Here is a 47,612-nt window from a genome sequence, read left to right as displayed (position 1 = left end):
GGTCCGGGCGGCCGCCCGGACCTTGGCTCAATCGCTCTAATCCCACGAAATCTCTCTCGTGTAGATACAAGGTGGCTCGGCGAAGCCGAGACGGAGAGGGGGAATGGCTCGACCTTGCCTTGCTTCGGCGACAACTCGCCAGCGTCGCAGGCCTCTCTCCGACCGCTTCGCGGCCACCTCTCCCCGCTTTGCGGGGCGAGGAACCCAAGCTTTGCTACCGCTCTTCCCGCCGAAACGGCTTGAGCAGCGCCGACGGTGCCACCGCGTTGCGCGACATCACCGCCATGGCGACGATGGTGAAGATGAACGGCAGCATCAGGAACGCCTCGTAGGGGATGTGTCCGAGCCCGCTGGCCTGCATGCGCAGCTGCAGCGCATCGACGAAGGCGAACAGCAGTGCCGCACCCGCCGAGCGCCACGGATCCCAGCGGCCGAACACGACCAGCGCGATCGCCACCCAGCCGCGCCCCGACACCACGCCGAAGGTGAAAGCGTTGAACTGCGCCATCGACAGGAAGGCGCCGGCCAGCCCCATCAGCGCCCCGCCGAGGATGACTGCCTGGAAGCGCGTGGCGGTGACACTGACCCCCGCCGAATCCGCGGCGCGCGGGTTTTCGCCGACCATGCGCACCGACAGGCCCCATGGCGTGCGGTAGAGCACGAAGGCGGCGAGCGGAATGGCGAGGATCGCCATGTAGACCAGCGCGAACTGGTCGAACACCGCCGTCCCGAGCACCGGGATGTCAGACAGGAGAGGGATCGGCAGCGTCTGAAAACCCTTGATGCTGGGCGGCACTGATTGCTGGCCGAAGATCAGCCGGTAGAGGAAATAGGCGAGGCCCGACGAGAACAGCGTCACGCCGATGCCGCAGACGTGCTGGCTGAGGCCGAGCGCCACGGTGAACAGCGCATGCAGCGCGCCCATCAGCATGCCGGTGAGCACCGCCGCCAGCACGCCAAGCCACAGGCTGCCGGTGAGGCTGGCGGCGGTGAAGCCCGTCATCGCCGACAACAGCATGATGCCTTCGATGCCGAGATTGAGCACGCCGGCCCGCTCGGAAAACATTTCGCCGAGCGTCGCGAAAGCCAGCGGCGTGGCAATGCGGATGATCGCGGCCAGGAAGCCGACCTGGAATATTTGTTCGAACACCGCGCTCATCGGGCAACTCCGACGCGACGGATGCGATAGGCGGTGAACAGCAGCGCCACAAGCATGGCAAGCAATGCGGTGCCCTGGATGACGTCGCTGAGGAAGGCCGGCACGCCGGTCGCCCGCGACATCGCCTCGGCGCCGGTCATCACGGCGGCAAGGAAGATCGCCGCCGGCACGACGCCGAGCGGATTGAGCCGCGCCAGCATCGCAACGACGATGCCGGAATAACCGTAGCCCGGCGAGATGTCGCTCATCACCTGGAAATGCACGCCGCCGACCTCGCCGACGCCGGCCAATCCGGCCAGCGCGCCGGACAGCAGCGCCGTCGAGATCAGCACCCGCTCGACGTGGATGCCGCCATATCTGGCGGCTTCCGGGTTTTCGCCGGTGACCCTGATCCTGAAGCCGAGCGTCGTACGCACGATCAGGAACCAGATCAGCGGCGCCGCGATCAGTGCCGCGACGACGCCGAGATGCAGCCGCGTGCCTTCGAGCAGCACCGGGAAATTGGCCGAATCCTCGATCGGCGGCGAGATCGGATAGCCGCTGAAACTGTCCTTCCACGGCCCCTCGATCAGCGCCATCAAGGCGTAATAGATGACCGAGTTGAGCAACAGCGAACTGACGACATCATCGACCTTGAATTTTACTCTGAGCGTCGCCGGCACCAACGCGACTGCGGCTCCCGCTGCGGCGCCCGCCACCGCCATCAAGACCATGGCGAGCGGCCCCGGCATTGGAATGGCGCCGACAAAGCAGCTGGCCACGGCACCGGCCAGCAATTGCCCTTCGGCGCCGATGTTCCAGAATTTTGCTCGGAAGGCGACCGCGACCGCCAGTCCGGTGAAGATCATGGGTGTTGCACGCACCATCGTTTCGGTGATCGCATAGCTGTCGCCCAGCGACGCCGTGAACATCACGCCATAAGCTTCGAGCACGCCGGCGCCGGCCAGCGCAATCAGGCCGCTGCACAAGATGAGCGTTGCTCCGATCGCCAGCAATGGCAGAGCGAGGTTGAACCAGGCAGGAGTGCTTGTCCGGGCTTCCAGGCGGAACATTAGGCGGCACCCTCTGTTCTGTCTGTCGAACAAGAATTCTGACGAAGAGGGACCCCCACCCCTAGCCCCTCCCCACAAGGGGGAGGGGAACTCTCGCAGGCACTGACCACGACAAAACAGCAGAAGTCCGGGCTCAGAAGCTGTGTGAACGGCGAGCGGCAGCATCCCCCTCCCCCTTGTGGGGAGGGGTTAGGGGTGGGGGTCAGCGCCGCCGGAAGGTCCATCTAGGCTCTTCCCTCCGCCCCGGTCATCATCAGGCCGAGCCGTGCGATCGTTGCATCGGCGCTGTCGAGCGTGCCGACGATGCGGCCCTCATACATCACCGCGATGCGGTCGCAGAGCACCAGCAGTTCTTCGAGATCCTCGCCAATGACGACGATGCCGCAGCCCTTGGCGCGCATGTCGAGGAATTTTTCGTGGATGAAGCGGGCGGCTCCGATGTCGAGGCCGCGCGTCGGCTGCGAGACAACAAGCACCTTCGGATCGAAGGCAAGCTCGCGTGCCAACAACGCCTTCTGCAGATTGCCGCCGGACAGCGCCCCGGCGCGGGTCATCGGCCCGGGGCACCTGATATCATAGGCCTTGATCTGCGCCTCAGTGAAGGCGCGGATCGCATCGGGCTTGAGCAGGCCCCTGCTGCTGAACGCTGTGGTGCCGATGCGCGGCAGCACCATCGAATCGGCCAGCGGCAGATTGGTCACCAGTCCGGTAGTCATGCGGTCTTCCGGGATACGGCCAAGTCCGAGCGCCTGCACCTCGCGCGGCGAGAACCGCGAGACCTTTTGGCCGGCAATCGTCATCCGGCCGGCATCGGGCGCCCGCACGCCGGAGATCACCTCCGCCAGCGCCCGCTGGCCATTGCCCGACACCCCGGCAATGCCGAGGATTTCGCCGGCACGGACGGCAAGCGATACGTCGCGCAGCGCCGTGCCCGAATGATGCGAGGTTGAGATACCGTCGAGCGTCAGCACATCAGCACCCGGCGCCGATGGTCCCCGCGCCGGCGGCACGATCTCATGGCCGCACATCAGTGTTGCCATCTCCGAGGATGTCGTGTTGGCCGGGTCATCGACGCGGCCGGCAACGCGGCCATGCCGCAGCACCGTGCAGCGATGCGTCAGCGCCCGCACCTCGTTGAGCTTGTGCGAGATGAAGATGATGCCGAGACCTTGCGCCGCCATAGAACGCAACGCCGAAAACAGCCCGTCGACCTCGCTTGGCGCCAGCACCGCCGTCGGCTCGTCGAGGATCAGCAGCCTGGCGCCACGAAACAGCGCCTTGACGATTTCGAGCCGCTGCTGCTCGCCGACCGACAGCGCCGAGACCGGCAGGTCCGGGTCAAGCACCAGCCCATGCTGGCGGCCGATCTCGGCCAGCCGCGCCAGCCCGCCGGCGCGGTCGATCCGTCCTGTCTTGCCGGGAATGCCGATGAGCAGGTTTTCCAGCACCGTCAGCCGCGGCGCGAGGTGAAAATGCTGGTGCACCATGCCGATGCCGGCGGCCAGCGCATCGGCGGAACTGGTGATCCGCACCGTCTGGCCCTGGATGAGAATCTCGCCGGCGTCGGGCGCATAGGCGCCGAACAGCGCATTCATCAGCGTCGTCTTGCCGGCGCCGTTTTCGCCCAGTAGCCCGAGGATCTCGCCGGGCGCGACGCTGAGATCGACGGCCTCGTTCGCCTTGACGGCGCCAAAGCTCTTGGTGATGCCGCGCATTTCGATGAGTGGGGCGGACAAGGATGCTCCTGCGGAGAGAGGCTCTGCTTCACCCTCCCCCTTGTGGGGAGGGTCGGCTCGCAGTCGGAGCGAAGCGGAGATTGCGAGACGGGGTGGGGATGCGCCCTACGAGGACCCCCACCCCGCTCCGCTTCGCGGATCGACCCTCCCCACAAGGGGGAGGGTAAAGAAATCAATCCGAAACCGGCGTATTCTCGTCCACATCCACCCGGAAATTGCCTTCCAGAATCTCCGCCTTCTTCTTTTCGACCAGCTCCTTGACGTCCGCCGGCAGCGTCTTGTCGAACTTGTGGTAGGGCGCCAAATGCGAGCCGCCCTTGGCCATGCGCGAGAAATCGCCATAGTCCTGCGCGGTGAAGACGCCGGCCCTGACCAGTTTGATCGCCTGCTCGACCGTCGGATACATGTCCCAGACCGGACCGGTGATGACCGTGTCGGGGCCGAGACTCGACTGGTCGGACATGTTGGAGATGGCGAGGATCTTCTTGTCCACCGCGGCTTCGATGACACCGAAGCGCTCGGCGTAGATGACGTCGACGCCGGCGTCGATCTGCGCGACCGCCGCTTCCTTGGCCTTGGGCGGATCGAAGAACGAGCCGATGAAGGCGACCTTCTTCTTGATGTTGGGATTGACCTCCCTGGCGCCGGCGAAGAAGGCGTTGACCAGCCGGTTCACCTCCGGAATGCCCATCGCCGCGACGGCGCCGATCGTACCCGACTTCGACATCTTGCCAGCGATCATGCCCGAGAGATAGGCGGGCTCGTGGATCCAGTTGTCGAACACCCCGAAATTGGGTTCCGCCGGGCCGGCGCCGGAGCCGAACAGCCAGGCGGTCTTCGGGAACTGCTTGGCGGTGCGGCGCGATTCGCGCTCGGCGGCGAAGGCGTCGCCCAGCACCAGTTGGTAGCCGCCTTGCGCATATTCGCGCATGACGCGGCTGAAATCGGCGGTCTGCACCTTCTCCGACCATTTGTATTCGATGCCGAGTTCCTTCTCGGCCTTCTGCAGGGCGACATGGATCTGGTTGTCCCATGGCTCCTCGATCGGCGTGGCGAAGATCGCCGCCACCTTCAGCTTCTTGTCCGCCGCGAAGGCGGCGCCCGGCAGCATCGTTGCCGCCAAACCAAGCGCGCCCAGCTCCAGCACATTGCGTCGCGAAAGCCCTTCGCGTTTTATCTGCGATTTATTGTTCCGGTTTTCCATTGCATTCCCCTCTGTTCGACAGCCATGTCGAGCCGGCTGTTCGTGAAAATGTCAGACGGGGAAGTATGGAACGACGCCAGACTTTTGTCCACGTGGTCAAATTTGAACCGCGCACCGGATTCTTGATCTTAGCCGGCCAAGCAAGGGCCGCCGATCAAACCCGTTCCAGCGCGACCGCGATGCCCTGGCCGACACCGATGCACATCGTGGCAAGCGCATAACGGCCGCCACGTTCGCGAAGCTCCAGCGCCGCCGTGCCGGAGATGCGGGCACCCGACATGCCCAAGGGATGACCAAGCGCGATGGCGCCGCCATTCGGGTTGACGTGTTCCGCATCCTCGGCAATGCCAAGCTGGCGCAATACGGCGATGCCTTGCGAGGCAAAGGCTTCGTTGAGCTCGATGACATCGAACTGTTTTGGCGTCAGGCCAAGTCGCGCGCAGAGTTTTTGCGTCGCCGGCACCGGGCCGATGCCCATGATGCGCGGCGCCACACCGGCGGCGGCACCACCGAGGATGCGGGCGATCGGCGTCAGGCCGTATGTCTTCACCGCCGCCTCGGAAGCGACGATCAGCGCCGCCGCGCCGTCATTGACGCCGGAGGCATTGCCGGCCGTCACCGTGCCGCCCTGCCGGAACGGCGTCGGCAGCTTGGCCAGCGCCTCGACCGTTGAGCCCGCGCGCGGATGCTCGTCCTTCGCGACGACGATCGGATCGCCCTTGCGCTGCGGGATGGTCACCTCTGTGATTTCCTTCGCCAGCCGGCCATTGGCTTGTGCAGCGATCGCCTTGTCCTGGCTGCGCACGGCAAAGGCGTCCTGGTCGGCCCGCGACACCGCAAAATCCTCGGCGACGTTCTCGCCAGTTTCCGGCATCGAATCGACGCCATACTGCTTCTTCATCAGTGGGTTGACGAAGCGCCAGCCGATGGTGGTGTCGTAAATCTCGGCATTGCGCGAAAACGCCGTGTCGGCCTTGGGCATGACGAAGGGTGCCCGGCTCATCGATTCCATGCCGCCCGCGATCATCAACTCCGCTTCGCCGGCCTTGACAGCTCTGGCTGCGATGATCAGCGCATCCATGCCGGAGCCGCAAAGGCGATTGACGGTCGAGCCCGTAATCTCCTTCGGCAAGCCTGCCAGCAGCAGCGCCATGCGCGCCACGTTGCGGTTGTCCTCGCCGGCCTGGTTGGCACAGCCATAGACGACATCGTCGACAGCCTGCCAGTCGATGCCGGCATTGCGCTCGACCAATGCCCTCAGCGGTATCGCGCCAAGATCGTCTGATCGTACCGAAGACAGTGAACCGCCGAAGCGGCCGATCGGCGTGCGGATGTAGTCGCAGATATAGGCCTCGGCCATGTCATGCAGCCTTTGCTTTTCCGGTTCCCTCATGCGCCGCCTTGGTGCGGGCCTGCAGGTCGCGCAATGTCTTGAGTTCGAGTTCGCTTGGCGCCGGCGTTTCGTCAAGAGTATCAGTGAACTTAACCACCCAGCCACAGCTCTCCTGCACCTGCTCACGGGTGACGCCGGGATGCAGCGACACGACGGTGAACTCCTTGCTCACCGGATCCGGCTTCCAGATGGCGAGATCGGTGATCAGCAAGGTCGGGCCTGATGTCTCGATACCAAGCCGTTTGCGATGATCGCCGCCCTCGCCATGGCCGAAGGAAGTGAAGAAATCGATCTTCTCGACCATGCCGCGCTTGGTCTGCGCCATGGTGATGTAGATCTCCTTCGACGACGTCGCGATCTCCGGCGCGCCGCCGCCGCCGGGTAGCCTGGTCTTTGGGTGAAAATAATCGCCGATGACCGTGGTGTTGATGTTGCCAAACTTGTCGAGCTGCGCCGCACCGAGGAAGCCGATCGAGATGCGCCCACCCTGCAGCCAGTAGCGGAACATCTCCGGCACCGCGACGGTGGTGACGGCGGTTTCGCACAATTCGCCATCGCCGATTGACAGTGGCAGCACGTCGGGCGCGGTGCCGATCGTGCCGCTCTCGTAAATCAAGGTGATGTCGGGCGCATGCGTCAGCCGCGCCACATTGCAAGCGGCGGATGGCGCGCCGATGCCGACGAAACAGACATCGTCATTGCGCAGCGCGCGGCTGGCGGCGATCGTCATCATCTCGTTGGGGGTGAAGCCCTGATTGTCGCTCATGCCGCTTTCCTCAGATGCTCGACCCGGGCCTCGAAATCGCCGGCACTCTTCTCGATGACGTTGGCCCGCATCCACGCCTGGAATTTCTCGCGGTCGGCGGCGATTTCGTCCCATTCGAGATAGGCGGCATTGTCGCGCGCATAATAGCCATGCGCGTAGGACGGATGCGAGCCTCCGGGCACGACCGATATCGCGGCAATCGTCCAGCGCGGCAGCACGGTCAGGTTGGGGTGCAGATCGTCGAAATTGTCGACCACTTCCTCGACCGTCACCACCGCGCGTTTGGCCGCCAGCACCGCTTCCTTCTGGATGCCGATGATGCCTTCGACCAGCACATTGCCTTTCTTGTCGGCCTTCTGCGCATGGATGAAGGTGACGTCAGGCCGGATCGAAGGAACAGCGGCCAGCACCTCGCCGGTGAACGGACAGGTGACAGACTTGATGTTCGGGTTGACCGCCGCGAGGCCAGCACCGCGATAGCCGCGAAACACCGCGCAGGGCAGGCCGGCAGCACCCGCTTCATAGGCGTTGGCCATGCCGGCATGGCTGTGCTCCTCGATTTCAAGTGAGCGCGGGAAACCGTTCTCGATGGCATCGCGGGCGCGGCGCAGCAGGCCGACGCCGGGATTGCCGACATAGGAGAAGACGATCTTCTTCGCCATGCCCATGCCGATCATCTGGTCGTAGATCAGGTCCGGCGTCATGCGGATCAAGGTCAGGTCGCGAAAACCCTGGCGGATCGCCTCATGCGCCGCTGCCGTCGGGATCAGATGGGTGAAGCCCTCGAAGGCAGCCGTGTCACCATCTTTCAAATTCTCGGCCACGGCCTGTTTGAGCGGCAGGAACTTGACCATCGCATCGGCTCCAGGCTGAGAAAGTTCGTATTGCGAACATATGTTTTATATGCGATACTTTCTATGCTGAGCAGAGGCGTGGAGTCAATCCTGACGCCGATGTCGTTCTGCGGAGACAAGATGGACGAAGAGGCTGTTTCCCGTGATCATGTCGGCTCGCTTGAACGCGGCCTTGCCGTCATGGAGATCCTGGCCCGCCATCCCTCGGGCATGACGTTGACTGAAATGGCCGAGGAAGCGGGCCTGACCCGCGCCGGCGCCCGCCGCTTCCTGCTGACACTCACCGCCACCGGCTATGCAACACAAGCCGGCCGCGTGTTCTCGCTGTCGCCGCGCCTGCTGACGGTTGCCCGCACCTGGCTCGGCGGCGCCTCGCTATGGGCCTTCGCCGCCCCCATCATGCGCGCGGTCGCCGCACAACTGAACGAGGCCTGCTCTGCGGCCATCCTGTCGGGTGAGGATGTCGTCTACGTCGCCCGCATTCCCGGCCGCCGCATCCTCAGCGTGTCGCTCGATGTCGGCACCAGGCTGCCGGCCTATTGCACCTCGATGGGGCGCATCCTGCTGGCCGGGCTGACATCAGGGGAATTGGACGCATTCCTCGGCCAGGCGACCATCGAGAGACGGACGCCGAAGACGATCACCAACAGGCGTTTGTTAGCCAACGCCATCGCCAAGGCGAAGGCTGACGGCTTTGCCATCGTCGATGAGGAACTAGAACTCGGCCTGCGCTCGGTCGCCGTACCGATCCGCGACCGAGCGGAGCGCACGGTCGCGGCCATCAACGTCTCGACCCAGTCGGCACGATTTTCGGTCGCGGAGATGGAGCGGGAGATACTGCCGGCACTACTGGAGGCCAGGCAGCGGATTGAGGATTTCTTTGTGGTTTAAGAAGCTTCATCCAACCTTCGACGTCGGCGGGACAGCACCCCCCTCTGGCCTGCCGGCCATCTCCCCCGCAAGGAGGGAGATCAGCTGTTATCGCTGTTATCGCGGCTTTCGCCAATCTACACCGTTATAGGGTGATCGCAGCGCTGAACCTGCCAATCTCCCCCCTTGCGGGGGAGATGTCCGGCAGGACAGAGGGGGGTGTGAAGGATCGCTACGGTACTATTTGTGCCGTTGCAGCAACGCCCCCTCAATGCTTGATCCGATCCCGCATCGCATACCAAAGCATGCCCAGCACATAGAGCGGACCGCGCAGCGCCGTGCCGCCCGGGAACGGCATCGGGGTCAGCGTCGAGAACAGATCGAGCCGCGAGACATCGCCGGTGATCGCTTCGGCCAGCAGCTTGCCGGACAGCGTCGACAGGATGACGCCCTTGCCGGAATAGCCATGCGCGAAATAGACCTCGCCATAGTGCCCTACGTGCGGCAGCCGCGATGTCGTCACCGACACAAGCCCGCCCCAGGCATGATCGATGCGGCAGCCCTTGAGCTGCGGAAAGGTCTTTTCCATATGCGGCCGCACGAAGCCGGCGATATCGGCCGGCGGTGAAGGCGTGTAGCGCTCGCCGCCGCCGAACAGCAGGCGTCCATCCGCCGACATCCGGTAGTAGTTGACGACGAAGCGGGTATCGGAGACCGCGACATTGGCCGGGATGACGTTGCGCTTGCCCTCAAGCGGCTCGGTGGCGACGATGTAGTTGCCGACCGGCATGATGCGGCTGTTGACGCGCGGCTCCAGCCCGTTGAGCAGAGCGTCACCCGCCAGCACGACATGTCTGGCCCGAACCGATCCCTTTGCGGTCGAGACCCGGATCGAAGGCTCACGCTCCAGCCGCACGGCGACCGAATTCTCGTGGATGGTGACGCCGGCAGCAACCGCTGCGCGGGCAAGGCCGAGCGTATAGTTCAGCGGATGCATGTGGCCGCCGAGCGGCTCATACATCGCGCCATGGTAGGGTGTATCGACCTTGGCTCGGGCTTTAGCCGCCGATAGGATTTCCGCATGCGGGAACTTCATCACCGTGGCCAGGCACTCGGCCTCTTCCTCGAGATCCCTAAGGTCGGAGCCGTTGACCGCGCCGACCAGATGGCCGGTCAGCCTGAGATCGCAGTCGATGGCATGCCGCTCGATAATATCGAGCACCAGCCCGCGCGCCTCGAAGGCAAGATCGAACAGCACCTTTGCCCGCTCGGACCCGTAGAGTTTGACCAACCCCTTGGCGCCCTTGCGCAGGCCGGGGATCATCTGGCCGCCGTTGCGTCCCGAAGCCCCCCAGCCAATCTTGCCGCCTTCGAGCAGCACCACCTTCAGCCCGCGCTCGGCGGCGTGAAGGGCGGCGGACAACCCTGTGCAGCCGCCGCCGACAACCACCAGGTCAGCATCGACATCGCCGACCAGCGCCGGATGGTCCGGCGCCCGATTGGCCGTGGCGACATAATAGGATTTACCGATATCGAGGCCCGAATTGAAACCCGTTGAACTGGAAGCCATGATCACACCTTCAGCAGCAGGTGGTCGCGTTCCCAGCTCGTCACCACGCCTTGGAACAGGTCGAGTTCGACGCTCTTGACGCGCAGATAGGTCTGGAAGAAATCCTCGCCGAGCAATTCCCGCACCGGATCGCAAGCAGCGAAGCGGTCCAGCGCCTCCTCCATGGTTTTCGGCAGCGTGCTCTTGATCTTGTAGGCGTTGCCCGACGCCTCGGGCGACCGTGCGAGCTTTTGTTCGACACCGAGGTAGCCGGCGAGAAGCGAACCGGCGATCGCCAGGTAAGGATTGGAATCCGCACCCGGCAACCGGTTCTCCACCCGCCGCGCGGAGCGGCCGCCGGCCGGCACGCGCAGGCCGCAGGAACGGTTGTCATGCGACCATTCGATGTTGGCCGGCGCGCTGTGGTTCGGGCGGATGCGGCGGAACGAGTTCACGTTCGGTGCGAACAGCGGCATGATTTCCGGGACATATTTCTGCAGGCCGCCGATGAAATGGCCGAACATCTCGGTGTCGGCATCGTCGCTGCCTGCAAACACCGTCCTGCCGGCCTCGTCGATGATGGACATGTGCAGATGCATCGAGCTTCCCGCCTGCGCCGCGATCGGCTTGGCCATGAAGGTCGCATGCATTCCGCTTTGCTGCGCGGCCTGGCGCGTCAACCGCTTGAACAGCAGCACCTTGTCGGCCAGCGGCAGCGCATCGCCATGCAGGAAGTTGATCTCAAGCTGCGCCGTACCTGACTCGTGGATCAGCGTGTCGAGCGGCAAGCCGGCTGCCGCGGCGTAGTCGTAGATGCGGCGGATCACCGGCTCGAACTCCTCGAGCGCGGCCATGTCATAGGGATGCTGCACACCCTCGGCACGGCCATTGGCACCGACCGGGGCGGTCAGCGGCTGGTCGGGATCGGGATTGGGCGCGGTGAGATAGAATTCCAGCTCGGGCGCCACCACCGCCCGCCAGCCGCGCTTGGCGTAGAGATCGAGCACGGCGCGCAGCATATGGCGCGGCGAGGCCATCCAGGGCCGGTCGTCCATATGGAAGGCATCGGCAAAGACATAGGCCTTGCCGGGAGCGGCACCCGGCGCCAGGCAGAGCGTCGATACATCAGGCACCATGCGCATGTCCGGATCCGAATAGGCAAAACCCTCGTCGATCGAGCCGGAGTAGCGGCCGTCGATGCTGACCAGGAAAGCGCTGCTCGGCAGATAGAGCGCGCGGTCTTCAAGCGCCTGGAGGAATTTGGCCGTCGGCAAGGCCTTGCCGCGCAGGACGCCATTCATGTCGGGCACCAGGCACTCGACTTCGTTGATGCCGTGCCGGACCAGCCAGGCTTTGGCATCGGTACCGCTGGAGAGCGAGATGTTCGTGTTGTTGTCAGGCATTTCGTTCATGTCCGTATCAGAGAGAGTATGGCTTGCGCGGCCACATCCGTTCCAGGTTTCAGCGCCATTTGGGCTGCATTGTCCTTGAGGCGGGTGCGCATTGCATCGTCGGCCAGCAGGCCGAGAATGGCTCTCTCCAACACTCCTTCGGTCCAGGCGTCGCGGCCGATATGGTCACCGACGCCGGCTTCTCCGGCGCGGCGCGCATTGTCGTGTCCGTCCCAGCAATAGGGCATGATCAGCGACGGCACGCCGAAGCGCAGCGCTTCGCAAAAGCTGTTGTTGCCGCCGTGGTGAATGAACAGGTCCGATTTCGCCACCACCGAGGGCTGCGGAAACCAGGCGTCGAGATAGACGTTGTCGGGCACCGCGCGATAGGCATCGCGCAGGCCGCCGGCATTGACGATGAAGCGCGCCGGCAGCCTGTCGAACACGGCCATCATTCGCTCGATCAGCCCGACATCCATGGCGCCGAGGCTACCGAAGCTGACATAGACCAGCGGCCCGCCATTGCGCGGAAATACCGGCACCTCGAATGGCCCTTCCGAACGCACGCAGCCTTCGAGATAGACGAAGCGGGCCGGGTCGAGCGGCTCGGCGCGCTCGCGGCGCACGATCGAAGGCGTCAGCAGCAAATTGAGGTCGGGCGACGTCTCCAGGAAAAGGCCCTTCGGCAGCGGCGCCAGGCCGGCATCCATCCGGAAGCGGTTGAAGCGGTCATGTGCCGGTGCCGAGGCCGTGAGATAGCGGGCCTCGAACGCCGCGCGTTGCGGGTCGTCGACGCCAAGCCCCGACAGATAGGGCGGTACCTGTGCATCCGGCAGCTCGGTCTCGGCGCAGGAGACGACACGCACCCAGGGACAGCCGGCGGCGGCGATCGCCGGGAACATGATGACATTGTCGAGAACCACCGCGTCCGGCTTCAGCCGCGCCAGCAACTGGCGCAGCGGCGCCTCGGCATTGACCGCGGTGTCGACGATGGCCTGCCAGGTCGGCGCGACATAGGTTTCCAGCTGGTCGATCGGGCTCAGCCTGAAATGCGGCAGGTGCCTGCGCACGAAGGCCTGCCAGTAGCTCTGGCGTTCGCTGTCGCTCAGCGGCTCGTCGGTCGGCAGCTGGTATTCCTGGAAACCATAGTCGGCAAAGACGCCGGAAAAGCCGGCATGACAGATGAATACCGGCCGGGCTCCCTTGGCACGCAGCGCCTGCGCGATGCCGACGCAATTCAACGCCGCGCCGAAGCTTGCTTCGGGGAACAGCGCGATGGTCGGGCTGGCTTTACGCGTCAATTAATCCTCGTCAATCCGGCCGGCTGATCATGCCGAACAGGGCAGGCGCCCCGCGACTGGCCGCTTGCGGTCGCTGGTTGCGGGAGAGCCGCAGGTGGATGCGCAGCAGATCGGCAGCCACCTCATACTGCAGGCTTTCAAGATGGTCGAGTATAACAAGGTGTTCGCGCAGCGATTGCCGCAGGCGGAAGACGTTGACGCCGGCATAGATGCCCGGCAGCCGGCGCAGCCTGAGGTGATCGGCGAGTGCGTCGGCCACGAAGCGGTTGGCGCAGCCTTCGGCGAGCATGCCATGAAAATCGATGTCCAGCCGCTGGAACTCGCGTGTGTCGAAGGCGGCGTCCGGCAGCGCCACCAGCGCTTCCATGCCCTGGCGCAACGTCGCCGCCCGCGCGCCATCCAGCCGGAAACCCGGCGTCAGGATGGCCGCGGGCTCCAGCAGCAGACGGAATTCATAACTGTCGCCTTGCGCCTCCGGATCGTCTGGCGTGCGTCGAAACAGCCAGGACTGGCCGGGCGCACGGTCCAGCAGATTCTCTTCGGTCAGTTTGTTGAGCGCTTTTAGTACCGTCTTGCGCTCGGCACTGTAGCGCCGCATCAGTCCCGCGACGGTCACCGTCTGGTCCAGCCGCCGCGCCGACCGGTCGCGCAGGATCGCCTCGGCCAGCTCGTCCTCCTCGGCAGCGGGCAATTCCGTGGCGACCGAAGCCTGCGCGGTGAGGTCGATCGCCAAATGATAACCCGAATCCGCCTCCCACCGTACGACGCCCCGCTCCGCAAGCAGGCTAAGGGCCGCGCGCACGGGCGTGCGCGAGACGCTGCACAGCGACGCGATCTGCTGCTCCGGCAAGCGTGCGCCCGGCTCGAAACCACGTTGCCGCGCCACATCCAGGATGCGCTGCGCCAGATCGAGATGGTTGGTGCGGGGTCGTCGGGCTACGGCTTGCATGACTGGTCCAGTGGAAAACGACATGACCGCATTGATTTGACCGATCGCCCGCACGGACGCAATCGGCCAGATTCCTCGATCGCTTGACAAATTATGGATTGACGTACTTTTTTCTGCAATAGTACTGTCAGGACAATCGGCGAGAAAAAGACCGAGGGAACAGGATCGAGGCAGCGGCAAGGTCGCAGGCGTTGGTCCGGCGAATGAAATTCGACGATCAACCGGAATGGGAGTCTGTCATGACCGCTACCAGCCTGCGGCGCCGTGCGCTGAAAACATCTTCGCTCGCACTTGGCCTGGCCTTGGCGCTGTCCGCGCCGGCGATGGCTGCTGATCTCGTCATTTCCAACTGGGATGGCTACATGGCGCCCGACGCGATGGCCGCCTTCAAGACCGCGACCGGCGTTTCGGGTGAAGTGGTGGTGCACGCCACCAATGAAGAGATCATGGGCAAGCTGATCGCCGCCGGCGGCAAGGGCTATGACGTGGTCTTTGTCTCCTCGCCCTTCGCCGAGGTGCTGAACAAGCTCGGCCTGACCGAACCGATCGACCACACCAAGATACCGAACCTCGCCAACCTCTATCCGGAAGCAACCAAGCTGCCTCACGATGCCGGCAATGCATTCTCGGTGCCCTACACCTGGGGCACCACCGGCCTCTGCTATCGCTCGGACCTGATGAAGGTCGCACCAACCAGTTGGAGCGACCTGCTCGCGCCCTCCGACGAATTGAAGGGCAAGACCACCATGCTGGCGACCGACCGTTGGCTGCTGGCCGCCGGCCAGCTCGACAAGGGCTATTCGGTCAACGAAACCGACCCGGCCAAGATGGCTGAGGTCAAGGATCTGCTGATCTCGGCCAAGAAGACCCTGCTCGCCTATGACGACACCACCTTCTATTCCAAGCTGGTGTCCGGCGAGGCGCTGATGGTGCAGGCCTGGGACGGCTGGTGCAATTACGGCATCGCCGAAAAACCCGAGATCAAATACGTCATTCCCAAGGAAGGTTCGGACCTCTGGGTCGACACGATGGTGGTGATGAAGGCCTCCGCCAACAAGGACGCCGCCTTCCAGTTCATCAACTTCATGCTCGACGCCAAGAACCACGCCTGGGCAGCGCAGAACATCGACTACAAGGTGCCGAACAAGCCGGCCATGGAAAGCCTGCCTGCCGATTTCCTGGCCAAATTCCCCAACATGGCGATGCCGGTGGCCGACCTCGTCAAGTTCGAGCAATTGCGTGACGTCGGCGACGCCCAGCGCGACTATTCGAAGATCGTCAGCGAGATCAAGGCGGCGCAGTAGGGACTGTTCCAGCAGCATCTTGGAATCAAGCTTGCGTCCCGTGTCGCCCCCCTCTGGCCTGCCGGCCATCTCCCCCTCAAGGGGGGAGATTGGCTGTGGCATTGCTTTCGCCAATCTTCGATTTTTCAAAGTAAGCGAAAGGTTGGAACTGCCGATCTCCTCCCTTGAAGGGGGTGAGAAGTGGTCCGCGCAACGGACGGAAAGCCAATTGCTTGGCTTTCCGAACGACGAACGCCCGAAGCGAAAGCGAAAGGCCGGGTCCGGCAGGGCAGAGGGGGGCACTTCGTGAAGCACCTACCCTCTCGCTCCTCCTTGCTGATGGCCCCGGCGCTGGTCTGGCTGACCGCACTGATGGTGGTGCCGTGCGCGCTGGTGCTGGCGCTCGCCTTCTTCCGGCGCGGTATCTATGGCGGCATCGAATACACCTTTACGCTGGAGAATTTCGGGCTGGTCTTCGACCCGCTCTATGCCGGCATCTTCCTCAACTCGGCGCGCATCGCCGGCACCGCGACGCTGATCGCGGTGGTGATCGGCTACGCCGCCGCCTATGCGATATCAGCGGCACCCCGCCGGCTGCAGCCGGTGTTCCTGTTCTTCGCCGTGCTGCCCTTCTGGTCCAACTACCTGATCCGCACCTATGCCTGGATCGTGCTGCTCAACCGCGAAGGATTGATCACCCAGTTGCTGCGCTGGTTCGGCTACACCGGCGAGCCACCGTCGATGCTCTACACCGAAGGCGCCGTTATCGCCGGCCTGATCTACAACTATTTGCCCTTTGTCATCCTCGCCTGCTACGCGCCACTGTCTCGCCTCAACCCGGAACTCGCCGAGGCCTCGCGCGACCTCGGCGCCTCCGCCATGACCACATTCCGCCGTGTCATCCTGCCGCTGACCGTGCCCGGCATTGCTGCCGGCGCGGTGTTCGTCTTCGTGCTGTCGATCGGCAATTTCGTCACGCCCGCGCTGCTCGGCGGCGGCCGTTTCCAGATGATCGGCAACCTCGTCTACGACCAGTTCCTGACCGCCAACGACTGGCCGTTCGGCGCCGCGCTCGCGATGGCGCTGATCGCCATCATGCTTCTGGTGCTGATGGCGCAGGCGCTCGCCGCCAATCGCGCCTCGGGCCACGCCGCGCAAGCCGGCGGAGACACCGATGGCTGAGCGCTCTCCCGCCACGCGGCGCACGCTCTGGCTCGTGCTCAGCCTCGTCTTCGCTTTCCTCTACATCCCGATCGCCGTGCTGGTGGCGCTGTCCTTCAACGAAGGCGGGCTGCCGACGGCATGGTCGGGCTTTTCGCTAAAATGGTATGCCTCGCTGGCCGGCAATTCGGCGATCCTCTCCGCTGCGCTCAACACGCTGATCGTGGCGCTGGTCTCGACCGCGATCGCCACTCTGCTCGGCACGCTGCTGGCGATCGGCATCGAGATGCGCCGGCAATATGGCAGGGGACTCGAAGCGCTGATCTTCGCACCGATGATCATTCCCGACATCGTCCTGGCGATCGCGCTGCTTTCGTTCTTCTCCATGCTCAACCTGACCATGGGCCTGCACACCATCATCCTCGCCCATGTCGTCTTCAACCTTGCCTTTGTCTGCTCGGTGGTGCGCGCCAGGCTGAAGAGTTTTGATTGGTCGATCGTCGAGGCTTCCGCCGATCTCGGCGCCTCCGCGCTCACCACCTTCAGGCGGGTGACATTGCCGGTCATCGCGCCGGCGGTGATCGCAGGCGCGCTGCTCGCCTTCACGCTCTCGGTCGACGAGTTCATCATCGCTTTCTTCACCGCCGGCGCCGGCCGCTCCTCGACGACGCTGCCGATGCAGATCTACGCGATGATCCGCTTCGGCATCACGCCGGAGATCAACGCACTGGCGACCATCGTCATGGCGGTCTCGATCACCGCGCTGACCCTGTCGCAGCGGCTCAACCGTGGGATCATAGGCCAATGAGCGAACCGCGCACGCTGCTGGCCATCGACAAGGTGTCGAAGAATTTCGGCCGGGTGACGGCTGTCGACGGCATCTCGCTCGACATCCGCGAGAATGAGTTCTTCGCACTGCTCGGCCCGTCGGGCTGCGGCAAGACCACGCTGCTGCGCATGCTGGCCGGCTTCGAGACGCCTAGTGGCGGGCGCATCCTGCTCGACGGTCACGACATTGCGAAAACCCCGCCCAACAAGCGGCCGGTCAATCTGATGTTCCAGTCTTACGCGCTGTTTCCGCATATGAGCGTCCGCGCCAATGTCTCCTACGGCCTGGAGATGGAGCGCTTGCCGGCGCCAGAAATCCACTCCCGCGTCGACGCCATCCTGGCGACAACCGAGCTGGTCCCCTTCGCCGACCGCAAGCCGGAGCAGCTGTCGGGCGGCCAGAAGCAGCGCGTCGCGCTCGCCCGCGCGCTGGTCAAACGGCCCCGTCTGCTGCTGCTCGACGAGCCGCTTGGCGCGCTCGACAAGAAACTGCGCGGCGCCATGCAGCTGGAATTGAAGCGCCTGCAGCACGAGGTCGGCATCACCTTCGTCATCGTCACCCACGACCAGGAAGAATCGCTTGTGATGGCCGACCGCATGGCGGTGCTCAAGGACGGCAGGCTGCTGCAATGCGACACGCCGCACGCGATCTATGAGCATCCGGCCGACCGTTTCGTCGCCGACTTCATCGGCGTGATGAATTTTGTGCCCGGTAAAGCCGCCACCGACGGTGTGGTGGCTGCCAACGGCACGCGGATATCCGGCAAGGTTCCTGCCGCGCTCTCCATCGGCGCATCCGCTGTCGCGTCGGTGCGGCCCGAACGCATCCGGCTGTTCCCGTCGGGTGAAACCGCCAACCGCACCACCGGCACGGTCGAGGCGCTGGCCTATCAGGGGCTCGACCTGCAGTTGCATGTCCGCACGGGCCTGTCGCCAAAGCCGTTCCTGGTGCGCGTCACCGCTGATGCCGCAGACCGCCGGCCGGTCGCATCGGGCGATCAGGTCGAACTCGGCTGGGACGCCGCCGATGTCAGAGTTTTCGCAGAATAAAGGAGAGGCCTGATGGCGCAGAAGACGATCGCGTTTTTTCCAGAAGCAGCTTATGGCCCGGCGCTCAATTCCGTCGGCATCGCCCAGGCGGTCGAGGCGCGCGGCCATAAAGCGGTGTTCCTGTCAGATCCCGGCTTCGTCGACGTCTACAAGGGCTACGGCTTCGAGGCCCATCCGGTGAACCTGTCCGAGCCGATGCCGCCCGAGCAGATGGCGAAATTCTGGGAGGATTTCATCAACGGCCACATCCCGAACTTCCGCAAATCGCCCTACGACCAGGTCGACAACTACGTCAAGGATTGCTGGACGGCGATCGTCGACAGCGCAAAATGGGCGCAGAAGGATCTGCCGCGCGTTCTCTCAGCTATCAAGCCGGATGTCATTTGCGTCGACAACGTCATCCTGTTCCCGGCGATAAAGCAGTACGGCAAGCCGTGGGTGCGTGTCATCTCCTGCTCGGAAAACGAGATCGAGGACGAAGACATCCCGCCGCATCTCTCCGGCTGCGGCGAGAACGACCATGCCGGTCACCAGCGCTACCGCGATCATTTCAACGCGGTGATCAAGCCGATCCATGACGACTTCAACGCCTTCCTCGCTGCCAACGACGAGGCACCCTATCCGATCGGCCAGTTCTTCGAGGCTTCGCCCTATTTGAACCTGCTGCTTTACCCCGAAGCGGCCAAGTTCAAGCGCCGCCATCCGCTCGACCCGGCAAAATTCCAGTATCTCGAAGGCTGCGTTCGACAGGAGAAACCCTACACGGTGCCGACCTTCGCCAAAAACAATGACGGGCCGCTGCTCTATGTCTCCTTCGGCAGCCTCGGCGCCGGCGATGTCGATCTGTTGAAGCGCATCATCGCGACGCTGGGCATGACGCGCTACCGCGCGCTGGTCAATGTCGGCGGCTACAAGGACCAGTACACGGACGTGCCCGGCAATGTCATCGTCGAGAGCTGGTTCCCGCAGCCTTCGGTCATCCCGCAGGTCGACGCTGTTATTCACCACGGCGGCAACAACTCGTTCACAGAGTGCCTCTATTTCGGCAAGTCGGCGATCATCATGCCCTATGTCTGGGACGGTCACGATAACGCCACCCGCGTCGAGGAGACCGGCCACGGCTTCGGCATGCCGCGCTACGACTGGACCGATGCCGAGCTGATCGCGAAGATCGAGGCCTGTCTGACCGACCCGAAGATGAAGGCAAAGCTGGCCAAGACATCGGCACAGATGCAGGGGCAGAATGGGCCGGAAAAGGCGGCGGGTTTGTTGGAGAAGTTGCTGTGAGCGAGATGGTTGATATATCGCGCCTGAGCACCCCCCTCTGGCCTGCCGGCCATCTCCCCCGCAAGGGGGGAGATTGGCAGCTTCACCGCCGGTTCTCACTCTGCAACCTTGGTGATTGGCGAAGGCCGAGGCAACATCCGATCTCCCCCCTTGCGGGGGAGATGGCCGGCAGGCCAGAGGGGGGTGCCCTGGCGCAGCATATGAATAGCAACCATCGCGCAGGAGCCTCCGCATGACCTCCTCCGCACCACACCTCCACCACGCCTCCACCCGAACCGATCTCGTCGACTGGGGCGCCCAACCCGACGCATTGTCAGGCACTTCGCACTCGACCGGCAAACTCGTGCACAAAGGGCCGAACAACCTGCCGGAATCCGGCATCTGGGTGTGCACGCCAGGCCGCTGGCGCCTGAGCATCCCGCGCGACGAATTGTGCCATTTCGTCGCCGGCCGCGCGACCTACCGGTCCGATGTCGGTGAGGTGATAGAAGTCTCCGCCGGGACCGTGGTCATGTTCCCAGCCGGCTGGGCGGGCGAATGCACCGTGCATGAGACCATGCGCAACGTCTACATGCTGGCCTGACACTTCATGGGAGCATGACATGCCGACACCGCACTGGCCGAAGGCCTCGACCGTGGAACTGGAGGATTGGGGCGCGGGTTCTGACACGCTCGCCGGTTCGCCACGCGCCTCGGGCAAGATCCTGTCGCAAAACCCGGACGGATCGAGCGAATGCGGCCTGTGGTCGTGCACGCCGGGCACGCGCAAGGTCACCTTTGCCGCCGACGAGTTCTGCCACTTCCTCTCGGGCCGCGGCAGCTATGTCCATGACAATGGCGAGCAGATTCCGGTCGAGGCCGGCACGCTGGTGTTCTTTCCCGCCGGCTGGACCGGCATCTCCATCATCACGCAAACGCTGACCAAGGCCTTCATGTGCCGATGAGCTTCAAGGAAATCGATATGACAACGCCCATCATGAAATCCCCGCTCGCCATTACCGACCTCGTCGACTGGGGTGTCATCCCAACAATGATCGAGGGTGAGTCCCACACCTCGGGCAAGCTGCTGCACAAGGGGCCGGAGGGCCGCTCCGAATGCGGGCTTTGGGTCTGCACACCAGGCAAATGGCATTGCCATGTCACCCGCGACGAGTTCTGCCACTTCCTCGAAGGGCGCTGCACCTACGTGCATGAATCCGGCGAGGTGATCGAGATCGAGCCGGACACCGCAGCCTTCTTTCCGCAGGACTGGAAAGGCGTCTGCACCGTCCATGAGACGATCAAGAAAGTCTACATGATCCGCTGAGCGGATCTGAGAGGATGCCTATGGATTTCTCAGCTGACCGGCCGGCTTTCTTCGTCAACCCGGATTACCGGCCGATGGCCGGCACAAACAAACCGGTGATCGATCCGGCGACGCTGGAAACCGTCGGGGCGATCGCTGCGGCCGGCGATAGCGAGATCGATGCCGTGCTCACCGCCGCGACCAGGGCGCAGGCCGCCTGGAAGAAGCTCGACGCCAAGAGCCGGGCCAAGCACCTGCATGCCGTCGCCAACGCCATCGAGGCGGCGGACTTCACCCGCTGCGCCGAGCTGATGGTGCGCGAGATGGGCAAGCCCTACCCCGAAGCGATCGGCGAGATCGCCAACTGCGCGCCGATCTTCCGCTACTACGCCGAGATGGCGCGCGACGATGCCGGCAAGATCGCCGGCACGACACAGGCCGGTTCGTTCCAGTATGCGCGCTACGAGCCCTATGGCGTCTCCGTCCACATCATGCCCTATAATTTTCCGATCCTGCTGATGTGCTGGACGGTCGCCGCCTCGCTCGCCGCCGGCAATGCCTGCATCATCAAGCCGGCCGAGGCGACGACGCTGTCGACGCTGGACTACATGACCGTGTTCCGCTCGCTGCCGGAGGGGCTGGTCTCCTGCCTGCCTGGTGGAGCGACCACGGCGCAGGCGCTGATCGCCTCCGACCGCACCCACGCAGTTGCCTTCACCGGCTCGGTCGCCGCCGGCAAGGCGGTTGCGGTGGCCTGCGCCGAACGCATGAAGCCTTGCGTCATCGAGGCCGGCGGCAGCGATCCGCTGATCGTCAGCCAACATGCTCCGCTTGAGATCGCGGCAGCCGGCAGCGTCACCGCGGCCTTCCATCTCACCGGCCAGGTCTGCACTTCGGCCGAGCGCTTCTTCGTCGTCGATGCCGTCCATGACCGTTTCGTCGAACTGTTCGCCGAAAGGACACGCGCGCTGCGCATCGGCAACGGCATGGACAAGACCGAGATCGGCCCGCTGGTCAGCGAAAGCGCGCGGACCAAGGTGATGCGCTTGGTCGACGATGCGATCGCCCATGGCGCCGTCGCAGTCACCGGCGGGCGCATCCCGCCAGCGCATAACACCGGCTGGTTCTACGAACCGACGATCCTGACCGGCGTCACCCCGGACATGGCGATCGTGCGCGAGGAATGCTTTGGACCCGTCGCCGCCATCTGCCGGGTCAGGGATTTCGATGAGGCGATCCGGCTTGCCAATGACAGCCCGTTCGGGCTCGGCGCCTCTGTCTTCACCACTGATCTGGCCGAAGCCCACGAGGCGGCTGAACGGCTCGAAGCCGGAATGGTCTGGGTCAACAATCCGCTGATCGACAATGACGCCCTGCCCTTCGGGGGCTGGAAGGCCTCGGGCCTTGGCCGTGAGCTTGGCCGCCAGGGGCTGGATGCCTTCCGCCGCTCGAAGATGGTGATCATCGACCACAGGCCGGCAATCCAGGACTGGTGGTATCCGTATCCCGACAGCTGGTTCCGCGAGACCGGCGGCCGCAAGCACGTATGAGTGTCTCGAACCTCGCTATCTCCGAATAGCCAACTCGGTGGCTATCCAGGGATTGCCTGCCCGATCATGGTCGGGAAACAGCAATGCCGCCGAGCGAACCCGGCGGCACCTTCTTTGACTGGTACTGTCGTTTCGGCGACGATCGTTACGGCGTCGTTTCTGCTTCCATCGCGGCAGCCGTCTGGTCGATCTTGCCGGCAAGGACCCCTTGGGCCCAGGCCGTGACGTCGTCGTCGACCGGCTTGTTGGCCATGTCCGTCAGCGCCGCGTCGAGCGATGCATCATCGGTGCCGACCTCTGCCGCGGCAGCCGCCTCATTGGCGGCGGTGACCTCTGCCTCCTGGGCAGTGATTTCGGCCTCCAGATCCGTTATCTTCCCAGGCAAGGCCGCCTGATCTTCGGGCGTCATGGCGGCAATCTGCTCGGGCGTCAGCGACGTCAGCGCGGTCAACTGAGAATTCAGCGCATCCAGCTTCTCCTGGGCCGCCTCAGCGGCGGCCTCGGCGACCTTGGCTTTCGCGGACTGCGTCACGAAAGCCTGGATGGCGGCGAACTTCTTGCTCTTCGAGTTCATATAGGCGTTGATGTTGCGCTGAAGCGAGTTCAGCCGGCCGAGCTTGGCGTGGATGTTCTTCTCCTTGGGAACCGACGAGACCTTTGTGGTCTTGTCGACCGTGGTGTCATCCGTTTTGGCCTTTGCCACCTGCCCCCGAGCCGAGGAAGACTTGCCGTGCGAAGCGCCGCTCTTGCCATTGCTATTGCCGCCGTTACCGCCGGCATTTCCCCCGCCGTTGCCGTTGCCGCCGGCATTGCCACCGCCATTGCCGCCGCCGTGGCCGTTGCCGCCGGCTATCGCCGGAGATGCCAGAAGCGCCAATGCGGCAAGCGCCGCGAACAGAGTTTTTCGGTTTGTCATGGTAATCTCCTCGGGGAATCGCCGCCCTTCGCCCAACCGCTAGGCGACCGTCGTATGAGGAATTACTAATTGTACAGAGTAAACTTTAGACAAATGTTGTCTCAATACGCGATCTGACAACCCGCCGTCGCCATAACCATTTGATATTAAACACAAATCAACGCTCTTGATCGGCCATGGCACTGAAGTCCCATGCCGGCCGGACCATAGTCCTATCTGCCGACCAGCGGCACCAGGAAGGTCGTAGAGCAGTGTATTGGAAAGGCGCTGAAATAAAGGAGGTTGATGACGAAAGCATAGGTCTCAGCCGATGCTTTCGCCGCCATCGATCACCAGCGCCTGACCGGTCATGAAGGATGAGCGGTCGGAGACGAGGAACAGGATCGCTTCGGCGATCTCATCGGCGCTGGCCCAGCGCCCCATCGGAATCTTGGTGCGGACATAGGTTTCGATCGCCTCGCGTCCGCCCATCTGGGCGATGAACGGTTCGTTGAACGGCGTGTCGACCCAGCCCGGACAGAGCGCGTTGACGCGGACATTGTGCCGGGCATAGTCGAGCGACATCTGCCGCGTCATTGCCACCACCGCATGTTTGGAGGTGGCGTAGGCAATCATCTCGCGGTCGTAGAACACACCCGAATTGGAGGCGGTGTTCAGGATGACGCCGTTGCCTCGTGCGATCATCGACGGCATGACCATCCTGGCCGCCAGGAACTGCGCCCGCACATTGACCCGCCATGACGCGTCCATGCCGCCGACCTCGACCTCGGTCAGCGTTCCGCCGACTTGGATGCCGGCGTGATTGTGCAGGATGTCGATGCGACCATGCCTGTCCAGCGTGCCGGCAATGAGTTGCTCGACCGCTGCGTCATCGGCGACATCGGTGGCGATTGCCTCGGCTTGGCCACCCACTGCCCTTATGTCCAAAGCCGTTGCTTCGCCGGCGGCCTCATCCCTGTCGGCGATGACGACCACCGCGCCTTCCCTGCCCATGATCATGGCGCCGGCGCGCCCGATGCCGGAGCCGGCGCCTGTCACCACGGCGATGCGGTCTTTGAGGATCATGATGCGACTTTCAGTTCGACGGCTTGCGCCGGCGCAATTGCCATTGGGCAAGCACCACGAGCAGCACGGAGGCGACGAGCACGATCGTCGCGATGGCATTGATCTCCGGCGTCACGCCGCGCCGGATCGACGCGAAGACATAGATCGGCAGCGTCGTCTGCGCGCCGGCGACGAAGAAGGCGATGATGAAATCGTCGAAGGAAAAGGTGAAGGCGAGCAGGAAGCCGGCAACGATGGCCGGCATGATCTGCGGCAGCACGATCGAGCGGAACGTCGTCAACGGCGTGGCGTAGAGATCGCTCGACGCCTCGACCAGATTGCGGTCGAGGCTGCCTAGCCGCGTGCCGACGATCATCGTCACCAGCGCCATGGAGAACAGGCCGTGCGCTGCGATGATCGAGCCGTAGCCGAGCGCCAGGCGCGGCGGCTGGTCGTCGGGCCAGATCGAGGCGAGGAACGGATTGACGACCGTGAACAGCTGGACGAGCGCGACCAGTGTCGAAATGCCGATGACGACGCCCGGAACGACGATCGCGGCGCCCAGAAGCGCATCGAATACCGCGCGTGTTCTGATGCCGACACGCGCCAGGCCGAGTGCCGCCGCAGTGCCGCAGAACGCCGCCAGCAAGGCGCTGGTGGTAGCGATGAACAGGCTGTTCTTCAGCGCTTCGACCAGGAACGGGTTCGCCAGCGCCGTACCGTACCACTGAACCGAAAAGCCGGTGAACTCGCTGGCATGGCGGCCGGCATTGAAGGAGAACAGCACGACCAGGGCGATCGGCAGATAGAGGAAAGCGAAGACGGCAATGACGAAGGTGCGCATCAGATCAGATCCACCCGGCGAGCGCCCGAAACCCGGGTCGAAATGCGGTTGGCGGCAATCAGCACCACCACCGAGACCAGCACCAGCGTGATCGCGATGGCCGATCCGAACGGCCAGTTGCGCGATTGCAGGAACAGGTCGACCAGCGCGTTGCCGATGAAGAACACTTTGCCGCCGCCAAGCAGCGTCGGGATCAGATATTCGCCCAACAGCAGGATCATCACCAGCGAGAAGCCGGTCATCACGCCCGGCAGCGACAGTTTCAGGGTCACGCCGAGGAAGGTCGAGAGCGGCGTGGCGCCGAGGTCTGCGGAGGCTTCCAGCAGCCGGCGGTCGAGCCGCTCGAGGCTGACATAGATCGGCAGGATCATCAGCGGCAGATAGCCATAGACGATGCCGAGCAGCACCGCGCCCGGCGTGTTGATCAGCCTGACATCCTCGAACCCGATGTAAGCGAGCAATGCCGGAATGCCGCGCCCGCCCAGCACATACATCCAGGCATAGGTCCGCATCAGAAGGCTGGTCCAGAACGGGATGACGACCAGCGCCAGCAAGATCAGCCGCCAGCGCTGCGGCGCTTGCAGAGCGAGGTAGTAGGCGACCGGATAGGCGACGAGCAGGCAGGCGAGCGCTCCCACCGGCGCCAGCAGCATCGTGTTCCAGAACGCGGTCGCCCGCGCCGGAAGATTGGCATACTGCGCCAGCGTAAAGGCAGCCTGATAGCCGCCTTCCGGCGCCCGCTCGCCGACGCTGAACACGGCGATGGCGATGAACGGCAGCACCAGAAACACCACCAGCCACGCGGTCGCCGGACCGAGCAGCATGGCGGTCAGAAAATTCCTGCGAAGACGGCTGCCGTGCATGGAAGGATTGCCCCGTGCCGGCGGGTATGGCCCGCCGGTCAAGTTTGTCTACGTTGGGCTTGAGGCCGCTCAGGCCGACTTGAAGCGCGCCATCAATTCGGCACGACCGGGATCGGTCAGCGTTGCCGCCGCGCCGAATTCCAGCGGCGTCAACAGGTCGGCCGCCGGATAGAGGATCGGATTGTCGAGCACTTCCTTGGGCAGCAGCTTGTTGACCCGCGCATCGGTCGACGGCGCACCATTGGCCAGGTGCTCCTTCACCGCCACCTGCGGATTCATCAGATAGTTGAGCAGGGCATAGCCGGCCGGCTTGTTCGGCGCATCCTTCGGAATGGCGTAGAAGTCGGTCCAGATCTCGCCGCCTTCCTTGCCCAGCACATAGGCGATCTCGGGAATGTCGCGATGCAGCTGCGCGCCGTCATTCGTCCAGCACATCGTCATCCAGGCGTCGCCGGCGCGCATGCCCGGCTGGTAGTCGGAGGAGACCGCGAACAGATGCGGCTTGACCTTCAGCAGCAGTTCCTCCGCCTTGGCCAGTTCGTCCTGCTTGAGCGAGTTGAACGAGTAGCCGTAATATTTCAGCGCATTGCCGATCGTGGTCAGCTGGTAGTCATGCACCATGGTGCGGCTGTCGCCTTCCGCCATGGCAGTGTCCCAGAACTCCTTCCAGCTGGTCATCGGCTTGGTCAGCTTCTTGGTGTTGACGGCAAAGCCGGTGGTGCCCCAGTTCTTCGGCACCGCATAGGTCACCCCTTCGATCGTGCCTTCCCCGGTAAAGCGCGGATCCTCCTGCGAGCCATCGAAATTCGGCAGCTTCGTCATCTCCAGCGGCTCGATGATGCCGAGTTTCTTGTAAGTCGAGATCGTGTAGTTGGTCGGCACGAACAGGCTCCAGCCCGAGGCGCCGGCCTGCAATTTGGCCAGCATCTCCTCGTTGGAGCCGAAGACATTGACCTCGACGGCGACGCCGGTGTCCTTCTTGAAATTCTCGAAGGTCGCCGGGTCATGATAGTTCGGCCAGGTGGCGATCGACATGCGGTCGCCAAGGCTCTCGGCGGCAAAGGCCGGTGTCGGCATGATGCCGATCTCGCGCGCCATCACCGCCGTCGCAATCCCAAGGCCGGTGAGGCCAAGAAAGTCGCGGCGGCCGATCGAGCCGCGCTTGAGGCGCATCAGCTGGTCGACGAAGTTTTCAGGGCTTATCGGCAGTCCATCACGATATGATTTCGACATGTTTATCTACCCTCTGGTTGGTCCCGTTGTTCTTGGTCTCCGGAAATGCCAGCGGCGTTCCGGAGGCAAAGCCGATGGCGACGGGTTCACCCGGCTTGAAGAGATTGCCGTGGCCGATCAGGTGATCGGCCTTGGCCAGCAGCGTTCCGATGCCCTGGACCTCGATCGCGTATTCCGCCGTCGAGCCCAGGAAGATCCGGTTGCGGACGACGCCTTTGAATGGGCCGCCTGTCTGAGCGCCGAGACTGAGCGATTCAGGACGCAGGCTGACCGACACGGCCTCGCCCTGCTGCAAGGCGGTTCGTTTGCGCGCTGCAATGACGGTGCCATTCGCGAGCGCCACCTCCACCAGATCGCCCGAATGTCCGGCGACGGTACCGCTCAAGAGATTGGTCTTGCCGACGAAATCGGCGACGAACAAATCGGCCGGTTCGTCATAGATCTCGCTTGGCTGTCCGAGCTGGACGATGCGGCCGCCATTCATGACGCAGACGAAATCGCTCATCGACAGCGCTTCCTCCTGGTCGTGGGTGACCAGCACGAAGGTGATACCGATCTCGCGCTGCAGGTTCTGCAGCTCGATCTGCATATCGGTGCGGAGCTTCTTGTCTAGCGCCGCCAGTGGCTCGTCGAGCAACAGCACGGCCGGCTTGTTGACCAGCGCACGGGCCAGCGCGACACGCTGCTGCTGGCCACCGGACAGTTCGTGGATCTTGCGGCGGCCATAGCCGGCGAGCCGCACCATTTCGAGCGCTTCGCCCGCCCTTGAAGCGATCTCGCGCGACGGCAGCCTTGGCCGCGCCTGACGCAGCCCGTAGGCGACGTTGTCCTCGACATCGAGATGCGGAAACAGCGCGTATTGCTGGAACACCATGTTGACCGGCCGCCGGTAGGGCGGCGTGCCGGCCATGTCCTGGCCGCGAATGAACACCTGGCCTTCGCTCGGCTGTTCGAAGCCGCCGATCATGCGCAGGCAGGTGGTCTTGCCGCAGCCGGACGGCCCGAGCAACGCGACAAAGGCGGAGGGCGGGACAGCGAGATCGATGCCGCTGACCGCGGTCACCGCGCCATAGCGTTTGGTGACGCCGCGAAACTCGATGTCGGGCACTGCGGTCAAGGCTGATGACTCCAGCAACAGGGCAATATCGGGACGCTACCAGAGCCAATGGCGGCTAGTATATACCTCTCACGTGGTATATCTGACCTATTTTCTCGTTTCAGGGGGTATGGATTGTCCCGCAGCGACGAATACAGCCAGCTCGCCACGCTCGTCGCGGCGACGCGGGAGACCAGCGGCGACCTGTTCGGCAATGCGCTGGTCGATTGGCTGCGGCTCCATGTCAGCTTCGACCACTGCGTGGTGTTCGGCTATCGCGGCGCGGCGCGCCCGCCGCTGCTGTTCGAAACCTTCTCGCCGGCCGAAAGCCACGTCTTCGTCGCGCTCTATCAGGAGGGGCCGTATCTGCTCGACCCGTTCCACCACGCTGCGGTCGAGCGCAAGGAAGGGTTCTGGCGCATGCGCGAACTGGCGCCGGACCGTTTCTATGCCAGCGAGTATTTCCGCTCCTACTACAGCCAGACCAGGCTGGCCGAGGAGGTCGGCTTCTTCGTGCCGTTGCCGGGCAAGGATGCGCTGGTGCTGTCGCTGATGCGGCTGCGCGCCTCGGGCCCGTTCGGCACCGCCGATGCCAGGTTGCTGCGCGACATGGCGCCGGCGGTGATCAGCTTCGCCAGGCTGCGCTGGCCTATCCTTCCGACCGACGAACCGGCAGAGGCGCAGCAGGACGAGACGACCGCTCCAGTCAACGAGTTCGACCGCGCCCATATCTGGCAAAGCCTGTCGCTGACGCCACGCGAAAAGCATGTCGTTGACCTGGTGCTGCAAGGGCATTCGACGGAATCGATCGCCAGGGCCATGCGCATCGTGCCGGGCACCGTGAAGGTCCATCGACGCAACATCTATCGCAAGCTCAAGATCAAGTCGCAGGCCGGCCTGTTCGCACGTTTCGTCGAGATCATCGACGCGCGGATCCGGCAGGCCCCCTAACCGCCGGCTTCCCACGATCCGGTCTCGGCCATCCGCTTCAGCAACGGCGCTGGCTTGAACACATCCTTGCTCGTCCGCTGATGCCAGTATTCGAGCCGCTCGATGATCCTGGCCGGGCCTTCAAGGCCAGCCCAGAACAGCGGTCCGCCCTTGCCCACGGGAAAGCCGTAGCCATTGACCCAGACGACATCGATGTCGGACGCACGGGCCGCTATGCCTTCCTCCAGGATCTTGGCGCCCTCATTGATCAGGGGGTAAAGCGTGCGCTCGATGATTTCTTCCGCACTGATCGCACGCGGCGCGATGCCCCTCTCGGCGGCCTTGTCGCGGATCAGCACCTCGACCTCCGGATCCGGGGCCGGGGTACGCGAACCGTTCTCGTAGAGATAGAACCCCCAGCCGGTCTTCTGGCCGAAACGCCCTTGTTCGCACAGCGTATCGGCGATGACGGCCGTCTGACCGCGCGCCTTGCGGTTGCGCCAGCCAATGTCGAGGCCGGCGAGATCACCCATCTGGAACGGACCCATCGGCCAGCCGAAATCGGTGAATGCCTGGTCGATCTGGCTGGGTGTCGCGCCTTCCAGCAGCAGCGCCTCGGATTCGGCGCCACGCGCGGCCAGCATTCGATTGCCGACGAAGCCGTGGCAGACGCCGACGACGACCGCCACCTTGCCGATCCGCCGCGCCAGATCGACGACGGTGGCCAGCGCATCGGGCGCGGTCACCTCGGCACGCACGATCTCCAAGAGCTTCATGACATTGGCCGGCGAGAAGAAATGCAGACCGAGCACATCCTGCGGCCGCGAGGTCGAGGCGGCGATTTCGTTGATGTCGAGATAGGAGGTGTTGGTGGCGAGGATCGCGCCCGGTTTGGCCACGGCATCGAGCTTGCCGAACACCTCCTTCTTGACCGCCATGTCTTCGAACACCGCCTCGACGATCAGGTCGCAATCGGCGAGATCGGCATAGTCGGTGGAGCCCTTGAACAGGGCGAGGCGCTCGCGCTTGGCATCTGCCGTCAGCGAGCCGCGCGTGACGGACACCGAGTAGTTCTTGTCGATGGTCGCCAGCCCGCGCTGCAGCGCCTCATGGCTGGTTTCCAGCATGGTGACGGGGTAGCCGCCATTGGCGAAGGCCATGGCGATGCCGCCGCCCATCGTACCGGCGCCGATGACGCCGACGCGGGCGATCCTGCGCTTGACGATGTCTTTTCCGGGAAGCTTTGCCGCCTCACGTTCGGCGAAGAACACATGGCGCTGCGCCCGCGACTGGTCGCTGGCGACCAGCTTGACGAACAGCGCACGCTCCGCCGCCAGCGCCGCATCGAAGGGCAGCATGACGGCATTGCGCACCGCCTGCGCACAAGCGATCGGCGCCTCGAGCCCGCGCGCTTTCCTGGCGAGGTCCGCTGCCTCGGCATCAAGAGCCGCTAGGTCGGTCCCCTTGAGCCCATCGCGATCACGCACTGGCGTGAAGGGGCCGCCCTTGCGGGCAATTTCCCTGGCGAAGTTCACGGCATGCGTGGTCAGATCGCCTTCGAAGACGGCATCGACGAGACCGGCTTCATGCGCCTCGGTCGCACCGACCGGTGAACCGGAAACGACCATCTTCAAGGCCTTCAGCGCGCCGACCAGGCGCGGCAACCGCACCGTGCCGCCACCGCCCGGCAGCAGGCCGAGCTTGACCTCCGGCAGGCCGAGCTTGGCGCCGGCATCGGCGACGCGGAAATGGCAGCCGAGCGCCAGCTCCAGCCCGCCGCCGAGCGCGGTGCCGTGGATGGCGGCGACCGTCGGCTTGGCGATGGTCTCCAGCACAGCCACAATGGCGCGCAGCTCGGGCTGCTGCATCGGCTTGCCGAATTCGGTGATGTCGGCGCCGGCGACAAACGTCCGCCCGGCGCAAGCAATGACGATGGCCGCGACCGACGCATCATCCCGCAGCTCGACCAGCGCCTGCATCAGCGGTTCGCGGACACGAAAGCTCAGCGCGTTGACCGGCGGGTTGTCGATAGTGACGACGGCGACGTCGCCGTCGCGGCTGACCTTCACAAAATCGGACACGCAAACCTCCGGACAATGGTGAACGGCCTGCAGCCGCGCGATTGGATTTACAGCGCTATGACGTGGATGGAAACCAGAGGGAGGCCTGGCACAATGATTAGCGGCTCGAGGTGCCCGCCCGCCATCATCGCCGAAGTAGAGATCCTTCACACCCCCCTCTGCCCTGCCGGGCATCTCCCCCGCAAGGGGGGAGATTGGACGTCACGACGGCCTTCGCCAATTTTCAACGCTGGAGGGCGGGCGAAACGGCGAAGCTGCCAATCTCCCTCCTTGCGGGGGAGATGGCCGGGCCAGAGGGGGGTGCTGTCCCGCCAGCGTCGGCGTCTTGCTCCCGCTACCGCGGCGCCTTCTGCCCGCCCGCCGCCGTGATCACCCCGACAATGATCAGCCCCGTGAGCAGCAATCGCACCCCGGCACTCACCCCAAACGTGTTGAGCATGGTCAAAAGCAGCACCAGGAACAGCGCCGCGCCCCACACGCCAGGCACATTGGCCTTGCCGCCGGCTACCGACGTGCCGCCGATGACCACGACGGCGATCGAGGCCAGCAGATATTCATTGCCGATATCGACATTGGCGCCCCGGAAATAACCGGCGAGCAGCGCACCGTCGATGCCGCCGAGCGCGCCCGACAGCGTGTAGGTGAGGAAGCGGATGCGGCCGACATTGACGCCGGCGAGCCACGCCGCCCGAATGTTCTGGCCGATCGCCAGCACCGAGCGGCCATAGATCATACGCTGCAGGGCGACGGCCGCACCGATGGTGAACAGCACGGTGAGGATCGCCAGCACCGGAATGCCCAGCACCTGCCGGTTGGCGAAATCGGCGAAGCCCGGCGGCGGCTTGATCTGCAAGCCGCGTCCGTAGCTGATGTCGATCGACTGGATGATGAAGCTGGCCGACAAAGTGGCGATGATCGGCGGGATGCGCAGCGCCCAGATCAGCAGATAGTTGGCGGCGCCGATCGCCGCCCCGCAGGCAAGCGCCGCCAGCAGCCCGACCGCGATCATGGAATCGTTGCCGTCCATCACTTTCATCGCGACGGCGCTGGCAAGGCCGATATTGGCCGGCAGCGACAGGTCGACATTGCCCGGACCCAGCGTGATGACGAACATCTGGCCGACGCCGACAATGACGGTGAACACCGCAAGCGACAGGGCCGCAGTGACCATGCCGCCGGCGCCATAACCGCCGGTGAAGGCGATCGTCGCCAGCCACACCAGAAGCGCGCCAATGAACGACCAGATCCAGGGTTTGGTGAGCAGCGATTTCACCGATGTCATCGCTCACCTCTCCTTGCGGCTGATCAGCACCCGCGCCGCCAGCACGATGATCAGGATGGCGCCGTTGGCGGCCACCTGCCAGTCGGGCGGGATGTGCATGAAGGTGAGCAATGGCGATGCGGCCAGCGCCAGCGTCAGCGCGCCGATCACAGCACCTATCGGCGATACCCGGCCGCCGACGAATTCGCCGCCGCCGAGGATGACGCCGGCGATCGCCAGCAGCGTGTAGCCATTGCCGATATTGGCATCGGCCGAGGTGGTGATGCCGATCAGCGCCATGCCGGACAGCACGCCGAACAGACCCGCGAGCGCAAACAGCACGATCTTGGTCTTGAGCAGCGACCAGCCGGCGCGCCCGAGTGCCGCCGGATTGCCGCCGGACCCGCGCAGGATCACGCCGTAGGAGGTGCGCATCAGGCCAAAATGAACGATGAGGCCGATCAGCAGCGCGGCGATGATCGGGAACGGCACGAAAGGCGGCTTGAACGCCATCAGCCCGAGCAGCCAGTCCGGCGCCTTGCCGCCGGGTTTGGGCAAAACGAGAATGGCGAGGCCCTGCCAGACGAAGCTCATGCCGAGCGTCACCACGATGGAAGGCAAATTGCGCAGATGGATCAGCGCGCCGAGCAGCGCATAGACACCGATCGATCCGAGCAGGATGGCGGCACCGATGAGCGGCGCGTCCTTCAGCCAGGTCGCCGTGACGCAGCCGACGAAGCCGACGAAGGTGCCGATCGACAGGTCGAGCTCATTGCCGGCAATGACGAACATCTGCGCGATCGTCGCCAGGGCGATCGGGATTGCCAGGTTCAGCATCAGGCTGAAGCCGAAATAGCTGATGGCGCGCGGGTTGAGCCAGGCGATGGCGAGCAGCACCAGCGCCAGCGACAGCGCCGGCAGCAGCCCGCGCAGCAGGCGCGCGCGGGCAAGCGCGCCACGTTCGGCGGATGTCCTGGCGGCGGTGTCGAGGCTGGCGGCCGTCATCTCAGGCCGCATCGCCGAAGGAGGACTGGATGATCTTCTCTTCGGTCAACTCGTCGCGGCGCAGATTGGCGACGATGCGGCCGTTCTTGAAGACATAGATGTGGTCGCAATTGTCGAGCTCTTCGGTTTCCGTGGTGTACCAGAGGAAGGTGCGGCCTCGGGCGGCCTCTTCGCGCACGAGGTCGTAGACCTCCAGCTTGGTGCCGATGTCGACGCCGCGCATCGGGTCGTCCATCAGCACGATCTGCGCGTCCGAGCCGAGCGCACGCGCAAACAGCGCCTTCTGCTGGTTGCCGCCCGACAGTGAAAAGATGTTGTTGTTCATATCCGGCGTGCGGATGCCGATCTTCTTTTGCCAGAATGCAGCAAGCTCCGCCTCGCGCTGCGGCGAGATCAACAGCCCGCTGCGCAGCCGCGCCAGCGAGCGGATGCCGATGTTCTCAGCAATCGACCATTGCGGAAAAATGCCGTCCGACTGACGGTCTCCGGCGACCAGCGCCACAGGTGCCGTCACCTCGATACCGGTCCGGGCGCGCGACGCCGCGCTGAAGATCGCCAGCAGCAGATCGGTCTGGCCATGTCCCGCCAGCCCGGCAAGGCCGATGATCTCCCCGGCACAGGCGACAAGGTCGGTGCCGTCCTTCTGCGCAGCGGGCCGCGCCCGGACCCGCAGTGGACTGGCGGCGGGCTTGGCAGCCGCGATTTGCGCCGCGATCTTCTGGCGCGCTTCCGCGCCGCCCATCGACGTCACCAGCCGGTCGCGGTCGAAGGCGCTGGCGGCGTCGGCGACAACCACCTTGCCGTCGCGCATCACCACGATGCGGTCGGCGTTGCGCAGCACCTCGCCCAGCACATGCGAGATCAGGATGCAGCTTTTACCGCCGGCAACGAAGCGGCGCACGAAGGCCAGCAATTGGCCCGCCGTATGCGCGTCGAGCGACGAGGTCGGCTCGTCGAGGATGACGAGGTCGAGTCGGTCCTGAGTGGCGGTGAAGGCGCGCGCCACCTCGACCATCTGGCGCCGGCCGATCGACAGGTCGCCGACGATGTCCGCCGCCGAAATGCTGTGGCCCGGAAATATCTCGTCGAGCTTGGCGGCGATCAACTCGGCCGCCTTGCGCCGCCAGCCAAATCCGCGCAGCGAAGCGTGGTTGATGCGCGTGTTCTCGGCGACGCTGAGATTGGGGCACAGCGACAGTTCCTGGAACACGCAGCGTATGCCGAGCTGCTGCGCGCGCGACACCGAGTAGTTGTCCTCGGTGTCGCCATGCACGCCGATCTGCCCGCTGTCGGGCACCAGCGTGCCCGCCACCATGTGCATCAGCGTCGATTTGCCGGCGCCATTATGGCCGACGAGACCAACGCACTCGCCGGGGCCGACGTGAAAATCGACGCCGCCCAGTGCGCGAACGGCGCCGAAATGCTTTTCGGCGCCGTTCAGTCTGATGATGTCAGCGTTCCCTTCAGGCATGCTCAACGATATCCGCTCGATCATCCGGAGGGCAACGCTTGTTCAAGGCTCACTTGATGTTGGCTTTGATGGCCGCGATCGCGTCTTCCTGCGTGTATTCGTGGCTGGCGACGCCGCCCTTGGGGATCTTCGGCAGCTCGGCCTCGAAATCGTCCTGTGTGAAGGCCAGGTACGGCACCAGCAGATCGTGCGGAATGTCGGTGCGGCCGTCGAGCACCTGCTGCGCCACCCAGAAGGCCAGGGACGACACGCCGGGCGCGATCGAGGCCGACCAGGTCTGGTAGCCGTCCTTGTCCTTCTGTTCCTTCCACCACTGCAGCTCGTCCTGGCGGTTGCCCATGATGATGGTCGGACGCGGCTTGCCGGCGGCGGCGAAGGCCTGGGCCGCACCGTAACCGTCACCGCCCTGGTCGACGACGCCGACGATGTCGGGCAGCGACGGCAGGATGGTCGCCACCGCCTTTTGCGCCGTCGTCTGGTCCCAGTCGCCGGTCACCGAACCGACGATCTTGAACTCGGGATGGGCGGCGACGCCTTCGAGGATGCCGGCATGGATGGCATCGTCGATCGAGGTCCCGGCAAGCCCACGGATTTCCAGAAGATTGCCGCCCTTGGGCTGGAACTTGGCCATCTGCTCGATTTCCTGCTTGCCCATGTCCTTGAAGTCGACGACGACACGGTAGGCGCAAGGTTCGGTCACGGTGCCGTCGAAGGAGACGACGACGATGCCGGCATCGCAAGCCTGTTTGATGGCGCCGTTGAGCGCATCCGGCGAGGCGGCGTTGATGACGATCGCGTCATAGCCCTGCAGGATCAGGTTCTGCACCTGTGCTGCCTGCGTCGGCACCTCCTTGTCGGCGGTGGTGAAGATGCCGGCCGCGCCGACGATCTTGTCGGCGACCGCCTTCTTGGTGACGATGCCATAGCTGTCGAGCATCGCCTGCCGCCAGGAATTACCGGCATAATTGTTGGAAAAAGCGATCTTCTTGCCGCTGGTGTCGGCCAGCGCCGTGCCCGAGGCGAGCATTGCCGCCAGAGCGCCCAGAACGAACAGTTTCTTCATGTCGTTATCCTCCCAGATGTGTTGACTGCTGCATTCCCACCGGCTTTGACACCGGCCTCAACTCTGATTTGAGCACGGATTGTCGCGAGCTCAAAACAGTCTCAATCCCGGCACGCGCACCCTGAGCCGGTACAGCGACGTCGACGCGGTGATGTAGAGGCTTTGCAAATCGTCGTCACCGAAGGTGAAATTCGCGCAATCTTCGGGCGTCCGGATGACGCCAAGAATGGCGCCCGACGCGTCGAAAATGTGGATGCCGCCGGGACCGGTGCAGTAAAGGTTGCCGCGGCTGTCGATCTTCATGCCGTCGGGCGCTCCCGGCCCCTCGCCCTCGGTTACTGCCCAGACCGCGCCGCCATTGAGGTCGCCATTGGCTTCCACACCGAACACCCTGATGTGCCCGCGTTCGGTGTCGTTGATGAACAGCCGCGACTCGTCCAGCGAAAAGCAAAGCCCGTTCGGCTGCCCGAAATCGTCGGCCAGCAATGTCAGCCGGGCGCCATCGCCATCGATGCGGTAGACGCCCTGGAACGGCAAGTCCTGAGGGCGTGGCACGCCATAGAATTCCCTCCGGCCATAGCCCGGATCGGTGAAGTAGATCGATCCGCCGGTGGCAACGACGATGTCGTTCGGGCTGTTGAGCTGCTTGCCCTGATGGTGCGTGGCAAGCACCGTCGCGCTGCCGTTGGGCTCGGAGCGGGTCACGCGGCTCGTCGCATGCTCGCAGGTGACCAGCCGCCCTTGGCGGTCCAGCGTGTTGCCATTGGCCTTGTGGCTGGGCTCGCGGAACAGCTCGATCTCGCCTTCGGCACTGCGGCGATACATCCGGCTTTCCGGAATGTCGGAGAAGACCAGCCATTTCTCGTAGGGGTGCCAGACCGGCCCTTCGAGGAAGCCGAAGCCGCTCGCCAGCGTCTCAATGGTCGCATCGCCGACGACGTCGTCGAAACCGGAATGGCGCGCACGCGCCGACACCGACATCATCGGCTCCCGGCGCGAACAGCCGTGCTACTCCGCATGGTGACGAATGGCATGAGCGCTTCCCGATACAGTCTTCTTGTTGGAGTAGAGCGTAGGCGCGGTACCGACGAGCCGATACGGGTCAAAGCGCACGGCAGACTGTGCGTTTGCACAGTCGCGCAATGGCCAATCGGGGCAGAATGATAGCAGCTACAACGGGTTTTGGACTACGGCCGGCGGACGCTCCACAAAAGCGCGGTAAGGGTTGCGCTCGCGCAAGCCACCGCCACAAGCACGACCACGCCAGCCGAGTTGGACTCCTGTTGTGTTCGAGCTGGGTCATGCTGCGCGGATAAGGGGCTGTGAACCAACGTGTTCAGATCGGACCGGCTGCCGTGCCGAACGGAATAGGCCCGCGTGAACTCGGCACCGAGAAGGAAAATTTCCGACGAGTAGTAAACCCAGAGCAGTATGACGAGCAGTCCGCCGGCGGCGCCATACGAAGACGCAATCGCGCTGGTGCCGATATACCAGCCGATAAGCGATTTCCCCAGTGTGAACAGGGCCGCGGTCCCGACAGCGCCAATTGCCACATCGCGCCATTCCAGGGTTCGATCGGGTAAAACCTTGTAGATGGCGGCAAACATCACGGAGATAAGCGCAAACGAAACGACGCCATTGATCCCGCTGAGTATGATCGTTCCGAACGGCAGATGGGCGTTGATGAAAGCGCCCAGTGCCGAGATCGCGGCGCTTGCGATGAGAGAGACCAGCAACAGGAACCCGAGTGCGGCCACCAATCCCAGACTGGCGGCCCGCGCCCGCACCAGACGCGACAGGGAGTTGCCTTGCGGTTCGATCTTCCAGATTGTGTTCAACGACTGCTGCATCTCGCCGAAAACGCCAGACGCGGCCACCAGCAAGGTGACCAGCCCTATGATCGCGGCCCAGGTGCCGTATAGGCTGCCGGATGCACTTTCCAAGGCAGTCTTCAGGAGATCGGCGCTTTCCGGTCCCATCAGCCCTGATATCTGCGCGGACAAGGCCAATTGTGCGGCATCGTGGCCGAAGACGAGACCAGCGATCGCAACCACGATCAGCAAGATCGGCGCCAGCGACGTGGCGGCATAAAAGGCCATCGCCGCACCATGGCTAAGCGCATTGTCGTTGATGAAGCCGACTATGCTTTCACGCACCAGGTGCCATGAATCTGTGATTGAGGGTCGCACTTCGGGTCCGCAGGCATCGAGTTGGCGTTCACTAGCAATGCGCCGGACCTTCCGAAGTTCCGGGGCGTGGCCGCCGCTGTTTCAGTGCTCCGCCAGCCAGGCATCGAGCCGGTCCTGTTCGCGGCGCAGTGCGTCGATGTTGATCAGGCCGCGCGCCATGGCGAGATAGATCGCCCGCGTCCGCGAGTTGAACACGGAAGCATCGCCGGCACCGTCCTCCGCCGGCACGATGCCGAGCTTGTCGTAGACATGCTTGATGCGGCTCTGCGCACCACGGATCGACAGGCCGCGCCGCGCCGCGATGGCGCGGTCGGTCAGGCCGAGCGCGATGTCGATCAGGCTCTCATATTCGCCGTCGGTGATGCCCTCGAACTTGTCCTGCACGCGGTGCTGGATGCCGCGGATCTCGCGGTCGATGATGCAGTGGCCTTCGCGGAAAACCCCGCGCAGGGCGGACCGCATGCCCTCCTCCGTCGCCGATTTGAGCACATAGCCATAGACCGAGCCCGGCGGCACGATGCGCGCCACGCCGCGCACATAGGCTTCGTCGGCGAAATTCGACCAGAACAGGATGTGCGTGCCGGCGCGACGGTTCCAGATCGCCTTGGCAACTTCGATTCCCGTCGCCTTGGGCATCTGCAAATCGAGCACGACATGCAGCGGCTCGCGTTCGGCCGCCAGGTTGATGGCGTCCTCGCCGTCGCTCGCTTCGATCACCTCGACGTCGCCGGGCCACAGCTGCTCCACCGTTCGCCGCGCGAAGCTACGGTGCAGCCCGTCATTCTCGGCTATCATCACAAGCACCACATGGCCTCCGATACGGCGAACTCGCCAGGCACCGCTGCAGCCGCCGCCAATTCTCGCGACGGCTGGCGGTCGATCTCGACGACGACACGGGTGCCGCCGTTCTTGCGGCCGGCCTGGCCGATACGCAGCCGCGCCCCGATAAGGGCTGCCCGCGTGTGCATATGGCCGATGCCGCCATACGCGGCCGGATCAACAGCGCCGCAGCCCTGGCCGTCATCCGTCACGATCACCCGCAGCACGCTCGCGGTCGACGCCAGCAGCACGTCGATGCGGTGCGGCGCGGCATGGCGAACGGCATTGTTGATCGCTTCCTGCACGATCCGGTAGAGCGCGGTCCGCACTGGCTCGGACAGGCTGTCGGCGCCGCCGTCGCTGGTGTCGGCGATGCGCACGGCGATCGGCGGCTTGGCCCTGGCGACGCTGCGGTTGAGATGCGCCTCGACCGCGTCGCGCAGGCCGAACAGTTCGAGCACGCTCGGCCGCATGTCGTCGACGATGTGGCGCAGTTCCGTCAGGCAGCCGGCGACCTCCTGCTCGAGATCGGCAAGCTGCGCTGCCCGCGCCACGCCCTGCCCGCGAAGGGCCGAAAGCTGGCGCGCGATGCGGGCGAGATCGGCAAGCGTCTGGTCGTGCAGGTCCATGGCCATGCGCCGCCGTTCGCGCTCCATGCCTTCGGTCAATTGCGAGGCGCCGACGCGCAGCAGTTCGACACGGTTGCGCGCCTCGCTCTCGGCCAGCATGGCGCGGCGCGCCTCCTCGGTCTGGATCAGCGCGAAGATGTAGGGCGCGATCAGGTCCGCGCATTGCTGGGCGACCGCGACATCGGCAAGCGTGTAGCAGTCGACCTCGTGTCGGCTGATGTTGAGCGCGCCGATGATGCCGCCGCGCGCCCTGAGCGGCACGACGATGCGGCTGCGCAGCCTGGCGGCGAAGATCGGACCATCGATGGCGGTGGCGAAATGGAACCGCTCGTCGCTCAACGCATCGTCGGCGAGCAGATAGGGAACTTCGCCCCACAGCACCGAGCGGATCGGGCTGACTTCGGTCGGCAGCGGATGCTGGGCAAGCTCGCTCCAGCTGGTGTGGAAGCCGGCTTCGTAACAGGCGTGCCGGCGCCCGTCATGCGACAGCACCGCCAGATCCATGTGGTCGTGCGGAATGAGCGAGCCGATCTCGATGGCTGTCGCGCGGAACGCCGTGCCGGGATCGATATGGCCGGCAAGCGCCCGCGATATCGCCAGCAGCCGGTCGATCAGGACCAGGGACACTTCCGCCATTGCTTTCACGATCCTCCCGTGCCGCGAAATAGTGGACGCATGCCGCCACCGCTGTCAACGACGGCGCCGTTGGCCATAGGTCCCGCACTCAGCTTGACAAATGACCTGACGACAGCTCGGCGGTGTCGGCAGCCTTGTGGCGGCAATAGGAATTTTTTCTTGACTCGGTGCCCTCAGCTATGGTACATTTTTGCCTATGGTGCTGATTTGCGCCTATGACCCGCCGCACAGGCGGGTTTTTCGTTTGATGCTCCGTCAGCCAATGCGCGGGCGAAGGCTCCGAAGAAACCCGTCAGCCCGAATTCGTTGCCCTGCCATTGGCCCGCCCGATCAACTTGCGGTGCAATGATTGTAAAGGGTTCGCGTCCTGGTCTAGGGAGGAGGCCAGGAGACCGAACAGAATGCCAGTGACGCAAAACGTTGCTCCGGGCGCCCCGGGAATCCCGGCGCGCTGGACATCAAGCGCCAAGAGTGGCGTCGGAACGTCGCTTTCGCCGGCCGGCCGGATCTGGTTCACGATCAGCCACGGCATCCTCAACGAAATCTACTATCCCCGCGTCGACAGCGCCTGCACCCGCGACCTCGGCCTGATCGTCACCGGCCCCGGCGGCTATTTCTCGGAAGAGAAACGCGATGCCGCGCATACGATCGAACCGTTCGAGGACGGCGTGCCCGCCTACCGGCTGGTCAACACGGCGAATGACGGCGCCTGGCGGATCGAAAAGCGCATCCTCGCCGACCCGGAGCGCCCGGCGCTGCTGCAGGAAATCACCTTCAAGGCGCTGAAAGGGATGCCTGGTGACTACCGCGTCTACGCGCTTCTGGCGCCGCATCTGGTCAATGCCGGCATGGGCAACACCGCCTGGGTCGGCGAGCACGAAGGAAAGCCCGTGCTGTTCGCCTCGGGGCGCGGCTCTTGCCTGGCGCTGGCCTCGTCGCTGCCCTGGAAGACCGGTTCGGCCGGCTATGTCGGCTTTTCCGACGGCTGGCAGCAACTCCACAACATCGGAGAACTCGATCCGGCTTGCCAGCGGGCCGAGGACGGCAATGTCGCGCTGACGGGCGAGATCGGCTTTTCCGCCACAGAGACCAAGGCCTTGCTGGCGCTTGGGTTTGGCGCGACATCAGACGAGGCCGCGGAACATGCTTTCGCCAGCCTGAAGCAGGGTTTTGAACCCGCGGCGAAATCCTACCTCCAGAACTGGCGCAACTGGCAAAAGGGCTTGCTGCCGCTCGACCGGCACGCGGTGCCCGGGATCAACTTCTATCGTGTCTCGACGGCGGTACTGGCGACGCACCGGTCGATCGCGACACCGGGCGCCGCGGTCGCCAGCCTGTCGATCCCGTGGGGCTTCAACAAGGGTGACGACGACCTCGGCGGCTACCATCTGGTCTGGCCGCGCGATCTGGTCGAGACGGCGGGCGGCTTTCTTGCTGCCGGCGATGCTGCCTCGGCCCTGCAAATCCTCGATTACCTCAGTTCCATCCAGCAGCCGGACGGCCATTGGCCGCAGAACGCCTGGCTCGACGGATCGGCCTATTGGCCCGGCATCCAGATGGACGAATGCGCCTTTCCGCTGCTGCTGGCCGATGCTTTGCGCCGCACCGGCCATTTGCCGCGCGCCAGGCTCATGACCTTCCTGCCGATGATCGAGCGCGCCGCCGGCTATGTCGTGCGCAACGGACCCGTCACCGGCGAAGACCGCTGGGAAGAGGATGCCGGCTACAGCCCGTTCACGCTCGCCGTCGAAATCGCCGCACTGCTTGCCGCGGCAGACCTGCTCGACGCCTGCGGCAAGACAGACGCCGCGACCTACCTGCGCGAGACATCAGACGTCTGGAACGACCAGGTCGAGCGCTGGACCTACGTCACCGGCACGGCGACCTGCAATCAAGTCGGCGTCGAAGGCTACTATGTCCGCATAGCATCACCCGACAGCGCCGAGGCCGGTTCGCCGAAGGACGGCTATGTCCCGATCAAGAACCGGCCGCCCGGCGACACGGATCGGCCCGCCAAGGAGATCGTCAGCCCGGACGCGCTGGCGCTGGTGCGCTTCGGCCTGCGGGCAGCCGGCGACCCGCGCATGACAGACACGGTCAAGGTCATCGACGCGCAATTGCGCTGCGATCTGCCGCAAGGGCCGCTCTGGTACCGCTACAACGGCGATGGCTACGGCGAGCATGAAGATGGCGCACCTTTCGATGGCACCGGCCAGGGTCGCCCCTGGCCGCTGCTGGCCGGCGAACGCGCCCACTATGAGCTGGCAGCGGGGCGCAGGGAAAAGGCAGCCAGCCTGCTGGCAGCGCTGGAAGGCTCGGCCGGATCGGGCGGCCTGTTGCCGGAGCAGGTCTGGGACGGCGCCGATCTGCCGGAACGCGAACTGCTGCACGGCCGCCCCTCGGGCAGCGCCATGCCGCTGGTCTGGGCGCATTCGGAGCATATCAAGCTGCTGCGCTCCCTGCGCGACGGCGCGGTCTTCGACATGCCGCCGCAAGGCGTCAAGCGCTATATCGAGGACAAGACCGTATCGCCGTTCAGAACCTGGCGGTTCAACAACAAGATCCGCACCATGCCGGAGGGCAAGACGCTGCGTGTCGAATTGTTGGACCCGGCTACAGTCCACTGGAGCACTGACAACTGGGCAACCGCCCATGACAGCCAGACGGTGGAGAACGCCTTCGGCATCCATCTTGCCGATCTGCCCGCGGCAAGCCTCTCCGAGGGAAGCACGCTGATCTTCACTTTTTTCTGGCCCGCAACCGGCGATTGGGAGAATGTCGACTTCTCCGTCATATCGGGCGACCAAGATGGCCAGTAGATCATAGCCAGTAGACCTTCCCTCGATAAACCCCGCAAATCTCTTAGGAAACAGGGACGAAACCATGCAGATCGGAATGATGGGACTGGGCCGGATGGGCGCTAACATGGTCCGGCGCCTGATGCGCGACGGCCACGAATGCGTCGTCTACGACATCAACCCGGCGAGCGTCGCCGCCTTGGTGACCGACGGCGCGTCAGGGGCGGCCTCGATGGAAGAATTCGTCGGCAAGCTGGCCAAGCCGCGCTGTGTGTGGCTGATGCTGCCGGCGGCGATCACCGGCAGGATCATCGACCAGGTGGCGGCCCTGATGGAGCCCGGCGACATCGTCATCGACGGCGGCAATTCCTATTACCACGACGCCGTCGACCAGGCCGCGAAACTGGCCGGCAAGGGTATCCATCTTGTCGATGTCGGCACCAGTGGCGGCGTCTGGGGCCTGGAACGTGGCTACTGCCTGATGATCGGCGGTCCAGACGTGGCGGTGCAGCACCTCGATTCGATCTTCGCCACGCTGGCACCGGGCGCCGATGCCGGCTCCAATCCGCCCAGGGATGCCGGGACTGCACCCTTCGGCTATCTGCATTGCGGACCGAGCGGCGCCGGCCACTTCGTCAAGATGGTGCACAACGGCATCGAATATGGCGTCATGGCCGCCTATGCCGAAGGCATGAACATCCTGAAGTCGGCCAATGCCGGCAAGCGGCAACGGACGGCGGACGCCGAGACCAGTCCGCTGGAAAACCCGCAATACTACCAGTTCGACATCGACCTTCCCCAGGTGGCCGAGGTCTGGCGGCATGGCAGCGTTATCGGCTCCTGGCTGCTCGACCTGACGGCCGGCGCCTTGAAAAGCGATCCGGGCCTGGTGAATTTCGGCGGCCGCGTCTCGGATTCCGGCGAAGGCCGCTGGACGCTGAAGGCGGCTATCGACACCGGCGTGCCGGCGCCGGTGCTGTCCTCGGCGCTGTTCGACCGCTTCTCCTCGCAGGGCGAATCCGAATTCGCCGACAAACTGCTCTCCGCCATGCGCTACGCCTTTGGCGGCCATGTCGAGAAGCCGAAGGCCGGCAAGTGACGACACTGGGGGAGACACGCGCATGAGCCAGGAACGATCCGACACGCTGGTGCTCTTCGGGGCAACCGGCGACCTTGCCCACAAGAAGATATTTCCAGCCCTTTACCAGATGGTCGCCAAGGGCACGCTCACCGAACCGGTGATCGGCGTCGCCTTCGATGCCTGGGACCTCAAGCAGTTGCAGGCGCGCGCCCGCGACGGCATCGTCTATGCGCTCGGCAAGATCGACGAAAAGGTGTTCGCCAAATTCGCCTCGCTGCTGCGCTACGTCAGCGGTGACTACCGCGACGGAGCGACGTTCGAGAAACTGAAGAGCGCGCTCGGCACCGCACAACGGCCGCTGCACTACATGGCGGTGCCGCCGACCATGTTCGAGACCGTCGTCCAGGGGCTGGAGCAATCAGGCACCGCGCATGGCGCACGGCTGATGGTGGAAAAGCCCTTCGGCCACGACCTGCAATCGGCGCGCTGGCTGAACCGCGTCCTGCATCTGGTGTTCGACGAACAGTCGATCTTCCGTATCGACCATTATCTGGGCAAGGAAGCGATCCAGAACCTGCTCTATTTCCGCTTCGCCAACTCCTTCCTGGAGCCGATCTGGAACCGCAATTTCGTCGAGAGCGTGCAGATCACCATGGCCGAGGATTTCGGCATCGAGGGCCGTGGCCGCTTCTATGACGATGTCGGCTGCATCAGGGACGTCATCGAGAACCATCTGCTCAACATCCTGTTGCTGCTTGCCATGGAGCCGCCTGTCGGCCGTTCCGCCGATGACCTGATCGACGAGAAGGTGCAGGTGCTGCGCGCCATCCGCACGTTGACCAAAGACGATGTCGTGCGTGGCCAGTTCACCGGCTATCTCGCCGAACCCGGCGTAGCGCCGAACTCGCCGGTCGAGACCTTCGCGGCGGTGCGTTTCTTCGTCGACACCTGGCGCTGGCAGGACGTGCCGTTTTTCATCCGCGCCGGCAAGAACATGCCGGTGCACGTCACCGAAGTGGTGGTGCGGCTGAAGCGGCCGCCGCTCGATGTCTTCGATCCGATCAAGCCCGCCGACCAGAACTACGTCCGCTTCCGCATCGACCCGCAGGTGGTGATCGCCATCGGAGCACAGCGCAAGGCGCCGGGCGACGACATGATCGGCGAGCAGGTGGAATTGACGGCGCTCGACGACAGCAAAAGCGACATGCCGCCCTACGAGCGGCTGATCGGTGATGCCATGAACGGCAACGGCCAGCTGTTCACCCGCCAGGACGCCAGCGAACTGGCCTGGCGCATCGTCGGCCCGGTGCTTGGCGACACCACGCCGCCGCACCTCTACGAGCCGCTCACATGGGGACCCGCGGACGTCATGGCCGGGTTCGGACCGCCCAATGGCTGGATCGATCCGGTGAAGTGAGAGGATCACACGATGGCCAAGAAAGTGAAGCAACCAGCATCGGGCACCGAGAAGCCGGACACTGAAAAAATCGTGCTCACGATCGACATCGGCGGCTCGCACGTCAAGATCCTCACCAGCGCCGGGGGCGAGGAGCGCCGCGCCGATTCGGGGCCGGGCCTGACGCCGCGGCAGATGATCGATACGGTCAACAAGCTCGCCGAAGGCCTGTCCTACGACGTCGTCTCGATGGGCTATCCCGGCCCGGTCAATCACAACAGGCCGCTCGCCGACCCCGCCAATCTCGGCACGGGCTGGGCTGGATTCGACTTTGCGGGCGCGTTCGGCAAACCGGTGAAAGTGGTCAATGACGCGCTGATGCAGGCCATCGGCAGCTACGAGGGCGGGCGTATGCTGTTCCTCGGGCTCGGCACCGGTCTCGGTGCGGCGATGATTGCCGACAACGTCGCCCAACCGATGGAACTCGCGCATTTGCCCTACAAGAAGGGCAGGAGTTTCGAGGATTATGTCGGCGAGCGCGGCCTGGAAAAGCGCGGCAAGAAGAAATGGCGCAAACACGTCTTCGACGTCGTCGACCGGCTCCGTGCCGCCATGCAGCCGGACTATGTCGTGATTGGCGGCGGCAACGTCGACAAGCTCGATGAATTGCCCGCCGACTCCAGGCGCGGCGACAACACACGCGCCTTCGAAGGCGGGTTTCGTTTGTGGCGCGACAAGGCGCTGATAGTCTGATACTGTTATTGCTTAATATAGTTGTTCAAAATAACGTGTGATATGCCATCAAGTCGTTGCAATACGCAGATTTGCCGACTAGGAATTCCGCGCTACACCAACGCCATTCGTCCCGTGGACGCACGAAGGACGCCATAGCATTTTGATTTCGCGCATGATCCTTTCCGGAAGTCGAATCCGATTTTCAGGTCATTCGCTGTAGACGGAGAAATAGAGTGACCGACGATAGCAACAGTGCCCGTAAAGACATCGATCTGCTCGAGCTGACCGCTCACATCGTGTCCGCTTACGTCGAGAAGAACCGCTTGCCCGCCTCCGGCCTGGCCGACCTCATCGCCAGCGTCAGCGCCTCGATAAACGGGCTCGGCAAGCCTGCGGTCCCGGTGGCTGCCCCCCTGGTCCCGGCGGTCAACCCCAAGAAGTCGGTGACGCCCGATTTCATCATCTGCCTCGAAGACGGCAAGAAGTTCAAATCGCTGAAGCGTCACCTGGGCGTGCATTTCGGCCTGACGCCGGACGCCTATCGCGCCAAATGGGGCTTGCCGTCGGACTATCCGATGGTCGCTCCCAACTACGCGGCCTCGCGTTCGCTGCTGGCGAAATCGATCGGCCTCGGCCGCAAGGCGGCCCCCGTGAAGGCACCCGCCAAGGGCAGGAAGGCCAAGGCCTCGGCCTGAGGCATGTCGCCCAAAAGTGCGCAGCGGTTTTGGGACAACGACCTGCCTAAAGCAAAGACCTAGAGCGTTTCATATTTTGACGGAAGCGTAGCCTGCGTTTTCGAAGTAGTTCTTGCATTCGGCTGCCTCGATGGTTTCGACGAGGTGGCCGATGTGGCG

42 protein-coding genes are annotated in these 47,612 nt (G+C 64.3%); 16 read left to right on the top strand and 26 right to left on the bottom strand.

Annotation, left to right across the window (positions count from 1 at the left end):
* Nucleotides 1-214: 214 nt before the first annotated feature.
* The 7 genes from NKK51_RS28940 to NKK51_RS28910 all read right to left on the bottom strand — a co-directional run bounded on the left by NKK51_RS28940 (nt 215) and on the right by NKK51_RS28910 (nt 8,164).
* Nucleotides 215-1,159, bottom strand: a complete 945-nt coding sequence (locus NKK51_RS28940; RefSeq protein WP_352555568.1) for an ABC transporter permease — start codon at nt 1,157-1,159, stop codon at nt 215-217.
* Nucleotides 1,156-2,211, bottom strand: coding sequence for an ABC transporter permease (locus NKK51_RS28935; RefSeq protein ID WP_023811182.1), 1,056 nt, complete (start codon nt 2,209-2,211; stop codon nt 1,156-1,158). Before NKK51_RS28935 ends, NKK51_RS28940 begins: the two co-directional genes overlap by 4 nt.
* Before the next feature lie 224 nt (nt 2,212-2,435).
* Nucleotides 2,436-3,947, bottom strand: coding sequence for an ABC transporter ATP-binding protein (locus NKK51_RS28930; RefSeq protein WP_502902517.1), 1,512 nt, complete (start codon nt 3,945-3,947; stop codon nt 2,436-2,438).
* 172 nt (nt 3,948-4,119) lie between these two features.
* Complete coding sequence (locus NKK51_RS28925; protein WP_127296611.1) at nt 4,120-5,151, bottom strand: BMP family protein; 1,032 nt, start codon at nt 5,149-5,151, stop codon at nt 4,120-4,122.
* Between the two features lie 154 nt (nt 5,152-5,305).
* Nucleotides 5,306-6,511, bottom strand: a complete 1,206-nt coding sequence (gene pcaF / locus NKK51_RS28920; RefSeq protein ID WP_352555573.1) for a 3-oxoadipyl-CoA thiolase — start codon at nt 6,509-6,511, stop codon at nt 5,306-5,308.
* Nucleotide 6,512: 1 nt separating this feature from the next.
* Nucleotides 6,513-7,310 (bottom strand): CoA-transferase subunit beta, encoded by a 798-nt coding sequence (locus NKK51_RS28915; RefSeq protein ID WP_352555566.1) that lies wholly within the window; start codon nt 7,308-7,310, stop codon nt 6,513-6,515.
* Nucleotides 7,307-8,164 carry a CoA transferase subunit A gene (locus NKK51_RS28910; protein WP_023811186.1) on the bottom strand — a complete coding sequence of 286 codons (858 nt, stop codon included), beginning with the start codon at nt 8,162-8,164 and terminating at the stop codon, nt 7,307-7,309. Before NKK51_RS28910 ends, NKK51_RS28915 begins: the two co-directional genes overlap by 4 nt.
* Nucleotides 8,165-8,284: 120 nt before the next feature.
* On the opposite strand from NKK51_RS28910, the gene NKK51_RS28905 reads away from it, so the two are divergent.
* Nucleotides 8,285-9,055, top strand: a complete 771-nt coding sequence (locus tag NKK51_RS28905) for an IclR family transcriptional regulator domain-containing protein (RefSeq protein WP_352555572.1) — start codon at nt 8,285-8,287, stop codon at nt 9,053-9,055.
* Between the two features lie 247 nt (nt 9,056-9,302).
* Here the strand turns inward: NKK51_RS28905 and NKK51_RS28900 are convergent, their stop codons facing one another.
* The 4 genes from NKK51_RS28900 to NKK51_RS28885 are packed head-to-tail and all read right to left on the bottom strand — an operon-like array spanning nt 9,303 to nt 14,224.
* Complete coding sequence (locus tag NKK51_RS28900; RefSeq protein WP_352555564.1) at nt 9,303-10,604, bottom strand: NAD(P)/FAD-dependent oxidoreductase; 1,302 nt, start codon at nt 10,602-10,604, stop codon at nt 9,303-9,305.
* 2 nt (nt 10,605-10,606) lie between these two features.
* Complete coding sequence (locus tag NKK51_RS28895) at nt 10,607-11,986, bottom strand: glutamine synthetase family protein (protein WP_352555570.1); 1,380 nt, start codon at nt 11,984-11,986, stop codon at nt 10,607-10,609.
* Between the two features lie 5 nt (nt 11,987-11,991).
* A complete protein-coding gene (locus NKK51_RS28890) occupies nt 11,992-13,275 on the bottom strand; it encodes a nucleotide disphospho-sugar-binding domain-containing protein (RefSeq protein WP_352555562.1) in 1,284 nt (427 codons plus the stop codon).
* Between the two features lie 10 nt (nt 13,276-13,285).
* Entirely contained in the window at nt 13,286-14,224 is a 939-nt protein-coding gene (locus NKK51_RS28885) for a GntR family transcriptional regulator (protein WP_352555560.1), read from the bottom strand.
* Between the two features lie 239 nt (nt 14,225-14,463).
* On the opposite strand from NKK51_RS28885, the gene NKK51_RS28880 reads away from it, so the two are divergent.
* The 9 genes from NKK51_RS28880 (at nt 14,464) to NKK51_RS28840 (ending at nt 22,668) form a co-directional block, all read left to right on the top strand.
* Nucleotides 14,464-15,528 carry a polyamine ABC transporter substrate-binding protein gene (locus NKK51_RS28880; RefSeq protein ID WP_023811192.1) on the top strand — a complete coding sequence of 355 codons (1,065 nt, stop codon included), beginning with the start codon at nt 14,464-14,466 and terminating at the stop codon, nt 15,526-15,528.
* A gap of 318 nt (nt 15,529-15,846) precedes the next feature.
* The gene (locus tag NKK51_RS28875) at nt 15,847-16,689 is read left to right on the top strand and encodes an ABC transporter permease (RefSeq protein ID WP_352442154.1); all 843 of its coding nucleotides are present in this window, start codon (nt 15,847-15,849) and stop codon (nt 16,687-16,689) included.
* Nucleotides 16,682-17,476 (top strand): ABC transporter permease, encoded by a 795-nt coding sequence (locus tag NKK51_RS28870; RefSeq protein ID WP_023811194.1) that lies wholly within the window; start codon nt 16,682-16,684, stop codon nt 17,474-17,476. Before NKK51_RS28875 ends, NKK51_RS28870 begins: the two co-directional genes overlap by 8 nt.
* Nucleotides 17,473-18,546 (top strand): ABC transporter ATP-binding protein, encoded by a 1,074-nt coding sequence (locus NKK51_RS28865; protein ID WP_352555558.1) that lies wholly within the window; start codon nt 17,473-17,475, stop codon nt 18,544-18,546. The genes NKK51_RS28870 and NKK51_RS28865 overlap by 4 nt, the downstream gene beginning before the upstream one ends.
* 12 nt (nt 18,547-18,558) lie before the next feature.
* Entirely contained in the window at nt 18,559-19,833 is a 1,275-nt protein-coding gene (locus NKK51_RS28860; RefSeq protein WP_352555556.1) for a glycosyltransferase, read from the top strand.
* 232 nt (nt 19,834-20,065) lie between these two features.
* Nucleotides 20,066-20,416, top strand: a complete 351-nt coding sequence (locus NKK51_RS28855; RefSeq protein ID WP_352555554.1) for a cupin domain-containing protein — start codon at nt 20,066-20,068, stop codon at nt 20,414-20,416.
* A gap of 19 nt (nt 20,417-20,435) precedes the next feature.
* Nucleotides 20,436-20,777, top strand: a complete 342-nt coding sequence (locus NKK51_RS28850) for a cupin domain-containing protein (protein ID WP_352555552.1) — start codon at nt 20,436-20,438, stop codon at nt 20,775-20,777.
* A gap of 17 nt (nt 20,778-20,794) precedes the next feature.
* Nucleotides 20,795-21,139 carry a cupin domain-containing protein gene (locus NKK51_RS28845; RefSeq protein WP_352555550.1) on the top strand — a complete coding sequence of 115 codons (345 nt, stop codon included), beginning with the start codon at nt 20,795-20,797 and terminating at the stop codon, nt 21,137-21,139.
* 20 nt (nt 21,140-21,159) lie between these two features.
* Nucleotides 21,160-22,668, top strand: coding sequence for an aldehyde dehydrogenase family protein (locus tag NKK51_RS28840; protein ID WP_352555548.1), 1,509 nt, complete (start codon nt 21,160-21,162; stop codon nt 22,666-22,668).
* A gap of 145 nt (nt 22,669-22,813) precedes the next feature.
* Here the strand turns inward: NKK51_RS28840 and NKK51_RS28835 are convergent, their stop codons facing one another.
* From NKK51_RS28835 to NKK51_RS28810, 6 genes are all read right to left on the bottom strand, one after another.
* On the bottom strand, nt 22,814-23,584 hold the full coding sequence (locus NKK51_RS28835) for a hypothetical protein (RefSeq protein ID WP_352555547.1): 771 nt from the start codon (nt 23,582-23,584) through the stop codon (nt 22,814-22,816).
* A gap of 303 nt (nt 23,585-23,887) precedes the next feature.
* On the bottom strand, nt 23,888-24,649 hold the full coding sequence (locus NKK51_RS28830) for an SDR family NAD(P)-dependent oxidoreductase (protein ID WP_352555545.1): 762 nt from the start codon (nt 24,647-24,649) through the stop codon (nt 23,888-23,890).
* A 10-nt stretch (nt 24,650-24,659) separates the two neighbouring features.
* Nucleotides 24,660-25,472, bottom strand: a complete 813-nt coding sequence (locus NKK51_RS28825; protein ID WP_352555544.1) for an ABC transporter permease — start codon at nt 25,470-25,472, stop codon at nt 24,660-24,662.
* Nucleotides 25,472-26,335 (bottom strand): ABC transporter permease, encoded by an 864-nt coding sequence (locus NKK51_RS28820; RefSeq protein ID WP_352442109.1) that lies wholly within the window; start codon nt 26,333-26,335, stop codon nt 25,472-25,474. Before NKK51_RS28820 ends, NKK51_RS28825 begins: the two co-directional genes overlap by 1 nt.
* 69 nt (nt 26,336-26,404) lie before the next feature.
* A complete protein-coding gene (locus NKK51_RS28815; protein ID WP_352555542.1) occupies nt 26,405-27,568 on the bottom strand; it encodes an ABC transporter substrate-binding protein in 1,164 nt (387 codons plus the stop codon).
* Nucleotides 27,549-28,685, bottom strand: coding sequence for an ABC transporter ATP-binding protein (locus tag NKK51_RS28810; RefSeq protein WP_352555540.1), 1,137 nt, complete (start codon nt 28,683-28,685; stop codon nt 27,549-27,551). Before NKK51_RS28810 ends, NKK51_RS28815 begins: the two co-directional genes overlap by 20 nt.
* A 114-nt stretch (nt 28,686-28,799) precedes the next feature.
* On the opposite strand from NKK51_RS28810, the gene NKK51_RS28805 reads away from it, so the two are divergent.
* Complete coding sequence (locus NKK51_RS28805; protein WP_352555538.1) at nt 28,800-29,615, top strand: helix-turn-helix transcriptional regulator; 816 nt, start codon at nt 28,800-28,802, stop codon at nt 29,613-29,615.
* On the opposite strand, the gene NKK51_RS28800 is transcribed toward NKK51_RS28805, so the two are convergent.
* The 9 genes from NKK51_RS28800 to NKK51_RS28760 all read right to left on the bottom strand — a co-directional run bounded on the left by NKK51_RS28800 (nt 29,612) and on the right by NKK51_RS28760 (nt 40,748).
* The gene (locus NKK51_RS28800; RefSeq protein WP_352555536.1) at nt 29,612-31,675 is read right to left on the bottom strand and encodes a 3-hydroxyacyl-CoA dehydrogenase NAD-binding domain-containing protein; all 2,064 of its coding nucleotides are present in this window, start codon (nt 31,673-31,675) and stop codon (nt 29,612-29,614) included. The genes NKK51_RS28805 and NKK51_RS28800 overlap by 4 nt on opposite strands.
* A 334-nt stretch (nt 31,676-32,009) precedes the next feature.
* Entirely contained in the window at nt 32,010-32,957 is a 948-nt protein-coding gene (locus tag NKK51_RS28795) for an ABC transporter permease (protein ID WP_023811208.1), read from the bottom strand.
* A gap of 3 nt (nt 32,958-32,960) precedes the next feature.
* Complete coding sequence (locus tag NKK51_RS28790) at nt 32,961-33,941, bottom strand: ABC transporter permease (protein ID WP_023811209.1); 981 nt, start codon at nt 33,939-33,941, stop codon at nt 32,961-32,963.
* A gap of 1 nt (nt 33,942) precedes the next feature.
* Nucleotides 33,943-35,412, bottom strand: coding sequence for a sugar ABC transporter ATP-binding protein (locus NKK51_RS28785; protein WP_352555534.1), 1,470 nt, complete (start codon nt 35,410-35,412; stop codon nt 33,943-33,945).
* 49 nt (nt 35,413-35,461) lie between these two features.
* Nucleotides 35,462-36,475 (bottom strand): ABC transporter substrate-binding protein, encoded by a 1,014-nt coding sequence (locus tag NKK51_RS28780; RefSeq protein WP_352555532.1) that lies wholly within the window; start codon nt 36,473-36,475, stop codon nt 35,462-35,464.
* A gap of 90 nt (nt 36,476-36,565) precedes the next feature.
* Entirely contained in the window at nt 36,566-37,456 is an 891-nt protein-coding gene (locus NKK51_RS28775; RefSeq protein WP_352555531.1) for an SMP-30/gluconolactonase/LRE family protein, read from the bottom strand.
* 206 nt (nt 37,457-37,662) lie between these two features.
* The gene (locus NKK51_RS28770; protein WP_502902516.1) at nt 37,663-38,664 is read right to left on the bottom strand and encodes a YihY/virulence factor BrkB family protein; all 1,002 of its coding nucleotides are present in this window, start codon (nt 38,662-38,664) and stop codon (nt 37,663-37,665) included.
* Nucleotides 38,665-38,745: 81 nt separating this feature from the next.
* Nucleotides 38,746-39,468, bottom strand: a complete 723-nt coding sequence (locus NKK51_RS28765; RefSeq protein ID WP_352555527.1) for a response regulator — start codon at nt 39,466-39,468, stop codon at nt 38,746-38,748.
* A complete protein-coding gene (locus NKK51_RS28760) occupies nt 39,459-40,748 on the bottom strand; it encodes a sensor histidine kinase (protein ID WP_352555525.1) in 1,290 nt (429 codons plus the stop codon). Before NKK51_RS28760 ends, NKK51_RS28765 begins: the two co-directional genes overlap by 10 nt.
* A gap of 401 nt (nt 40,749-41,149) precedes the next feature.
* On the opposite strand from NKK51_RS28760, the gene NKK51_RS28755 reads away from it, so the two are divergent.
* The 5 genes from NKK51_RS28755 (at nt 41,150) to NKK51_RS28735 (ending at nt 47,453) form a co-directional block, all read left to right on the top strand.
* Nucleotides 41,150-43,567: a glucan 1,4-alpha-glucosidase gene (locus NKK51_RS28755; protein ID WP_352555523.1), complete on the top strand. Its 2,418-nt coding sequence runs from the start codon at nt 41,150-41,152 to the stop codon at nt 43,565-43,567.
* A gap of 64 nt (nt 43,568-43,631) precedes the next feature.
* Nucleotides 43,632-44,645 carry a phosphogluconate dehydrogenase (NAD(+)-dependent, decarboxylating) gene (gene gnd, locus NKK51_RS28750; RefSeq protein ID WP_023811217.1) on the top strand — a complete coding sequence of 338 codons (1,014 nt, stop codon included), beginning with the start codon at nt 43,632-43,634 and terminating at the stop codon, nt 44,643-44,645.
* 22 nt (nt 44,646-44,667) lie between these two features.
* Nucleotides 44,668-46,044 (top strand): glucose-6-phosphate dehydrogenase, encoded by a 1,377-nt coding sequence (gene zwf, locus NKK51_RS28745; RefSeq protein ID WP_352555521.1) that lies wholly within the window; start codon nt 44,668-44,670, stop codon nt 46,042-46,044.
* Between the two features lie 12 nt (nt 46,045-46,056).
* Nucleotides 46,057-46,776: an ROK family protein gene (locus NKK51_RS28740; RefSeq protein ID WP_352555519.1), complete on the top strand. Its 720-nt coding sequence runs from the start codon at nt 46,057-46,059 to the stop codon at nt 46,774-46,776.
* A gap of 215 nt (nt 46,777-46,991) precedes the next feature.
* A complete protein-coding gene (locus NKK51_RS28735) occupies nt 46,992-47,453 on the top strand; it encodes a Ros/MucR family transcriptional regulator (RefSeq protein WP_023811220.1) in 462 nt (153 codons plus the stop codon).
* The last annotated feature ends 159 nt before the right edge of the window (nt 47,454-47,612 follow it).

Origin of the sequence: Mesorhizobium sp. M0011 (assembly GCF_040324155.1) — a bacterium.
In the GTDB taxonomy this organism is placed as follows: Bacteria; Pseudomonadota; Alphaproteobacteria; order Rhizobiales; family Rhizobiaceae; genus Mesorhizobium.
This window is presented reverse-complemented; position numbering and strand designations above follow the sequence as displayed.

Coding starts and splice junctions, on each gene's coding strand:
- NKK51_RS28895 (WP_352555570.1), bottom strand. CDS start 11,986: ATGCCTGACAACAACACGAACATCTCGCTCTCCAGCGGTACCGATGCC.
- NKK51_RS28830 (WP_352555545.1), bottom strand. CDS start 24,649: ATGATCCTCAAAGACCGCATCGCCGTGGTGACAGGCGCCGGCTCCGGC.
- zwf (WP_352555521.1), top strand. CDS start 44,668: ATGAGCCAGGAACGATCCGACACGCTGGTGCTCTTCGGGGCAACCGGC.
- NKK51_RS28900 (WP_352555564.1), bottom strand. CDS start 10,604: ATGGCTTCCAGTTCAACGGGTTTCAATTCGGGCCTCGATATCGGTAAA.
- NKK51_RS28820 (WP_352442109.1), bottom strand. CDS start 26,335: ATGCACGGCAGCCGTCTTCGCAGGAATTTTCTGACCGCCATGCTGCTC.
- NKK51_RS28760 (WP_352555525.1), bottom strand. CDS start 40,748: ATGGCGGAAGTGTCCCTGGTCCTGATCGACCGGCTGCTGGCGATATCG.
- NKK51_RS28910 (WP_023811186.1), bottom strand. CDS start 8,164: ATGGTCAAGTTCCTGCCGCTCAAACAGGCCGTGGCCGAGAATTTGAAA.
- NKK51_RS28815 (WP_352555542.1), bottom strand. CDS start 27,568: ATGTCGAAATCATATCGTGATGGACTGCCGATAAGCCCTGAAAACTTC.
- NKK51_RS28755 (WP_352555523.1), top strand. CDS start 41,150: ATGCCAGTGACGCAAAACGTTGCTCCGGGCGCCCCGGGAATCCCGGCG.
- NKK51_RS28885 (WP_352555560.1), bottom strand. CDS start 14,224: ATGCAAGCCGTAGCCCGACGACCCCGCACCAACCATCTCGATCTGGCG.
- pcaF (WP_352555573.1), bottom strand. CDS start 6,511: ATGGCCGAGGCCTATATCTGCGACTACATCCGCACGCCGATCGGCCGC.
- NKK51_RS28905 (WP_352555572.1), top strand. CDS start 8,285: ATGGACGAAGAGGCTGTTTCCCGTGATCATGTCGGCTCGCTTGAACGC.
- NKK51_RS28870 (WP_023811194.1), top strand. CDS start 16,682: ATGGCTGAGCGCTCTCCCGCCACGCGGCGCACGCTCTGGCTCGTGCTC.
- NKK51_RS28935 (WP_023811182.1), bottom strand. CDS start 2,211: ATGTTCCGCCTGGAAGCCCGGACAAGCACTCCTGCCTGGTTCAACCTC.
- NKK51_RS28875 (WP_352442154.1), top strand. CDS start 15,847: ATGGCCCCGGCGCTGGTCTGGCTGACCGCACTGATGGTGGTGCCGTGC.
- NKK51_RS28845 (WP_352555550.1), top strand. CDS start 20,795: ATGACAACGCCCATCATGAAATCCCCGCTCGCCATTACCGACCTCGTC.
- NKK51_RS28790 (WP_023811209.1), bottom strand. CDS start 33,941: ATGACGGCCGCCAGCCTCGACACCGCCGCCAGGACATCCGCCGAACGT.
- NKK51_RS28855 (WP_352555554.1), top strand. CDS start 20,066: ATGACCTCCTCCGCACCACACCTCCACCACGCCTCCACCCGAACCGAT.
- gnd (WP_023811217.1), top strand. CDS start 43,632: ATGCAGATCGGAATGATGGGACTGGGCCGGATGGGCGCTAACATGGTC.
- NKK51_RS28840 (WP_352555548.1), top strand. CDS start 21,160: ATGGATTTCTCAGCTGACCGGCCGGCTTTCTTCGTCAACCCGGATTAC.
- NKK51_RS28780 (WP_352555532.1), bottom strand. CDS start 36,475: ATGAAGAAACTGTTCGTTCTGGGCGCTCTGGCGGCAATGCTCGCCTCG.
- NKK51_RS28940 (WP_352555568.1), bottom strand. CDS start 1,159: ATGAGCGCGGTGTTCGAACAAATATTCCAGGTCGGCTTCCTGGCCGCG.
- NKK51_RS28835 (WP_352555547.1), bottom strand. CDS start 23,584: ATGACAAACCGAAAAACTCTGTTCGCGGCGCTTGCCGCATTGGCGCTT.
- NKK51_RS28795 (WP_023811208.1), bottom strand. CDS start 32,957: ATGACATCGGTGAAATCGCTGCTCACCAAACCCTGGATCTGGTCGTTC.
- NKK51_RS28860 (WP_352555556.1), top strand. CDS start 18,559: ATGGCGCAGAAGACGATCGCGTTTTTTCCAGAAGCAGCTTATGGCCCG.
- NKK51_RS28925 (WP_127296611.1), bottom strand. CDS start 5,151: ATGGAAAACCGGAACAATAAATCGCAGATAAAACGCGAAGGGCTTTCG.
- NKK51_RS28825 (WP_352555544.1), bottom strand. CDS start 25,472: ATGCGCACCTTCGTCATTGCCGTCTTCGCTTTCCTCTATCTGCCGATC.
- NKK51_RS28880 (WP_023811192.1), top strand. CDS start 14,464: ATGACCGCTACCAGCCTGCGGCGCCGTGCGCTGAAAACATCTTCGCTC.
- NKK51_RS28850 (WP_352555552.1), top strand. CDS start 20,436: ATGCCGACACCGCACTGGCCGAAGGCCTCGACCGTGGAACTGGAGGAT.
- NKK51_RS28785 (WP_352555534.1), bottom strand. CDS start 35,412: ATGCCTGAAGGGAACGCTGACATCATCAGACTGAACGGCGCCGAAAAG.
- NKK51_RS28740 (WP_352555519.1), top strand. CDS start 46,057: ATGGCCAAGAAAGTGAAGCAACCAGCATCGGGCACCGAGAAGCCGGAC.
- NKK51_RS28865 (WP_352555558.1), top strand. CDS start 17,473: ATGAGCGAACCGCGCACGCTGCTGGCCATCGACAAGGTGTCGAAGAAT.
- NKK51_RS28915 (WP_352555566.1), bottom strand. CDS start 7,310: ATGAGCGACAATCAGGGCTTCACCCCCAACGAGATGATGACGATCGCC.
- NKK51_RS28775 (WP_352555531.1), bottom strand. CDS start 37,456: ATGTCGGTGTCGGCGCGTGCGCGCCATTCCGGTTTCGACGACGTCGTC.